This is a genomic window from Burkholderia sp. Bp9099, assembly GCF_003857805.1.
Classification (GTDB): domain Bacteria; phylum Pseudomonadota; class Gammaproteobacteria; order Burkholderiales; family Burkholderiaceae; genus Burkholderia.
The window spans coordinates 226871-281209 of record NZ_QTPU01000007.1; the positions used below are offsets into that span (position 1 = coordinate 226871).

Here is a 54339-nt window from a genome sequence, read left to right on the forward strand (position 1 = left end):
AGACCAGGAGCTGACACGATGTCGATTCACATGATCACGATGCCCAAGTGGGGGCTGTCGATGGAGCAGGGGCAGGTCAACGGCTGGCTGAAGGCGATCGGCGAGCGCGTGACGAAGGGCGACGAAGTGCTCGACGTCGAGACCGACAAGATCTCGTCGGGCGTCGAGTGCGCGTTCGACGGCACGCTGCGCCGGCAGGTCGCGCAGGAGGGCGAGACGCTGCCCGTCGGCGCGCTGCTCGGCGTGGTGGCCGCGGCCGAGGCGAGCGATGCCGACATCGACGCGGCGATCGCCGAATTCCAGCGCGATTTCGTGCCGGCCGCGGCCGCCGACGATGCGGCCGGCCCGCAGCCCGAGAAGGCGCAGATCGGCGGACGCACGGTCCGGTTCCTGAAGCTCGGCGACGGCTCGGGCACGCCCGCCGTGCTGATCCACGGCTTCGGCGGCGACCTCAACAACTGGCTGTTCAACCACGCGGAGCTCGCCGCGCACCGGCCCGTCTGGGCGCTCGATCTGCCGGGGCATGGCGAGTCGGGCAAGGCAGTCGACACCGGCAGCCTCGACGAACTGGCCGATGCGGTGCTCGCGCTGCTCGATGCGCAGCACATCGAGCGCGCGCACCTGATCGGCCATTCGATGGGCGGCGCGGTGGCGATGACGTTGGCCGACAGCGCGCCGGAGCGCGTCGCATCGCTGACGCTGATCGCGAGTGCTGGGCTCGGCGCCGACATCAACCGCGATTACATCGACGGCTTCGTCGCCGGCAACAGCCGCAACACGCTGAAGCCGCACCTCGGCGCGCTGTTCGCGGACCACGCGCTCGTCACGCGGCAACTGGTCGAGGATCTCGTCAAGTACAAGCGGCTCGAAGGCGTGCAGGCCGCGCTGGAGAAGATCGCGAGCGCCGCGTTCGACGGTGCGGCCCAGCGGCGCGTGTTCCGCGACCGCGTCGGGTCGCTCGCGCCGCGCACGCTCGTGATCTGGGGCGAGCGCGACCAGGTGATTCCGGCGCGGCACGCGCAGGGCTTGCCGGACGGCGTGCGTGCCGAGGTGATCGCCGGCAGCGGCCACATGGTGCAGATGGAGGCGGCTGCCGACGTGAACCGCCTGATCGTCGCGTTCCTCGGAGACTGACGATGACCGCCGCGCTCGAACGACCCAGCCTCACCGCGCTCGGCCAGCCGGGCGCGCGCAGCCGCGACAAGCTCGCGCGCATTCCGGTGCGCGTCGAGCCCGCGGGCGGCGCGGCGCTGCCGAAGCCGCCGTGGCTGCGGGCGCGGCCGATGATGAGCGGGGCGGTCGCCGACATGGCGGCCGTGCTGCGCGAGCATCGGCTGCATTCCGTCTGCGAGGAGGCGATGTGCCCGAACATCGGCGAATGCTTCGCGCAGCGCACCGCGACCTTCATGATCATGGGCGGGCTGTGCACGCGGCGCTGCCCGTTCTGTGACGTCGCGCACGGCCGTCCCGAGCCGCTCGATGCCGACGAGCCCGCGCGGCTCGCGGCCGCGGTCGCGGCGCTCGGGCTGCGCTACGTCGTGATCACGTCGGTCGATCGCGACGACCTGCGCGACGGCGGCGCCGCGCATTTCGCTGCCTGCATCGCGGCGGTGCGCGCGAGCGTGCCGGGCATCGGCGTCGAGGTGCTGACGCCCGATTTCCGCGGCCGCGTCGCGCGTGCGCTCGATGCGTTGTCGTCGGCGTGGCCGGACGTGTTCAATCACAACATCGAGACGGTGCCGTCGCTGTATCGGGCGGCGCGGCCGGGCGCCGACTATCGCGGCTCGCTCGAACTGCTCGCGCACGCGAAGGCCGCGCGGCCGACGCTCGTGACGAAATCGGGCTTGATGCTCGGACTCGGCGAGTGCGACGACGAGGTGCGGGACACGCTGCGCGACCTGCGCGCGCACGAGGTCGACGTGCTGACGCTCGGCCAGTATCTCGCGCCGTCCGCGCACCATCTGCCGGTGCGACGCTACGTGAGCCCCGAGGCGTTCGCCGCGTGGCGCGACGAGGGGCTGGCGCTCGGTTTCAGGGAAGTCGTTGCCGGACCGCTCGTGCGGTCCTCGTACCACGCGGCCGACGTGCTGGAGGACGCGTAGGCCGCACGCCGTGCGTCATGCGCCGTATGCGCCGACGGCCGGTTGCGCGCGGCTGACGTGGCGCAGGTAGAGCGCGAGGCCCGCGCCCGCCAGCATCAGGCTGATCGTGTTCGCGAACCAGAAGCCGCGCGCGCCGGTCAGCCAGGCGGGGGCGAGGCCGCCGACGTCGAAGCCGAGCACGTAGCCGCCGCCAAGTCCGACGCCCCACAGCGCGACCGCATAGATCACGGTCGGCACGACCGCGACCTTGTACGCGCGCAGCACGAAGGCGGACGTGATCTGCAGCGCGTCGAAGAAGTGGTAGCAGGTGACGATCGCGACCAGCGGCAGCGCGGCGGCGGCCACGGCCGGATTCGGCGTGTAGCCGCTGACGATCAGCGGACGCAGCGTGAACACGAGCACGCCGTACGCGGCCGCGATCCCGCACGCGAGCATCACGCTGTGCCGGCCGAGCAGCCGCGCCTCGTCCGGGCGGCCGGCACCGAGCGCGCGGGCCACCAGCGTCGACGCCGCGACCCCGATCGACAGTGGCGTCATGTACAGCACCGCGCCGATGTTGCCGGCGATCTGGTGGCCGGCGAGCGTCGTCGTACCGAACTGCGCGATGAAGAGCGCCATGCACGTGTACGACGTGACCTCGATCAGGTACGACAGACCCATCGGCACACCGAGCTTCAGGATCGCCTTCTGGCGCGCCCAGACGGGCCAGCAAAAGCGCGAGAAGATCGAAAGCGGCGAGAACACGTCGAGCTTCGCGAGCAGCGTGAAGCCGATCAGCGCGAGCGCCCAGTTGATCAGCGTGCTGGCGAGCCCGCAACCGGGGCCGCCGAGGGCCGGCACGCCGAGCCCGCCGAAGATGAACCACACGTTGAGCGGAAACTTGAGCAGCAGCGCGCCGACCTGCAGGATCATCGCGAGGCGCGGCTTGCCGGCCGCGTTGGTCAGCGCGTTGTAGATCCGGAACATGAGGCTCGCCGGCAGGCCGTACGACAGGATTCGCAGGTAATCGACCGTGCGGTCGTGCAACGCGGGCGGCGCGTGGGCGATGTGCAGCAGCGGTTCGGGAAAATGCAGCAGCAGGAAGCCGGGCACCGCGAGCATCAGCGCGAGCCACAGCGCCTGGCGGACTTCCTCGCCGATCTCGGCGTAGCGCCGCGCGCCGTACAGCTGCCCGGTGATCGGCTGCAGCGCGGACAGGATGCCCGTCAACCCGATGTAGACCGACACGTAGATCGACGAACCGAGCCCGAGCGCGGCGAGGTCGATGGCCGAGTAGCGTCCGACCATCGCCGTGTCGATCACGCCGAACGCGATGATCGCGAGCTGGCCGACGAGCACCGGCCACGCGAGGCCGACGATCCGGCGGATGTCGGCGAACATCGTCAATCGACCGCCCGGTGGCGCGGCCCACGGCGCTTGACGGGCGCCGCCGGCCGCTCGATGCGCTCGTACAGGCGGAAGCGCTCGTCGCGGTCGGCCACGCGGCGGCCTTCCCATACGAGACGCCACACGTATTGCGACATCGCGCTCGGCTCGCCGAAGTCGGCGCGGTCCTGGCGCAGGATCACGTCGCAGTCGCCCGAGAATTCGAAGTGCATGTCGCCGAAATACGCGAAGGTCGCGATCTGCGCATCGCCGAGCCGCACGGGCGAGATGCACTCATAGTCTTTCGGCAGGTGCGACGCGATCTGTTGCGCGACGTCGCTGTAGGTCCGGCCGTAGTTGACGATCGGCAGCCACAGCGTCATCAGCAGCACCCACATCAGCGTGGTGCCCGCACCCGACAGCACGACGCTGCGCCACAGCACCTTCGGCTGGCGCGAGACGCGCCAGCGCGCGAGCAGGCACCAGCACACGGTGACGATCACCGCGCAGACGAACGACAGGATCTTGAAGTGCGGTTCGTAGCCCGGCACGAGGCGCGCGAGGTTGCGCGCGAGCGGATGCGGGAAGCCGGTGAGCGACGCGAGCCACACGAGCCACACGAAGGTGCCGAGGATCGTGAAGCTCAGCACCGCGAACCAGTCGAACGCGTTGATCGCGCCGCGCTTGAGGGTCGGCAGCGCGAAGGTGGCGAGCACCGCGAGCGGCGGCAGCAACAGCATGTACATGCGGTTCGACTGCTGGCTCTGCAGGATCACGAGCGCGACGAGCGGCACCACGACCGACAGTGGAATCGCGATGTGCGCGCGGCGGCGCATGCCGGCCCAGCTCCACCAGGCCCAGATCGCGAGCGGCCACGCGGGCCACGTGAACAGCGGCAGGTTCTTCGCCGCATAGGCGAGCACCGCGGTCGGCGGGCCCGAGAAGCGCATCAGGCTGCCGTGGATCCACTGGTTGAAGAACCACGCGGCGTCGTCCGGCGCTGCCTGGAAGGCGGCGAGCGGCCACAGCGCGAAGATCGCGGCCGCGAGCGGCAGGCCGATCAGCGGCAGGCGCAGGTTGCGCATCTCCGGCGTGACGAGCCACAGCGCGGCCGTGCCGGCGAGCAGCGCGACGACCAGCACCGGGTTGCCGGACAGCGCGACGAGGCCGATCGCGGCGCCCCACCACAGAGCACCCTGCAGCGGCTTGTCGATGCCGCGCACGATGCCGTACACGAACATCGCGATCCACGCGAACTGAGCGAGTTGCGGCGTCGTTTCGTGGCCGCGCTCCGCGAGCCCGAAGCATGCGACGAGGACCAGCAGCGCGCCGTCGGCGAGCGTGCGGCCGTAGTCGCGCGGCTCCGGCTCGCCGCCGAATGCGTACTTGAACGGCTGGACCTCGGCGCGCCGGCCGAGCAGATAGGCCGCGTACCAGACGAACGCGCACGCGACGCAGAACAGCACGCCCGTGTCGACGCGCGACGCGTTGCTCGCGTCGACCCACGGCGCCAGCGCGCGGATCGACAGCGCGCCGAGCCAGTAGGCGAGCGGCCCGTCGGTAGTGATGAACTTGCCGACGAGATTCGGCAGCAGCCAGTCGTGCCAGCCGCCGGTGGCCATCGTCCACATCACGCCGAAGCCCGCCGCGTCCTCGTTCTTCCACGGGTCGCGGCCGAACAGGCCGAACGCCGCGTAGACGAGGCAGAGCGTGAGCAGCAGCCAGCGCGGCAGCGCGCGCGTGGCGGAGGCGGTGAGGCGAACGACAGGCTTCATGCAGATGAGCGATTTGTTATGGGCGGGCGGCCGGTGCGGTCATGCGCCGACGGCGCGGATTCGAGCATCCGGCATTGTAGACGCGCCGGCCGTTGCGCGTCAGACGATTGCCCGGCCCCGGCCGCCGTGCGGCGTTGTCCCGGCGAGCGGCGACAAAAAAGGGCAGCCTGGGCTGCCCTTTCGTGCGGTACCGGTGCATTGCAACCACCGGAACGATGCGAAGCTTACTTCGCCTTGCCGTTGGCGCGAACGCCGAACTTGTTCTTGAACTTCTCGACACGGCCTGCCGTGTCCATGATCTTTTGTTGACCCGTGTAGAACGAGTGCGATTCCGACGACACTTCGATCTTGGCGAGCGGGTAGGTCTTGCCTTCGTGTTCGATGGTTTCACGCGTCTGGATCGTCGAGCGCGTGATGAACTTGAAGCCGTTCGACATGTCTTGGAAGACGACTTCGCGGTAGTCCGGGTGAATGCCAGGTTTCATGATGTTCCTTGGTGAGAGCGGTAGCCAACCCGCCGCTTGCCGTGCCGGACCGCACACATTTGCGCGATTTCAGCCGACGTCAAGCCCGGCGCGAGCCACTTGCCTAAGGTCGAAAAACGGCGATTATGCCAGAAAATCAGACGGTTGACGAATAATTTTCATCACGCGTCGAGGGCGCCCGTGTGGGCCGGATCCTGCCGGTAATAGCGGGCGAGCAGCCGGTAGAGCTCCGGAAATTCGGACTCGAACGCGCGCGGTCGCACGAACAGCGCCTCGCTGCACACCGCGAAGAACTCCGACGGGTGATCGGCCGCATAGGGATCGATCAGCGAGTCGCGCTCGAAGCGCGCCCACGCGCGATCCGGCACCGCATCGACGCGCGCGCAGAACTGGTCGTACGCGTGCTCGAACACGTCGGCCCACGCCTGCGCGTCGAGGTGCGGCGCGTGCCAGCGGCGAAAGAGGGGCGGATAGCCGTCGGCCTCGCCGTTGACCATGTCGATCTTGTGCGCGAACTCGTGGATCACGACGTTGTACGCGTCGCGGCCGTCCGTCATCTGCGCGTCTTCCCACGACAGGATCACCGGCCCGCCTTCCCACGCTTCGCCGCTCGCGTCCTGCTCGACTTCATGGACGACTCCGTCCTCGTCCTGCACGGTCTTGCGGATCACGAATTCGCCCGGATACACGACGACGCCGACCCAGCCGTCGTACAACGACAGATCGAGATTCAGCACGGGCAGGCACGCCTGCGCGGCGATCGCGACGATCATCTCGTCGGTCAGCTCGAGCCCGTGCGCGGTCGAAAACGATTTCTTCGCGATGAACAGGCTCGTCAGCTCGCGCAGGCGGCCCAGGTCGCCGGGCGTCAGCGCATCGAGGAACGGCAGGCGTGCGACGGTGTCCTGCCACAGTGCATCGGGAATCGGGTGGCTGCGCAGCGCGCGGTCGCGGCGGCGGTCGTCGAACCAGCGGGTCAGTTTCGAGAGCATGGAAGCAGCGCGGGGAAATCCAAAGCCTGTCTTTTAACTCAATCGATCTCTTTTTGCCATGCCGCGAACAGGCCGCCGACCAGCGCGACACCCGCGAGGAAATAGAAACCGTCGAGCGACGCGAGGAACGACGCCTGTTGCGCGACCATCCGCGCGATCGATGCGATCGCGAGGGCGTGCGCCTCGTTCAGCGCATGGCCGGCGGCCGCATAACCGCGCGTGAGGGCGTCGACGGTCTGCTGGAACAGCGGATCGAACACGTTCGCGCGCTCGACGAGCCGCGTCTGGTGCAGGGCCAGCCGGTGTTGCTCGACGATGATCACCGACGACGTCGCGAACGAGATCGTCAATTGCCGCACGATGTTCTTCAGCCGATAGCCGTGCGTGTATTCGTCGATCGCGAAGATGCGGAACGTCAGGTTCGCGACGGGCAGCACGATGAACAGCAGCAACAGCCCGCGCAGCAGCAGCGGGACGATCAGCGCGGCCTCGCCGACCTGGGGCGTCATCCGCGTCATCCACAGCGCGGCCGTGACCGCGATCGCGAACCCCGGCACGACGAACCACTTCTTGTGCGTGACGCGCTTCGCATGGCGCAGGTAGGCGAACAGAGCGGTGGCCGAGATCAGCGACATCGTGCCGACCAGGCGCCCGGCGTTCTCGACCGGATAGCCGAGCCCGCCTTCGAGCAGGCGGGACGTCAGGTAGCTGAAGCCCGTCGACTCGTAGTAATAGAACATGTACAGCAGCAGCCCGACCTGGAACGTGCGCTCGCGAAACGCGTGCAGCCGCACGAGCGGCGTCGGATGGTTCCACTGGTGATGGGCGAACCACGCGAGCGCGCCGAGGCCGGCGATCGTCAGCAGGATCAGCATCGGCGAGCCGCTGTAGAGCTGGTAGTGCACCTGCTGCAGCACGATCTGCAGCGCGCCTTGCGCGAGCGCGAACACGACGTATGGCCAGAAATGCCCGGAGCCGCGTTCGTCGTCGGGCGTCCTGCCGGAATCGGGGAGCGTGAGCAGCGCGAGGATCGCGAACGCGATGCCCGCGGGCGCGGTGCAGGCGAACAGCGCGCGCCACGTCGAATGCGCGACGAGCAGCCCGCCGGCGATCGGCGCGAGCGCGCTGCCGAGCAGGATCATGATCAGGAACGCGCGCGTGGCGGGCGGCCGCTCCTGCGGCTTGAAGCTGACCTGGATCAGGATCCGGCAGGCACCCATCATCGGGCCGATGAAATAGCCCTGGAAGCCGCGCGCGAACGCGAGTTCGAGCGACGTGTCGGCGAGCGCGGCCGCGATCGCGCCGAACGAGAACATCAGCATGCAGCTGGCGACGTAGCGGCGATGCCCGAGCCGGTCGACCCACCATTGCTGCTGAAGGATGCCGAGCACGGCCGTGACCGCATACGCGCTCGACGACCACACGAGTTCGTCGGGCGATGCGTTGACGCCGCCCGCGATGTAGCTCGCGAAGAACGAGAAGGCCGCGTTGTCGAAATAGTCGATGCCGGTGACGAGCGCGAGCGCCCACGGGAACAGGTCCGCGCGCAGGTTCGCGCGGCTCCATAGCGGCGAGCGACCCGGCGCGACGTTCATTCCCGGTCCTTGCGCGTACGCCGCGCGCCGGCCTCGGCCTGCCGTTGCGCGATCAGCGCGTCGGGGTTTTCGCCGGCGAGGCGCCGTTCGACGTAGTCGATGTCGTGCTGCAGTTCCTTGCGCAGCGCGACCGCTTCCTTCAACTCGCGCTGGACGGCCGCGATCCGCTGGTCGAGCGTGTCGATCTGTTCGGCGAGCCCCGAGCGGATCTCGCGCAACGATGCGTCCGAATAGCGGCGCCGACCATCGCCCGTTTCTTCCAGCGGGCGCTTGAGCATCTCGGTTATGCCGTGCAGCGAAAAGCCGAGCGCGCGCAGCCGCAGGATGCGGGCGAAGCGTTCGAGATCGGCTTCGTCGTACAGGCGATAGCGGCCGCCGCTGCGCGACGGCGTGACGAGTCCGCGCTCTTCGTAGTACTTCAGCGTGCGCGGCGTGACGCCGAGCCGCGACGCGGCGTCGCTCACGGTCAGCAACGAGGGGGAGGCGTCGTTCGGCATCGGGATGGCAGGGGCTTCGGTCGGGACGATGGCGCGATTATAGATCAACCTGTACGTTCACGTACAGGTTGGCGCGAAAAAACGGCCGCCGGGCGAAACGCGCGGGCGGCCGTTCGGTGCGGGGCGAGGGCGATCAGCCGCCGCGGCGCATCAGGTCGAAGAACTCGGAATTGCTCTTCGTCTGGCGGATCTTGTCGAGCAGGAACTCCATCGCCTCGACTTCGTCCATGTCGTGGATGAACTTGCGCAGCACCCAGATCTTTTGCAGGATCTCGGGCTTGATCAGCATTTCTTCGCGGCGCGTGCCCGACTTGTTCAGGTTGATCGACGGATAGACGCGCTTTTCCGCGAGACGGCGCTCGAGGTGCACTTCCATGTTGCCGGTGCCCTTGAACTCTTCGTAGATCACGTCGTCCATGCGGCTGCCGGTCTCGATCAGCGCGGTGCCGATGATCGTCAGCGAGCCGCCTTCCTCGATGTTGCGCGCGGCACCGAAGAAGCGCTTCGGGCGCTGCAGCGCGTTCGCGTCGACACCGCCCGTCAGCACCTTGCCCGACGCCGGGATCACGGTGTTGTAGGCGCGGGCGAGACGCGTGATCGAGTCGAGCAGGATCACGACGTCGTGCTTCATTTCGACGAGGCGCTTGGCCTTCTCGATCACCATTTCGGCGACCTGCACGTGACGCGTGGCCGGTTCGTCGAAGGTCGATGCGATCACTTCGCCGGCGACCGAGCGCTGCATTTCGGTCACTTCTTCGGGGCGCTCGTCGATCAGCAGCACGAACAGGATGACGTCCGGATGGTTCTGCTTGATCGCGTGTGCGATGTGCTGGAGCATCACGGTCTTGCCCGACTTCGGCGACGCGACGAGCAGGCCGCGCTGGCCCTTGCCGATCGGCGCGATCATGTCGATGATGCGGCCCGTGACGTTTTCTTCGCCGCGCATTTCGCGTTCGAGCGACAGCGGCTTGTTCGGGTGCAGCGGCGTGAGGTTCTCGAACATGATCTTGTGTTTCGAGGCCTCGGGCGGCTGCCCGTTGACTTTGTCGACCTTCACCAGCGCGAAGTAGCGCTCGCCGTCCTTCGGCGTGCGGACTTCACCTTCGATGGTGTCGCCGGTGTGCAGGTTGAAGCGGCGGATCTGCGACGGGCTGATGTAGATGTCGTCGGTGCTCGCGAGGTACGACATTTCCGGCGAGCGCAGGAAGCCGAAGCCGTCCGGCAGCACTTCGAGCGTACCGTCGCCGAAGATCGTCTCTCCCGTCTTGGCGCGCTTTTTGAGAATGGCGAACATCAGCTCCTGCTTGCGCAGGCGGTTCGCGTTTTCGATCTCCAGGCCATTGGCCATTTCGATCAGTTCGGACACGTGCAGAGACTTGAGCTCGGATAAATGCATACGGAGAACCCGCCAGGGAGGAGAAGCGACGAAAAGAAATAAGGGAGGAGGGGCGAGCGGAGGCGCTCTGAGACTTAATGCGTCTTGTAGACGTTTTTTGATTCTAGCATACGCCGATTCGCGCCTGAGCGGCCGATCGGCGGCTTGACGGGGGACGTGTTGTCGGTTGACAACACGTCCGCGGAACGGCCGGTATTACAGGTGGCTGTCCAGGAATGCGGTGAGTTGCGACTTCGACAGCGCACCGACCTTCTGTGCGGCCGCCGCGCCGTTCTTGAACAGGATCAGCGTCGGGATGCCGCGCACGCCGAACTTCGCAGGCGTTGCCTGGTTGTCGTCGACGTTGATCTTCGCGATCTGCAGCTTGTCGCCGTAGTCCTTCGCGACTTCGTCGAGGATCGGGGCGATCATCTTGCACGGGCCGCACCATTCGGCCCAGAAGTCGACGAGCACGGGCTTGTCGGATTTGACGACGTCCTGTTCGAACGATGCGTCGCTGATGTGTTTGATCTGTTCGCTCATTGGGTCAATACCTCTTACGGTTCGGGGACTGCCTGCTTGGCGCGTTGCGGCGCTCCGGCGGCCTGTCGGCTGCCGGCCGCTGCGGCAGGTCACTCCGCTCCCCGGAAGGAGGGGCGTAAGCGCTGCTTGGCGCGGCTCGCGGGTCGTTCGGGCGTCATATTAGCCTAAATTGCTATCTGCTGCGGGCGGCGATAGTAGCCGCTACGCGAGTAGGGGTACGACGCGCCGTTCGACCGTTGTGATCCGAACGTGGAGGCCGCCTCGCAAAATACAAGAGTCACGGTCTCCATCGCGGAATCTGTCCACCTGTTCGCGCCGGATCGACAAGCCCGTACGCGCGCCGCTTTGCTCGATCGTGCGCATTGTTGCGAACAAACGGTCGCATTTGGCCGGAAGCGGTGATAGAATATGCCGTGACGGGCCTCCTCGCATGGTGGGGCGGTGAACCTGGTCAGGTCGGGAACGAAGCAGCCACAATCGTTTTCTGCCAGTGCCGAGGGTCGGGCTCGTCACCTTTCCTCTCGCCCCGTTCGCCGGGCGTTTTTTATTTCTGCGTCATTCTCCGCTTTACCTGCGTCTTGCCCGTTTTCCGCACCGTTTCGCGTGTCGGCGCGACGCAGCGTTACTGATACAATTTCCCGATGACCTATCAAGTTCTCGCACGCAAGTGGCGTCCGAAGGATTTCGCTTCGCTCGTCGGCCAGGAGCACGTCGTCAGGGCGCTCACGCACGCGCTCGACGGCGGGCGTCTCCATCACGCCTATCTGTTTACCGGAACCCGCGGCGTCGGCAAGACGACGCTGTCGCGGATCTTCGCGAAGGCGCTCAACTGTGAAACCGGCGTCACGTCGCAGCCGTGCGGCGTGTGCCGCGCGTGCCGCGAGATCGACGAAGGCCGCTTCGTCGACTACGTCGAAATGGATGCCGCGAGCAACCGCGGCGTCGACGAAATGGCCGCGCTGCTCGAGCGCGCGGTGTACGCGCCCGTCGATGCGCGCTTCAAGGTCTACATGATCGACGAAGTGCACATGCTGACGAACCACGCGTTCAACGCGATGCTGAAGACGCTCGAGGAGCCGCCGCCGCACGTCAAGTTCATCCTCGCGACCACCGATCCGCAAAAGATTCCCGTCACCGTGCTGTCGCGCTGCCTGCAGTTCAACCTGAAGCAGATGCCGGCCGGGCACATCGTGTCGCACCTCGAACGGATCCTCGGCGAAGAGCAGATCTCGTTCGAGCAGCAGGCGCTGCGTCTGCTCGCGCGCGCCGCGCAGGGCAGCATGCGCGATGCGCTGTCGCTGACCGATCAGGCGATCGCGTACTCGGCGAACGAAGTGACCGAATCGGCGGTGTCGGGCATGCTCGGCGCGCTCGACCAGACTTACATGGTGCGCCTGCTCGATGCGCTCGCGGCCGGCGCCGGCCCCGAGATCCTCGCGATCGCCGACGAGATGTCGCTGCGCAGCCTGTCCTTTTCCACCGCGCTGCAGGATCTCGCCAGCCTGCTGCACCGGATCGCCTGGGCGCAGTTCGCGCCGGGGTCGGTGCTCGACGAATGGCCGGAAGCGGCCGATCTGCGCCGCTTCGCGGAGACGCTGAGCCCCGAGCAGGTTCAGCTGTTCTACCAGATCGCGACGGTCGGGCGCGCGGAGCTCGGCCTTGCGCCGGACGAATACGCCGGCTTCACCATGACGTTGCTGCGGATGCTCGCGTTCGAGCCGGTCGTCGGCGCCGGCAGTGCGCCGGGAGGTCAGCCTGCCGTGCCGCGTGCCGTGCCTGCACCAGCATCCGCGCCGCGTGCGGCCGCTGCCGTTGCGTCGGCTGCGGCACCCAAGTCGTCGGCGCCGCAGCCGGCAGCCGTGGCGGCCGCACGTCCGCAAGCGGCTGCGCCCGCTGCGCGTCCGGCAGCGGTCCAGTCCGACGATGCGGCGATTGCGCCGGCAGTGAAGGCTGTTTCGACACCGGCATCTGAATCTGCATCCGCGGCAACATCGGCTGCGACCGCAGCGCCGGCCGCACCGCAGCCGCAAGCGATCCCGGCACCTCAGGCGGTACCGCCGAGCGATGCACCGCCGGCTGTCCGCAACGAACCTGAACCGCCGGTTGCCGCCGCCAAGCGCAACGACGAACCTGCGCTGCCTGCCGAACCGGCGCCGCGTGCTGCGCCGGCCGAACCCGCCGCGCGCCCGTCTGCCCGCGGCGGTGCAGCTGCCGCACTCGACGTGCTGCGCAACGCCGGCATGCGCGTGTCGTCCGACCGCGCGCGTGCGGGCGCCGCGCCCAAGCCGGCGGCGGCCCAGCCGGCCGTCGAAAAGCCGGCGGCATCGCGTCCTGCCGTGCAGGTACCGACGCCGCGCGCGGCGGCCCGCGCGCCGCAGGTTGCCGACACGCGCCAGGCCCCGCCGCCGTGGGAAGACATTCCGCCGGACGAATATGTGCCGCTCAGCGCCGACGAGATGTTCGGCGGTGCGGCGGACGACGGCTTCGTGCCCGTGTTCGACAGCGGCCCCGACGACGTGCGCATTGCGCCGAAGGCAGTGGAGTCCCGTCCGTCCGCGCCGGTCGACACGCGCCCGCTGCCGCCCGCGATCGCGCTCGACCCGGTCGGCTTCGACGGCGAATGGCCGGCGCTGGCCGCGCGGTTGCCGCTGAAGGGCGTCGCGTATCAGCTTGCATTCAACAGCGAGCTGACGGCCGTCGACGCGACGACGTTGAAACTGTCCGTGCCGGTGCCGCAGTATGCGGACGCCGCCCAGGTCGCGAAACTGAAGGCGGCCCTGGCCGATGCGCTCGGCAAGGCCGTCGAGGTCGCGGTCGAGGTCGGGCCCGCGCGGCGCACCGCGGCGGCACTCGATGCGGCTGCACGTGCGGCACGCCAGCGCGAGGCAGAGCAGGACATCCATGGCGATCCGTTCGTCCAGCAGCTCGTGCGTGACTTCGGCGCGCGTATCGTCGAAGGCTCGGTGCGGCCGCTCGCCGATCCGGCGCCGGACGGCACGCCGCCGACGCTGCATTGAACGAATCGCACTGCGACAGGCACAATCACGCCCGCACACATTGACCGGCACGCGCCGCGTGCCGGTTTTCACACGATCAAGAAGGAGTATTCCCATGTTGAAAGGCAACCTCGCCGGACTGATGAAGCAAGCGCAGCAAATGCAGGAAAACATGAAGAAGATGCAGGAGCAGCTTGCGCAGATCGAAGTCGAAGGGCAGTCGGGTGCCGGCCTCGTCAAGGTGACGATGACCTGCCGCAACGAAGTGCGTCGCGTGGCGATCGACCCGAGCCTGCTGGCGGACGACAAGGACATGCTCGAGGATCTGGTCGCGGCCGCGTTCAACGATGCGGTGCGCAAGGCCGAAGCGACGTCGCAGGAAAAGATGAGCGGCATGACGTCGGGCCTGCCGCTGCCCCCGGGTTTCAAGCTGCCGTTCTGAGCGCAGCCTCCGTTCAGCTTTCAGCCGCCGTATGAAACAGCCGTCCGCCCTGTCCGCGCTCGTCGAAGCGTTGCGCGTATTGCCCGGCGTCGGGCCGAAATCCGCGCAACGCATGGCGTACCACCTGATGCAGCACGATCGGGAGGGCGCGGAACGGCTCGGCCGGTCGTTGCTGTTCGCGACCGAGCACCTGCAGCACTGCGAGAAGTGCAATACCTTCACGGAGGCGCAGATCTGCGAGGTGTGCAGCGACGAGGAGCGTGATCCGACGCTGCTGTGCGTCGTCGAGACGCCGGCCGACCAGATCATGCTCGAGCAGACGATGACGTACCGCGGGCTGTATTTCGTGCTGATGGGGCGGCTGAGCCCGCTCGACGGGATCGGCCCGAAGGAAATCCATTTCGACCGCCTCGTGCGGCGTGCGTCCGACGGTGTCGTCAAGGAGGTCGTGCTCGCGACCAACTTCACGAACGAGGGCGAAGCCACCGCGCACTACCTCGGCCAGACGCTGAAGGCGCGCGGGCTCGCGGTCACGCGCCTCGCGCGCGGCGTGCCGGTGGGCGGCGAACTCGAGTACGTCGACGCGGGCACCATCGCCCGCGCGATGCTCGACCGCCGCACGATGTAAGCCGGGCGCCGCCGGCCGGCGGCGCCGTTCCTCATGCCAGGGAGACACATGAGCACCAGCCAGGGCCCGCTCGCGGGCGTCAAAGTGCTCGAATTCGGGACGCTGATCGCGGGGCCGTTCGCGTCGCGCCTCTTTGCCGAATTCGGCGCGGAAGTGATCAAGATCGAGGATCCGAACGGCGGCGACCCGTTGCGCAAGTGGCGCAAGCTGCATCCGGAGCAGGGTGGCACGTCGCTGTGGTGGTCGGTCCAGGCACGCAACAAGAAATCGGTCACCCTCAACCTGAAATCCGATGCCGGCAAGACGATCGCGCGGCAACTCGCGCGCGAGGCCGACATCGTGATCGAAAACTTCCGCCCGGGCCTGCTCGAGAAGCTCGGGCTCGGCTACGACGTGCTGTCGGCTGACAACCCCGGGCTCGTGATGGTGCGCCTGTCCGGTTACGGGCAGACCGGCCCGTACCGCGACAGGCCCGGCTTCGGCGCGATCGCCGAATCGATGGGCGGCTTGCGCCACATCACCGGCTATCCCGATTTGCCGCCGCCGCGCATCGGCATCTCGATCGGCGACTCGATCGCCGCGCTGCACGGCGTGATCGGTGCGATGATGGCGCTCCACCACCGCAACGTGAATGGCGGTGCGGGGCAAGTGGTCGACGTTGCGCTGTACGAAGCGGTGTTCAACATGATGGAAAGCGTGGTGCCCGAGTACGGCGTGTACGGGATGGTGCGCGAGCGCACCGGCGCGTCGCTGCCGGGCATCGTGCCGTCGAACACCTACGCGTGCCGCGACGGCAGCATCGTGATCGGCGGCAACAGCGACCCGATCTTCAAGCGGCTGATGAAGGCGATCGAACGCGACGACCTCGCCGACGATCCCGCGCTCGCTCGCAACGACGGCCGCGTGCCGCGCACGCAGGAGATCGACGACGCGATCGCCGCTTGGCTCGCGCCGCGCACGATCGACGACGCGCTGGCGGTGCTCAACGCGGCCGACGTGCCGGCCGGGCGCATCTACAGCGCCGCCGACATGTTCACCGATCCGCAGTTCATCGCGCGGCAGATGATCCAGCGTTTCAAGCTGGCCGACGGCACCGACATTCCGCTGCCGAACATCACGCCGAAGCTGTCCGGCACGCCGGGCGAAACACGCTGGCTCGGGCCGGAACTCGGCGAGCATACGGACGAGGTGCTGCACAGTCTCGGCTACGACGCGCAGGCGATCGCCGCGCTGCGCGAGGCCGGCGCGATCTGAGCGCCGCGCACTCGGCGCTGCGCGTCAGGTTTGCCGAACGGGCATCTCGTCACGGCGGCCCTTCGAGGGGAAAAACCGGGCGGCACCGCGTTTTCCCGAACCTGCAAACGCCGCCGCGCGATGCGACGGCGCACCGCGCGCGCGTCGTGCGTGCGGGCCTGTCCGCACCCGCCGGACTGTCGCTCTCGCGCCATCTTTCCTCGGTTACAATCGCCGGATGCGAATCCTACTCAGCAACGACGACGGCTATCTCGCCCCCGGTCTCGCCGCGCTCAGCGACGCGCTGCAGCCGCTTGCCGACCTCACGGTGATCGCGCCCGAGCAGAATTGCAGCGGCGCGTCGAATTCCCTGACGCTGTCGCGGCCGCTGTCGGTGCAGCGCGCGACGAATACGGGTTTCTTCTACGTGAACGGCACACCGACCGATTCGGTGCACGTCGCGCTGACCGGGATGGCCGACGCGCGGCCCGACCTCGTCGTGTCCGGGATCAACAACGGCCAGAACATGGGCGAAGACACGCTCTATTCAGGGACAGTTGCGGCCGCCACCGAAGGCATCATGTTCGGCGTGCCGGCCATCGCGTTTTCGCTGGCCGACAAGGGCTGGGCGCATCTGGCGGATGCGGCGCGCGTCGCCGCGGAAATCGTCGAGCACTTTCTCGCGCATCCGCTGCCCGGTCAGCCGCTGCTGAACGTCAATATTCCGAATCTGCCGTACGACGAACTGAAAGGCTGGCAGGTCACGCGCCTCGGCAAGCGTCACCCGTCCCAGCCGGTGATTCGCCAGACCGACCCGCGCGGCGAGCCGGTCTACTGGATCGGCGCCGCGGGTGCGGCGCTGGACGCGAGCGAAGGCACCGATTTCCACGCCGTCGCAAACGGTTTCGTCTCGATCACGCCGCTGCAGCTCGATCTCACGCATACGCAAATGCTGCCTGCAACGCGCGAATGGGCGCGCGCAGGAGGGCGGGCTTCATGAGCGGCGAGCGCGCGAAGCGGTTCCCGCTCGCGCTCGAAGATCTCAAGCGAGCGCCACGCAAATCGGAGGGCCGGGCCGGTGAACGCCATGCGGCGAGCGCGGTGCCGAAGGCCGTCGACAAGCCCGCTGCCGTGCTGAAGCCGGTGGCGGTGAAGGCGGGCGTCGCCCGCACGGTGCCTGGTGCGGCCGCCGCGAAGCCGGCGAGCGCACCGAAGCCGACCGCGCTGAAGCCCGCGATGCCGAAGCCGGCGGCGCCGAGCGTCGCGCCGGCCGGTGCATTCGCGTTGACGTCGGAACGTGTGCGCGAGCGCATGGTCGAACGCCTGCGCGCGAACGGCGTGACCGACGCGCGCGTGCTGGATGCGATGGCCGCGGTGCCGCGCCACCTGTTCGTGGATCCCGGGCTCGCGACGCAGGCGTATGAGGATGCCGCGTTGCCGATCGGCCACCAGCAAACGATTTCAAAGCCGTCGGTCGTCGCGCGCATGATCGAGCTCGCGATGGCCGGCCGCACGCTCGAGCGCGTCCTCGAGATCGGCACCGGTTGCGGCTACCAGGCCGCGGTGCTGAGTCACGTGGCACGCGACGTGTATTCGATTGAGCGCATCAAGCCGCTCTACGAGCGCGCGAAGCTGAACCTGCGGCCGCTGCGTGTGCCGAACATCCGTCTGCATTACGGCGACGGGCGTGTCGGCCTGCCGTCCGCGGGCCCGTTCGACGCGATCGTGATCGCGGCGGCGGGGCTCGACGTGCCGCAGGCGCTGCTCGAGCAGCTCGCGATCGGCGGGCGGCTCGTCGCGCCGGTCGGCGCGCAGAGCGGGCAGCCCCAGGTGCTCACGCTCGTCGAGCGCGTCGCGCACGCGCAATGGCGGGAGTCCCGGCTTGATCGCGTTTTCTTTGTCCCTTTAAAATCCGGAGTGATTTGAAACCGATGAGTATGTTGCGCGCGATGCAAAACAACCGAACCAGGGAACCGCTCACGTTCGCCCAGCGCGCGATCTGTGTGGCTGCGTTCTCCACGCTGCTGGCCGCCTGTGCGACGCGGCTCGACAACGCGCCCGTCGTCGACCGCTCCGGATCGCTCGGCACGACCGCCGCCGCGCAGCCGGCAGTGCCGCTCGGCCCGCCGCCGCCCGGCTTCTACCGTGTGAAACCGGGCGATACGCTGTACCGGATCGCGCTCGAGAACGGGCAGAACTATCGCGACATCGCCACCTGGAACAACCTGGCGAACCCGAATCAGATCGAAGTCGACCAGCTGCTGCGTGTCGCGCCGCCGGGCGGTGCCGCGCTTGCCGGCTCGCCGGCTGCCGCACCGATCACCGGCGCCGCCGTCGCGACCGCGCCGCTCAGCAGCGGTCCCGCGACGCCGGCCGCGGGCTCGTCGTCCGCGAGCACGCCGCCGGCTGCCGCCGCATCGAGCGACACGGCAGCCGCGCCGAGCGGCCCCGTGACGTTCGCATGGCCCGTGCGCGGTCCGGTGCTGAACGGTTTCGACGACGCGAAGAACAAGGGCGTCAATATCGGCGGCACGTCCGGCGAGGCCGTGAAGGCGGCGGCCGACGGCCGCGTCGTCTACTCGGGCAACGGCCTGCGTGGCTATGGCAACCTCATTATCATCAAACACGATGCAACTTACCTCACGGCGTATGCACACAATCGCGCTTTGATGGTAAAAGAGGGGGACGCGGTAACGAAGGGGCAGAAGATCGCCGAGATGGGTAACAGCGATGCCGACCGCGTGATGCTGCATTTCGAGGTTCGCCGGCAGGGTAAACCTGTCGATCCGCTGAAGTATTTGCCGCCTCAATAACCGAGACGACCATGCCGAAATCGAAGCGCCACGAGCCGCAAGCCGAATCTGAGAAGATCAGTCGTGCCACGCAAGCATCGGTGGAGCGAGCTGGCGCTTCGACGGACGACGAAGACGACGTCGCGGAAAACGAACGTGATCTCGAGGCACGCGACGCCGAAGCGGACGGCGACGACGAGCACGAAGGCCGGGCGGAAGCCGCGCCCGACGTCGACGATTTCCGCGCATTGCTGCAGGCCGAACTCACGGCCGACACGATCCAGCATTACCTGAACCGTATCAGCGTGAAGCCGCTCCTGACCGTCGAGGAGGAGCAGCGCTATTCGCGTCTTGCGAAGGCCGGCGAATTCGAGGCGCGGCAGGTGATGATCGAGCGCAACCTGCGTCTCGTCGTCAGTATCGCGAAGGGTTACCTGAACCGCGGCGTGCCGCTGCTCGACCTGATCGAGGAGGGCAACCTCGGCCTGATGCACGCGATCGAGAAATTCGATCCGACGCGTGGCTTTCGGTTCTCGACCTACGCGACGTGGTGGATCCGGCAGAGCATCGAACGGGCGATCATGAACCAGGCTCGCACCGTGCGTCTGCCCGTGCACGTGATCCGCGAACTGAACCAGGTGCTGCGCGCGAAGCGCCACCTCGAAAAGAATTCGATGTCGACGGGCGAGGCGGCCGAGCGCCGTGAAGCCAGCATCGACGACATCGCCTATCTCACCGGCAAGACCGCCGAGGAAGTCACCGACATCCTCGCGCTCAACGAGCACACCGCGTCGCTCGACGCGCCGCTCGATCTCGATCCCGCGAGCAGCCTGCTCGATCTGCTGCCCGACGACCAGAGCCAGTCGCCCGACGCGGAGGTGCAGCACCGCGAACTCGAGACGCTCACGCGCGCATGGCTGTCGCGGCTGTCGGACAAGCATCGGCACGTGATCGAGCGCCGCTTCGGCCTGAACCACATCGAACCGGCCACGCTCGAGGAGCTGGCCGACGAGATGGGGCTCACGCGCGAGCGCGTGCGGCAGATCCAGCAGGAAGCGCTGGTGCGCCTCAAGCGGTTCTTTGCCTCCAATGGCGTGCGCAAGGACGCCGTTCTGTAACTGATGACACCGATTCTCGTTTTTGACATCGAGACCATTCCCGATGTCGACGGCATTCGCCGTCTTGAAGACCTGCCCGCGACGCTGGACGATGCCGCGGTGGCCGAACATGCGTTCGCCGCGCGCCGCGAGAAGACCGGCAGCGATTTCCTGCCGCATCACCTGCAGCGCATCGCGGCGATTTCCTGCGTGTTCCGCGACAACAACGGTTTCCGCGTTCGGTCGTTGGGCACGCCGCAGGACAATGAGGCGACGCTGGTCCAGTCGTTCTATCGCGTGATCGAGAAATACACGCCGCAGCTCGTGTCGTGGAACGGCGGCGGCTTCGATCTGCCGGTGCTCCATTACCGAGCGCTCGTACACGGGATCCCCGCGACGCGCTACTGGGATCTGGGCGAGGACGACCGCGAGTTCAAGTGGAACAACTACATCTCGCGTTATCACTCGCGGCACACCGACCTGATGGACGTGCTCGCGATGTATCAGGCGCGCGCGAATGCGCCGCTCGACGCGCTCGCGAAGCTGTGCGGCTTCCCGGGCAAGCTCGGAATGGACGGCAGCCAGGTGTGGCCGGCGTTCCAGGATGGCCGGATCGAGGAAATCCGCAACTATTGCGAAACCGACGTCGTCAATACCTACCTGCTGTATTGCCGGTTCCAGCTGATGCGCGGCGGCCTGACGCCGAGCGAATATGCGGACGAGATCCTGCTCGTGAAGAATTCGCTCGCGCAGGAGCCCGCGTCGCACTGGGCCGAATACCTGGCCGGTTTCGACGCGTGACGCGGGCGGCCCGCATGGCGGCCGCGATCAATTTCGATCGAGTTCGAGCACGACCGGCTGGTGATCCGATTCGCGCGCGTCGCCGTCGATTTCGCAGCGCGTGACGTGCGGCAGCAGCGTATCGGTCACGAACACGAAGTCGCATGCGAGCGGCCCGTCGGACCATTGCGCAGTGTCGTAGACGCCGGCGGTCGGCGGCGGCGTGCGGCCCGGGTGCCGGGCGATCCACGCATCGACGAACGACGGTGCGTCGGCGATCGGCTCGAGCATGCGCCGGTACGCGTCGCTGCCGAACGCGCTGTTGAAGTCGCCGCAGAGGATGGCATCACGCGGTTGGCCGGTCTCGCTGAACGGCCCCGTGGCATTTTCGGCCGGCGCAGGCTGGTCGGCATGCGCACACGCTTCGCGGTGCCGGGCGCGCAATGCGTCGACCTGCGCGAGTCGCTGGCGCGCCGAATAGAATTCCAGATGCGTCGTGACGACCCGCAGCCGACCCGACGGTAACACCAGTTCGACGTCGAGCGCGACGCGCGGCATGGAAGGCGCGTCGGCGTCTGCCGGCCACGGCAGCAATTGGCGCAGCACGCGCCCGATCGGCAGCCGGGTCGCGACCGCATTGCCGAACTGGCGGCGCGGTGCGCCGGGTTCGAGCGGCGGCAGGTCGGCGCCGACCGCTTCGACGATCGCATAACCGGGCAGCAACGCCGCCAGTTCGGCGAACTGGTCGGGGCCGGGCTGGCCGGGCAGTGCGCCGAAACCGCGCGTGACTTCCTGCAGGCACAGCACGTCGAAGTCGCCAAGCCGGCGAGCGGCGGCGATCGTGCGCGGCAGGTCGACGACGCCGTCCGCGTCCCGACCCCATTGGATGTTCCAGTCGATCAGTCGCATGGTCGATTCTCCCGAGTCTCCTGAGTCTGTTGTGAGCAGAACGTGTGCCGCCGGCTGAGCTCGCGAGAGGCCGCGCATGCGGGCCGGCGGCGGGCTGCCTGCAGGTCGTTCCCGCATGACGCGGCGCGGCAGAGGCGTCAGTATTGACGCTTGCGCCACGAAAGCGGGCGACGCGGGCTTTCGTCGTCTACAATCTCGCCTTCTTCAACGTTTTGTCAGGAAAAGCTGGTGTCCGAAGCCGTCCCCACTTCTGCGCGCAAATCGAAAAATGCGCCCGTCGCGCCCGGGCCTGCCCCGGTTCTCGAGATCGAATCGCTCGACATGGAAGCGCGCGGTGTCGGCCGCACGGCGACCGAGGACGGCACGCCGGGCAAGGTCATCTTCGTCGAGGGTGCGCTGCCCGGCGAGCGCGTGACCTATTCGAGCTACCGTCGCAAGCCGAGCTACGAGCAGGCGACCGTTGTCGACGTTCTGCGCCCGAGCGTGCTGCGCACGGAGCCGAAATGCAAATTCTTCGGCACCTGCGGCGGCTGCTCGATGCAGCACCTCGACATGCGCGCGCAGGTCGCGATCAAGCAGCGCGTGCTCGAGGACAACCTGTGGCACCTGTCGAAGCTGCGCGCCGAGACGATGTTCGCGCCGATCCACGGCCCGTCGTGGGGCTACCGGTACCGTGCGCGCCTGACCGTGCGCAACGTCGCGAAGAAGGGCGGCGTGCTGGTCGGGTTCCATGAAAAGAAGAGCAGCTATGTCGCCGACATGACGAGCTGCGAAGTGCTGCCGCCGCACGTGTCGGCGATGCTCGTGCCGCTGCGCCGGCTGGTCGAGGGGCTGTCGATCCGTGACCGGATGCCGCAGATCGAGCTCGCGGTCGGTTCGCAAGTCACGGCACTGGTGCTGCGCGTGCTGGAGCCGATCAATGCGGACGACGAAGCGCTGCTGCGCGCGTTCGCCGACGAGCACAAGGTGCAGTTCTGGCTGCAGCCGAAGGGCCCGGACACGGTGACGCCGTTCTATCCGCTCGACGTGCCGCTCGACTATACGCTGCCTGAGTTCGGCATCCGCATGCCGTTCAAGCCGACCGACTTCACGCAGGTCAACCATCAGATCAACCGCGTGCTGGTGGGTCGCGCGCTGCGCCTGCTCGCGCCGTCGCGCGACGATCGCGTGCTCGACCTGTTCTGCGGGATCGGCAACTTCACGCTGCCGCTCGCGCGGCTGTCGCGCGAGGTGATGGGCATCGAAGGCAGCGAGACGTTGACGACTCGCGCGCTCGCGAATGCGCGCGAGAACGGCGTCGACGGCCATACGACGTTCGCGTGCCGGAACCTGTTCGAGGTGACGGGCGACGACCTGCGTGCGCTCGGCGCCTTCGACAAGTTCCTGATCGACCCGCCGCGCGAAGGCGCGCTCGCGGTGTCGAAGGCGCTGGCCGAAATCGCGCAGAGCGGCGAAGGCCCGCTGCCGAAGCGCATCGTCTACGTGTCGTGCAACCCGTCGACGCTCGCGCGCGACGCAGGCCTACTCGTGCACGAGGCCGGCTACCGGCTGAAGGGCGCCGGCGTCGTGAACATGTTCCCGAATACGTCGCACGTCGAATCGATCGCGCTGTTCGAGCGCGACTGAGCGGGCGGCGGACGTAAAAAAACCGGCCCGAGGGCCGGTTTTTTCATCGGGTACGGCGAACGTCAGTTGCGGTTGCCGCCGAAGATGCCGAGCAGCGCGAGCAGGTTCGTGAACACGTTGTACAGGTCGAGGTAGATCGCGAGCGTGGCCGAGATGTAGTTCGTCTCGCCGCCGTTCACGACACGCTGGACGTCGAACAGCATGTAGGCCGAGAAGATCGCGATCGCGAGCACCGACACGGTGAGCATCAGCGCCGGCAGTTGCAGGAAGATGTTCGCGACCGACGCCAGCAGGATCACGATCACGCCCATGAACAGCCATTTGCCGAGCCCGGAGAAGTCGCGCTTGCTGACCGTGGCGATCGTCGCCATCGCGGCGAAGATGATGCCGGTGCCGCCGAACGCGAGCATGATCAGCGACGGGCCGTTCGAGAAGCCGAGGATGAAGCTCAGCAGGCGCGACAGCATCAGGCCCATGAAGAACGTGAAGCCGAGCAGCACGAACACGCCGGCCGCGCTGTTTTTCGTCCGCTCGATCGCGAACATGAAGCCGAACGCGATTGCGAAGAACGCGAGCAGGCTCATCATCGGGCTCGTGGCCGCGAACAGCGAGAATCCCGTCGCGACGCCGACCCATGCCCCCAGCACCGTCGGCACCATCGACAGCGCGAGCAGCCAGTACGTGTTCCGCAGCACGCGATTGCGAACCTCCGCGGTGCTGACGGAGCCGCCGCGGCCGAAATTGTACGGATAGTCGTTCATGGTTTCTCCTAACATTGAACGCATGGGCGTCCGGGGCCGGTTCGGCGCGCGCGGTGTGCGGCGCAGCAAACCGGAGCAGCTATGGCTAAGATACGTTCCGTGCCGCGAGGTTTCAATGCCGGGCGGCGCAAAAAACATATGGATTTGGAACCTTTCACTCGTGTAAGGGTTCAATCGCAATGATACACGGGATCGTGCTACAATAGCGGATTCATTTGAACCTGTAACTTCTTAATTTCTTGGAGTTTTTATGGCAATCGAGCGCACCCTGTCGATCATCAAGCCGGATGCGGTGGCAAAGAACGTGATCGGCCAGATCTACAGCCGTTTCGAAGGCGCCGGCCTGAAGATCGTCGCATCGCGCATGGCACACCTGTCGCGTGCGGACGCAGAGAAGTTCTACGCAGTTCACGCAGCACGTCCGTTCTTCAAGGACCTCGTCGATTTCATGATCTCGGGCCCGGTGATGATCCAGGTTCTGGAAGGTGAAGGCGCGATCCTGAAGAACCGCGACCTGATGGGCGCGACGGATCCGAAGAAGGCGGAAAAGGGCACGATCCGCGCCGACTTCGCCGACAGCATCGACGCGAACGCCGTGCACGGCTCGGACGCTGCCGAAACGGCCGCGGTCGAAATCGCGTTCTTCTTCCCGGAAATGAACGTCTACTCGCGCTAAGCCCTGGCTGGCAACAAGTAGGCAGGATTCAGCGCACGCGGCAAGGCAGCACATCATGACGAGCGAAACTTCCGTCAATCTTCTCGACTTCGATGCCGAGGGTCTTGTCGCGTACTGCGGCAGCCTCGGCGAGAAGCCGTTCCGCGCCAAGCAGTTGCAGCGCTGGATCCATCAGTACAACGCCGGCGATTTCGACGGCATGACCGATCTCGCGAAGTCCCTGAGAGAAAAGCTCAAGGGCCGCGCGTCGATCGTGATGCCCGATATCGTCAGCGATCACGTTTCCACCGACGGCACGCGCAAGTGGCTGATCGACGTCGGAAACGGCAATGCGGTCGAAACCGTTTTCATCCCGGAAGAGACGCGCGGCACGCTGTGCGTGTCGTCGCAGGCCGGGTGCGCGGTCAACTGCCGCTTCTGCTCGACGGGCAAGCAGGGCTTCTCCCGCAACCTGTCGACAGCCGAAATCATCGGTCAGCTCCGGATGGCCGAGTTTGCGCTGCGTGCGTCGCTGGGTCGCGCACCCGGTCCGAACGGCAAGGCCGAACGGGTCGTCACCAACGTGGTGATGATGGGCATGGGCGAGCCGCTGCTGAATTACAGCGCGGTCGTGCCCGCGATGCGGCTGATGCTCGACGACAACGCGTACGGCCTGTCGCGCCGCCGCGTCACGTTGTCGACGTCCGGCGTGGTGCCGATGATGGACCGCCTCGGCGCCGAATTGCCGGTCGCGCTCGCCGTTTCGCTGCACGCGCCGAACGATGCGCTGCGCGACGAACTGGTGCCGCTCAACAAGAAGCATCCGCTTCGCGAGCTGATGGCCGCGTGCCAGCGCTATCTGAAAGTCGCACCGCGCGACTTCATTACTTTCGAATACTGCATGCTCGACGGCGTCAACGACACCGAAGCGCATGCGCGCGAACTGCTGGCCGTCACGCGTGACGTGCCCTGCAAGTTCAACCTGATCCCGTTCAATCCGTTTCCGGAATCGGGCCTCATCCGCTCGAAGCCGGAGCAGATCAAGCGCTTTGCACAGGTCCTCATCGACGCGGGTGTCGTCACGACCGTGCGCAAGACGCGCGGCGACGACATCGACGCCGCGTGCGGCCAGCTGGCCGGCGCCGTGAAGGACCGCACGCGCCTGGCGGAGCGAACGGGCGCAGCAGCAAAAATCATCGAAGTTCGGGCGATCTGACGGGGACGCCTGGTCGGGGCCGCATGGGTGCGGATGCCTGGACTTCTTGCGGTACAACACGCGAATAGCGATCGGTCGCGGCGCCTCGGCGCCGCGCATGATATGGACAGTTGCGGGAGCCGGCGGCGCCCGCCAGTGAAGAAGAATCGACGCGAGGACAAGGATGAGTGAGCCGCAGCCGACCAACGGCGCAGAGACGAATGCCGCGAAGCCGGCACCGGCGGGGCTTGAAACGCTGGCGGCCGTCGGCAGCCGGCTGGCGCAGCTCCGGGAGGCGAAGGGCTGGACGGTCGACGACGTGTCGGCGCGGCTCAAGGTCGCTCCGCAGAAGCTGCGTGCGCTCGAGGCTGGCGACATCAGCCATTTGCCCGGCGTGACGTTCGCGCTCGGCGTCGTGCGCAGCTACGCGAAGATGCTCGGCGTCGATCCGGAGCCGTTCGCCCATGCATTGCGCCGCGAGCGTGGCGTGCAGGAAGTCGATCTGTCGATGCCCGCGTCGTCGGGGACGGATCTGCCGCGCGGCCGCGTGTCGATTCCGCTTGGCGGGTCGTCGCACCATCATCCGTGGCTGTGGGGGACGGCGATCGTCGTCGTCGCGGTGATCGCGGTACTCATGTGGCACACTGGCGGCGATTCGTCGAGCTGGCTCGCGCGCTTCAAGGGCGGCGGTACCGAACACGCGTCGGCGGCCAGCGCGCCGGCGGCGTCTTCCGTCGAAGCGGCAGCCGCGGGCGGCGCGTCGGCGGCAGCCGTCAACGAAGCCCCGGCGCAGGTTGCGGCATCCGCCGTGGCGCCGCAGGCCGTTGCGTCGGCTGCTCCGGCTCCGGCCTCGGCCCCGACGGCCGCCGTGCCCGCGTCGCAACCGGTCGTCGCGCCGGCCGCGGCGAGCAGCGCGGCCGTGCCGGCCCAGCCCGCGAGCGTCGTGGTCGCGGCAGGCCAGTCGATGGTCGAACTGAAGGTCAAGCAGGATTGCTGGTTCAGCGTGCGCGACAAGAGCGGCAAGGAACTGTTCTCGGCGCTGGTGCGGGCCGGCGAGACGAAGCAGGTCGCCGGCGACGGTCCGTTCAAGGTCACGATCGGCAACAAGGCAGGCCTTGATACGGTCGCGTTCGACGGAAAGCCGGTCGATCCGGCAAAATATTCGGCAGCGCGGGGTAACGTGGCGCGGTTCACGCTGCCCTGACGTCAAGCGCCGTGGCGCAGGCCTGTCCCGGACAGGCCGCGAGGGCACGGCGCTTTTTCAATTCATGCGCCGCCTCGCGGCGCATTCCGCGTAAATGGATCTATCGATGCAATCCGAAGCTCAATCCCCACGCAGCAGTCAGATTTGTTCAACCGAGCCGGTGTTCGGCGGGCATCAGCCGCGTCGCGTGTCGCATGCGGTGGATGTTCGTTGGGGCGGGCAGCTCGTGACAATCGGCGGTGATGCGCCGGTGCGCGTGCAGTCGATGACGAATACCGACACGGCCGACGCGATCGGCACGGCGATCCAGATCAAGGAACTCGCGAACGCGGGCTCCGAACTGGTGCGCATCACGGTCAATACGCCGGAGGCCGCGGCCGCCGTGCCGGCGATCCGCGAGCAGCTCGACCGGATGGGCGTGACCGTCCCGCTCGTCGGCGATTTCCACTACAACGGCCACCTGCTGCTGCGCGACTACCCGGGCTGCGCGGAGTCGCTGTCGAAGTACCGGATCAACCCGGGCAACGTCGGCCAGGGCGCGAAGCGCGACACGCAGTTCGCGCAGATGATCGAAGCCGCGGCGAAGTACGACAAGCCGGTGCGGATCGGCGTGAACTGGGGCAGCCTCGACCAGGACCTGCTCGCGCGCATGATGGACGAGAACGGCGCGCGCTCGCAGCCGTGGGATGCGCAGAGCGTGATGTACGAAGCGCTGATCCAGTCGGCGATCGGCTCGGCCGAGCGCGCGGTCGAGCTGGGCCTCGGCCGCGATCGCATCGTGCTGTCGTGCAAGGTCAGCGGCGTGCAGGACCTGATCGCGGTGTACCGCGAACTCGGCCGCCGCTGCGGCTTCGCGCTGCATCTCGGGCTGACCGAGGCCGGCATGGGCTCGAAGGGCATCGTCGCGTCGACGGCCGCGCTCGGCGTGCTGCTGCAGGAAGGGATCGGTGACACGATCCGCATTTCGCTGACGCCGGAACCGGGCGCGTCGCGCACCGGCGAAGTGATCGTCGGCCAGGAAATCCTGCAGACGATGGGCCTGCGCTCGTTCGCGCCGATGGTGATCGCATGCCCGGGCTGCGGCCGCACGACGAGTACGCTGTTCCAGGAACTCGCGATGCAGATCCAGACCTACCTGCGCGAGCAGATGCCGGTCTGGCGCAAGGAATATCCGGGTGTCGAGAAGATGAACGTCGCGGTGATGGGCTGCATCGTCAACGGCCCGGGCGAATCGAAGCACGCGAACATCGGCATCAGCCTGCCGGGTTCGGGCGAGAACCCGGCCGCGCCCGTCTTCATCGACGGCGAGAAGGTCAAGACGCTGCGCGGCGAGCGGATCGCCGAGGAATTCCAGCAGATCGTCAGCGACTACGTCGCACGCAATTACGGCCGTACCGAGGCCCTGAACTAAATTCGTCCACACACACGAACGATGACTGAACAGAAACGCAAGATCGAGAAGCTCACCGGCGTCAAGGGCATGAACGACATCCTCCCGCAGGATGCCGGCCTCTGGGAGTTCTTCGAAGCTACCGTGAAATCGCTGCTGCGCGCGTACGGCTACCAGAACATCCGCACGCCGATCGTCGAACACACGCAGCTCTTCACGCGCGGCATCGGCGAAGTCACGGACATCGTCGAGAAGGAGATGTACAGCTTCACCGATGCGCTGAACGGCGAGAACCTGACGATGCGCCCGGAGAACACCGCGGCGGTCGTGCGCGCGTCGATCGAGCACAACATGCTGTACGACGGCCCGAAGCGCCTGTGGTACATCGGCCCGATGTTTCGTCACGAGCGTCCGCAGCGCGGTCGCTACCGCCAGTTCCACCAGGTCGGCGTCGAGGCGCTCGGCTTCGCGGGCCCGGATGCGGATGCCGAGATCATCATGATGTGCCAGCGCCTGTGGGACGACCTCGGCCTGACCGGCATCAAGCTCGAGATCAACTCGCTCGGCCTCGCCGAAGAGCGTGCCGCGCACCGCGTCGAACTGATCAAGTATCTCGAGCAGTTCGCCGACGTGCTGGATGAGGACGCGAAGCGTCGCCTGTATACTAACCCGCTGCGCGTGCTCGACACGAAGAACCCGGCGCTGCAGGAAATCGCGCAGAACGCGCCGAAGCTGATCGACTTCCTCGGCGACGAGTCGCGTGCCCACTTCGAAGGGCTGCAGCGCCTGCTGCTCGCGAACAACATCCCGTTCAAGATCAACCCGCGTCTCGTGCGCGGCCTCGACTACTACAACCTGACCGTGTTCGAGTGGGTGACCGACAAGCTCGGCGCGCAGGGCACGGTCGCGGCGGGCGGCCGCTACGATCCGCTGATCGAGCAGCTCGGCGGCAAGCCGACCGCCGCGTGCGGCTGGGCGATGGGCATCGAGCGCATTCTCGAACTGCTGAAGGAAGAGGATCTCGCGCCCGAGCAGGAAGGTGTCGACGTGTACGTGGTGCACCAGGGCGAGACGGCGCGCGAACAGGCGTTCATCGCGGCCGAGCGCCTGCGCGATACGGGCCTCGACGTGATTTTCCACTGCAGCGCCGACGGCGGCCCGGCAAGCTTCAAGTCGCAGATGAAGCGGGCCGATGCGAGCGGTGCCGCGTTCGCGGTGATCTTCGGCGAAGAAGAGGTCGCGAACGGCACGGTGGGCGTGAAAGCGCTGCGCGGCGCGGGCGAGGACGGGGAAAAGAACGTTCAGCAGACCGTACCGGTCGAAAGCTTGACCGAATTCCTAATCAATGCGATGGTTGCATCCGCCGAAGACGGCGACGACTGATCGCGCTGGCATTCGCTCGACAAGAAAAGCCTGAAATGGAAGGAATCGCTCGCCGATGAGTTATCACGACGAACAAGAATCGATTGAAAGTCTGAAGGCGTGGTGGGCCCGCTGGGGTAACCTCACGACGTGGATCGTGCTCGCGGCGCTGGTCGTCGCGGCCGGTTTCAACGGCTGGAATTACTGGCAGCGCCGTCAGGCCGCCGAGGCTTCCGGGTTGTACGAGCAGGTGCAGAAGGCCGCTGCCGCGAACGACAAGGCGACGATGGCCCGTGCGGCCGCCGACATGGAAGACAAGTTCGGCAGCACGCCGTATGCGCAGATGACCGCGCTCACGGCGGCGAAGACGTTGTACGCGGCCGGCGATGCCGCCGGCGCGAAGGCGCAGCTGCAATGGGCCGCCGATCACGCCAAGGACGACGAGTACAAGCAGATCGCGAAGCTGCGTCTCGCGTCGCTGCTGCTCGACGAGAAGGCGTACGACGCGGGCCTCGCGCTGCTGTCCGGCACGCCGGTGGATGCATTCAAGGGCCTCGTGGCCGATCGCCGCGGCGATCTGCTCGCGGCGCAAGGCAAGACCGACGATGCGCGCGCCGCGTACAAGCTCGCGCTCGCCGGCCTGTCGCAGGACGACCAGTCCGCGCGCCAGCTCGTGCAGTTCAAGCTCGATGCGCTCGGCGGCTGATCGCAGCCCCCTCAACCTCTTAACTCTGCTTCGCTAACCGATGAATTTGCTGAAACGTTACGCTGTGCCCGTAGCCTGCGCGGCGGCTGTCCTGGCATTGGCGGCCTGCTCGTCGTCGAAGGACGTGCGCCGCGTGCCGACGCCGCTCACCGAGTTCAAGCCCGTCTTGGACGTGCAACAGGTCTGGAAGGCGAGCGTCGGCAAGGGCGGGCGCTACCTGTTCTCGCCGGTGGCCGTGGGCGACGCCGTCTACGCGGCGGGCGAGAACGGTTCGGTCGAGAAGATCGACGCGAAGACGGGCCAGACGCTGTGGCGCTCGAAGGTCGGTTCGGACCTGTCGGCCGGGGTCGGCAGCGACGGCAACCTGACTGCCGTCGGCGCGCTCAAGGGCGGTGTGTTCGTCCTCGGCCCGGACGGCAAGCAGCTGTGGAAGACGAGCGTGCAGGGCGAGATCTTCTCGCCGCCGCTGGTCGGCAACGGCCTCGTGATCGTGCGCACGATCGACGGTCAGGTGATCGCGTTCAACGGGCAGACGGGCGAGCAGAAGTGGAACTACCGCAACCGCGCGGTGCCGCTGAACCTGCGCGTGTCGGCCGGCATGACGTTCGCGGGCGATGCGGCCGTGCTGGCGGGCTTCCCCGGCGGCGGTCTGGTCGCGATCAACCTGCAGACGGGCGAGCCGTTCTGGCAGACGCCCGTGTCGTTCCCGAAGGGCGTGACCGAAGTCGAGCGCATCAACGACGTCAGCGGTCCGCCGACGCTCGTGGGTGCCCAGGCGTGCGCGGTCACGTTCCAGGGCCAGCTCGGCTGCTTCGACGCGAACTCGGGCCGTCCGCTGTGGGAAAAGGCGTTCTCGAGCCGCAGCGGTCTCGCGCAGGACGATTCGGTCGTCGCCGGCGGCGACGACTGGTCGGTCGTCACGGCCTACGACGCGGCGAGCGGCAACCCGCTCTGGCGCAACGACAAGCTGAAGAGCCGCGACGTCGGCGTGCCGTACCTGCTCGGCCATGCGGTCGTGATGGGCGACTACAAGGGCTTCGTGCACTTCCTGTCGCGCGAGGACGGCAGCTTCATCGCCCGGATGAAGACGGACGGCAGCGCGATTACCGCGGCGCCGGTCCTGGCGGGCAATACGCTCGTCGTGCAGACCAAGGACGGTGGCCTGTACGGATTCCGTCCGCGCTGACGCGCACGCAACAAGCGCAATCGTGGCGCGGCGGGCTTGTCCCGCGCGCTGCGGTCGCGCGACATGAAGGCGGCCGGTGTCCCCGGCCGCTCGGTATTTGAAAGGCAGTTCGCAACGAAAGACGACGGCGCGCACCGCGCGCCCGGCGCGCGCATCCGGCGCGGCGCGAATTCGTGATATTTTCATTCAGCGCAGCCGCCCGCAGCAGCGGGCCTCCCGCTGCTGCGCATCACCGTAGAAAACACAGATGAAACCGGTCATTGCCCTCGTTGGGCGCCCCAATGTGGGGAAATCCACGCTGTTCAACCGGCTCACGCGCTCGCGCGATGCGCTGGTCGCCGACTTGCCGGGCCTGACGCGCGATCGCCATTACGGCGAAGGGCGCGTCGGCGCACGGCCGTACCTGGTCGTCGATACCGGCGGCTTCGAGCCCGTCGCGAAGGACGGCATCCTGCACGAGATGGCGCGCCAGACGCGGCAGGCCGTCGAGGAAGCCGACGTCGTCGTGTTCATCGTCGACGGTCGTAACGGGCTCGCGCCGCAGGACAAGTCGATCGCCGACTACCTGCGCAAGACCGGCCGGCCGATCTTCCTGGTCGTCAACAAGGCCGAGGGGATGAAGTACACGGCGGTCGCGACCGACTTCTACGAGCTCGGCCTCGGCGATCCGCGCGCGATCTCGGCCGCGCACGGCGACGGCGTGACCGACATGATCAACGAGGCGCTGGAAGTCGCGTACGCGGGCCAGCCCGAGGAAGCGGACGAGGACGACCCGTCGCGCGGCATCAAGATCGCGATCGTCGGCCGCCCGAACGTCGGCAAGTCGACGCTCGTGAACGCGCTGATCGGCGAGGACCGTGTGATCGCGTTCGACATGCCGGGCACGACGCGCGATTCGATCTACGTCGACTTCGAGCGTAACGGCAAGAAATACACGCTGATCGATACCGCGGGCCTGCGACGCCGCGGCAAGGTGTTCGAGGCGATCGAGAAGTTCTCGGTCGTGAAGACGCTGCAGTCGATCTCCGACGCGAACGTCGTCATTCTTCTGCTGGATGCGCAGCAGGACATTTCCGACCAGGACGCGCACATCGCCGGCTTCGTCGTCGAGCAGGGCCGCGCGCTCGTGATCGGCGTCAACAAGTGGGACGGTCTCGACGACCACGCGCGCGACCGCGCGAAAGCGGATTTGACCCGCAAGCTGAAATTCCTCGACTTCGCGAAGTCGCACTACATTTCGGCCGCGAAGAAGACCGGCATCGGCGCGCTGATGCGTTCGGTCGACGACGCGTACGCGGCGGCGATGGCGAAGCTGCCGACGCCGAAGCTCACGCGCGCGCTGATCGAGGCCGTCGAGTTCCAGCAGCCGCGTCGTCGCGGCCCGGTGCGTCCGAAGCTGCGCTACGCGCACCAGGGCGGCCAGAATCCGCCGCTGATCGTCATCCACGGCAACGCGCTCGACGCGGTGACGGAAACCTACAAGCGTTACCTCGAAAACCGATTCCGCGAAACTTTCTCACTGACCGGGACTCCATTGCGCATAGAGTTCCGTTCGTCGAACAACCCGTACGCGGACAAGGGCTGAAGCAGGTCCTGCAAGGGATAGGCCGCATGGCCTACGCCCGGGCGGGGCAGGCAAAATCAGCTATAGTGTAGCGATTGGCGCCGGATCTCTTTTTCTTCGTCGCCAATCCAGATCAACCTGCAAAAAAAGATGGAGTACGCCATGAGCAACAAAGGGCAATTGTTACAAGACCCGTTTTTGAACGCACTGCGCAAAGAGCACGTTCCCGTTTCGATCTATCTCGTCAACGGCATCAAGCTGCAAGGGAACATTGAATCGTTCGACCAGTACGTCGTGTTGCTCCGTAATACGGTGACCCAGATGGTCTACAAGCACGCCATCTCGACGGTCGTGCCGGCGCGCCCGGTGAATTTCCACCCGGACGCGGAAGCCTCGTCCTAACCCATCGCAGCGGCCGGCATCCGGTCGCCGCGAGCGACCGATGCCAGCCGCCTTATCTTGACACCCGATAATTTGATCAACGCAGCGCTCGTCGGCATCGACTTCGGCAAGACCGATTTCGAAGCCAGTCTCGAAGAACTCAGTCTTCTCGCCTCCAGTGCGGGGGCCCGTCCCGCCGTCACCCTCACAGGTCGTCGCGCCAGCCCCGATGCCAAGATGTTCATCGGCAGCGGCAAAGCCGAAGAATTGCGGCTTGCCTGCGACGCGCACAACGTCGAAATCGTCATCTTCAACCACGCACTGGCACCGGCCCAGCAACGCAATCTGGAGCAGGCGCTTAACAGGCGGGTGGTCGATCGCACGAGCCTCATCCTCGACATCTTCGCGCAGCGCGCCCGCAGTCACGAAGGCAAGCTGCAGGTCGAGCTCGCGCAGCTGCAATACCTGTCGACCCGGCTGATTCGCGCGTGGACCCACCTGGAGCGGCAAAAGGGCGGTATCGGCCTGCGCGGCCCCGGCGAAACCCAGCTCGAAACCGACCGCCGGCTGATCGGCGAGCGCATCAAGATGCTGAAGTCGCGGCTCGACCGGCTGCGCCGGCAGCACAGCACGCAGCGTCGCCAGCGCGCACGCAGCGGCACGATGTCGGTGTCGCTCGTCGGCTATACGAACGCGGGCAAGTCGACGCTGTTCAATGCGCTGACGAAAGCGCAGGCTTATGCGGCCGACCAGCTGTTCGCCACGCTCGATACGACGTCGCGACGCGTGTACCTCGGCGACGAGGCTGGTCAGATCGTCGTGTCCGATACGGTCGGATTCATTCGCGAACTGCCTCACCAGCTGGTTGCAGCGTTCCGCGCGACCCTCGAGGAAACGATTCATGCGGATCTGCTGCTGCACGTGGTCGACGCATCGAGCGCGGTGCGGCTCGAACAGATCGAGCAGGTGAACGGCGTGCTGCACGAGATCGGCGCGGACACGATCCGGCAGGTGCTGGTGTTCAACAAGATCGATGCGGTGCCTGAGCTGGCGGCCCGCGGCGACGCGGTCGAGCGGGACGAGTATGGTAATATTTCGCGCGTCTTTTTGAGCGCACGCACCGGTCAGGGTCTTGACGCGTTGCGTGCCGCCATCGCCGAGATCGCCTCCGCGGAACACCTTACCGGCGCGACGTTACCCAACGTCGCGCTCGACGGCGCACCCGCTGAACCACACGAAGACCACACGATTTCCGAACACGGGCGCTAACCGGTCCCGGCCGGTTCGCCGGCGTCTAATCTGGTGAACAAACTCTGGTGAACGAATACAACGAGCGGAGTACCTGGCGGCGGATGCGCGCCTTGCTGTCGATCAACGATCCCCGCTGGGGACGCGGCGAAGGCAAGGGCAACGACGGATCCCGTCCGCGTGTGAACGAATCGAAGCGTCCGCCCGGTGGCGACGGTGACGGTCCGCCCGATCTCGACGAGATGTGGCGCAACTTCAACCGGCGTCTGAGCGGCCTGTTCGGCGGCAAGGGCGGCAACGGCTTCCGGCCCGACAACGGCCGGGCCGCGCGTGTCGGCGTCGGCATCGTGATCGGCGTGCTGGTCGCGGTCTACGCGGGCAGCGGGCTGTTCGTCGTGCAGGAAGGCCAGACGGGCGTCGTGCTGCAGTTCGGCAAGCTGTCCGGCACGGTCGGACAGGGCGTGCACTGGCGCGCGCCGTATCCGTTCGCGTTGCATGAGATCGTCGACACGTCGCAGGTCCGTTCGATCGAGATCGGCCGCAACAACGTCGTGCGTCTCGCGAACGTGAAGGAAGCGGCGATGCTGACGCGCGATGCCGACATCGTCGACGTGCGTTTCGTCGTCCAGTACCGGATCCGTTCGGCAACCGATTACCTGTTCCGCAGCGTCGATCCCGAGCGCAGCGTGTCGCAGGCCGCCCAGGCCGCAGTGCGCGCGATCGTCGGCACGCGCAGCGCGGCCGACATGCTGAACCAGGACCGCGACGCGCTGCGCGCGCAGCTGTCCGCCGCGATCCAGCGCGATCTCGATCGCTATCAGTCGGGGCTCGAGGTGACGGCCGTCACGATGCAGAGCGTCGCGGCGCCCGAGCAGACGCAGGCCGCGTACGCCGAAGTCGCGAAGGCGCGCGATGATCGCGAAGCCGCGAAGCGTGCCGCGCAGGCCTACGCGAACGATCTGCTGCCGAAGGCGCAGGGCGACGCCGCGAAACTTGCCGATGAAGCGAAGGCGTATGCCGATCGCGTGGTCACGCAGGCCGAAGGCGACGCCGACCGGTTCAAGCAGGTCTATGCACAGTATTCGAAGGCGCCCGCGGTGATCCGCGAGCGGATGTATCTCGAGACGATGCAGGAAATCTATTCGAACGCGACGAAGGTGTTCGTCGGCAACAAGGGCGGCAACAGCGTCGTGTACCTGCCGCTCGACAAGCTCGTCGAGCAGGGGCGACAAAACGCCGCGAATGCGACGAATGCCGCGACGCCCGCCGGCGCATCCGCGCCCGACGCGACGTCGGCGCCGGCCGCCGCCGCGGCGAGCGCACCCGCGAGCGCGGCTTCGGCCGCGGCGGCGCCCGCACCGGGCAGCGACGTGCTGCGGTCGCGCGAAGCGTTCCGCAGCCGCTCGCGTGAAGACGATACGAAGTAACGGGGAGCGCAGAACATGAACCGAATCATTGCGCTCGTCGTCGCAATCGTGATCGCCGCTTTCGCGGCGTCGTCGACCGTCCTCACCGTCGATCCGCGCCATGCGGCCGTGCTGTCGGGCCGCGACGGCGCGCAACCCGAACTCGCGGGCCCCGGCATCCATTTCAAGCTGCCGCCGCCGCTGCAGACGGCGACGCTGATCGACACGCGCCTGCAATCGCTCGAGTCGTCGGATCCGCTGCAACTGGCGACCGAAGACAAGCACGACCTGCTCGTCGCGTATGCGGTCAAGTATCGGATCAGCGATCCGATGAAGTATTTCGCGGCGACGGGCGGTGACCCGGCGGCGGCCGCCGACCGCCTGGCCGGCGCGCTGAAGAGCGCACTCGGCGACGCGTTCGGCAAGCGCGCGCTCGACGACGCGCTCGGCGGGCAGCGCGAGATCGCCAATGCGGCGCGCGACGCGGTGCGGGCGACGGCATCGGGCTTCGGCGTCGACGTGGTCGACGTGCAGTTGACGCGTGTCGACTTGCCGGCTGCGCAGACGGATGCCGTCTATCAGCGGATGATTGCCGCGCTGCGCGACCAGGCCGCACAGGTGCGCGCGGATGGCGCCGCCGATGTCGAGCAGATCAAGGCCGACGCGGAACGCGAACAGCAGGCGGTGCTCGCGAATGCGTACAAGTCCGCGCAGACGATCAAGGGCGAGGGCGACGCGAAGGCTGCGTCGATCGCCGCCGATGCGTTCGGCCGCGATCCGCAGTTCTACCAGTTCTACGCGAGCCTGCAGGCTTACCGGAATACCTTCAAGCGCAACGACATCATCGTCGTCGACCCCGACAGCGAGTTTTTCCGTTTCATGCGCAGCCCGACGGGCGGTGCCGCACCGGCGGCACCCGCTCCCCGCAAACACTGACCTTGGGGCGCCGCGTCGAGCGGCGCCGTCGCTCGCATGGACCTGGCTGGCTCGTTGTTGCTCGCGGTAGCACTGATGCTGATCATCGAGGGGGCGTTCCCCTTCGTGTTTCCCGTCGCCTGGCGCGACACGTTTCGTAGAATAGCGGAGCGGCCGCCGCATCATATCCGGATCGGCGGGCTCATCGTGATGGCGCTCGGGCTCGTCCTGCTGCTGCTCGCCACCTGATCCGGACGGCGCACCCGCCGTTCGTTCCGCCCGATTGCCGATTTCCGATTCATTTCGCGGCGCGCATGTCGCGCCCTGTTTCCCGTCGTAGGACCGTACCGATGTCGACCTGGTTACTTCCCGAGAATATCGCCGACGTGCTGCCGTCGGAAGCGCGCAAGATCGAGGAGCTGCGCCGCAGGCTGCTCGACCGCTTCCGTTCGTACGGCTACGAAATGGTGATGCCGCCGTTGCTCGAATACCTCGAATCGCTGCTGACGAGCGGCGGCAACGACCTGCGCCTGCGCACCTTCAAGCTGGTCGACCAGCTGTCGGGCCGCACGCTCGGCCTGCGCGCGGACATCACGCCGCAAGTCGCGCGCATCGACGCGCACCTGCTGAACCGCCAGGGCGTGACGCGCCTCTGCTATGCCGGCCACGTGATGCATACGCGTCCTCGCGGGCTGCACGCGACGCGCGAACAGATCCAGATCGGCGCCGAAATCTACGGGCACGCCGGGCTGGAAGCCGATCTCGAGATCCAGCAGCTGATGCTCGACGCGCTACACCTCGCGGGGTTGTCGCGCATCCGCCTGGACCTGTGCCACGCGGGCGTGCTCGCGGCGTTGCTCGCGCGTGATGCGCAGGCTGCCGAGCGCGGCGAGGCGCTGTACGACGCGCTGTCGGGCAAGGACGTGCCGCTGCTGAACGAACTCACCGACGATCTCGGCGCCGACACGCGCGCGGCGCTGCGTGCGCTGCCGCATCTGTACGGCGACGCGAGCGTGCTCGACGAGGCGCGTGTGCGTCTGCCGGTGCTGCCCGAGATCACGCGTGCGCTCGACGATCTTGCGCAGCTTGCGGCGCAAGCGAAGGGCGTCGAGGTGGCGATCGATCTCGCCGACCTGCGCGGCTACGCGTACCACAGCGGCGCGATGTTTACGGCGTACATCGACGGCGTGCCGAACGCGATCGCGCGCGGCGGCCGGTACGACCACGTGGGCCAGGCCTACGGCCGCGCCCGCCCGGCGACGGGCTTCTCGCTCGACCTGCGCGAGCTTGCGCGGATTTCGCCGGTCGAGGCGCGCGGCACCGCGATTTTGGCGCCTTGGGCGCAGGACGACGCGCTGAGCGCGGCAGTGGCGGCGCTGCGCGACGCGGGCGAGGTCGTGATCCAGGCCTTGCCGGGACACGACCACGTGCTCGACGAGTTCGCCTGCGACCGTTCGCTCGTCGAGCGTGACGGCGCGTGGGTGGTCGAACCCCGTTAAACAGGCGTTCGCGGGCCGTCGTTCGGCGTGCATATCGTTGAAGCGAAACGGAAAAATTCGGAATCGCCCGCGAACATAGGTAGAATACGTTTTTAACCAGCTAACGAATCAACATGTCTGCCAGCGCAGTGAACGTGACTCCCGGGCGCAATGTCGTCGTCGTGGGAACGCAATGGGGTGATGAAGGCAAGGGCAAGATCGTCGACTGGCTGACGGACCACGCTCAGGGCGTCGTGCGTTTCCAGGGCGGTCACAACGCCGGCCACACCCTCATCATCGGCGGCAAGAAAACCATCTTGCGCCTGATTCCGTCGGGCATCATGCGTGAAGGCGTCGCCTGCTACATCGGCAACGGCGTCGTCCTGTCCCCCGAGGCACTGTTCAAGGAAATCGGCGAGCTGGAAGAGGCCGGCGTGAACGTGCGCGATCGCCTGTTCATCTCTGAAGCCACGACGCTGATCCTGCCGTACCACATCGCGATCGACCAGGCGCGCGAAGCGCGCAAGGGCGCGGGCAAGATCGGTACGACCGGCCGCGGCATCGGCCCGGCGTACGAAGACAAGGTCGGCCGCCGCGCGCTGCGCGTGCAGGACCTGTTCGACGCGAAGACCTTCGCCGACCGCCTGCGCGAAAACCTCGATTTCCACAACTTCGTGCTGACCCAGTACCTGGGTGGCGCGGCCGTCGATTTCCAGGCCACGCTCGACACGATGCTCGGCTATGCCGATCGCCTGAAGCCGATGGTGGCCGACGTGTCGCGCCGCCTGTACGACGCGAACAACGCCGGTCAGAACCTGCTGTTCGAAGGCGCGCAAGGCACGCTGCTCGACATCGACCACGGCACCTATCCGTTCGTCACGTCGAGCAACTGCGTCGCGGGTGCCGCATCGGCCGGCGCCGGCGTCGGTCCGCAGAAGCTGAACTACATCCTCGGCATCACGAAGGCGTACTGCACGCGCGTCGGCTCGGGCCCGTTCCCGAGCGAACTGTACGACGCGGACAACCCGCAGCGCCAGGACCAGGTCGGCGTCACGCTCGCGAACGTCGGCAAGGAATTCGGCTCGGTCACCGGCCGTCCGCGCCGCACCGGCTGGCTCGACGCAGCGGCACTGCGCCGCTCGATCCAGATCAACGGCGTGTCGGGCCTGTGCATGACGAAGCTCGACGTGCTCGACGGCCTCGATGAAGTCAAGCTGTGCGTCGGCTACAAGATCGACGGCAAGGACGTGGACATCCTGCCGCGCGGTGCGGCCGACGTCGCGCGTTGCGAGCCCGTGTACGAAACGTTCGCCGGCTGGAAGGAAAGCACCGTCGGCATCAAGACGTGGGACGCGCTGCCGGCGAATGCGCAGGCCTACCTGACCCGTGTCCAGGAAGTGGCCGGCGTGCCGGTCGACATGGTTTCGACGGGGCCGGATCGCGACGAGACGATCCTGCTTCGCCATCCGTTCAAGGTGTAATTCTCAGCATGACGCAGCAAATCACGATGACGGCGGCAGACTTGATGACCGATCCGCGCAATGACGACAAGAACCTGTGGGTAGGCTGGGACGAATACCATCGTCTGATCGAGCTGCTCGCGCTGCAGGTGCATGAATCGGGCTGGAAGTTCGACCAGATCCTGTGCCTTGCGCGCGGCGGCCTGCGCGTCGGCGACCAGCTGTCGCGCATCTACGACGTCCCGCTCGCGATCCTCGCGACGAGTTCGTACCGCGAAGCGGCCGGCACCGAGCAGGGCGAGCTCGACATCGCGCAGTACATCACGATGACGCGCGGCAGTCTCGCGGGCAACGTGCTGCTGGTCGACGATCTCGTCGATTCGGGCGTCACGCTCGCGCGCGTGCAGGAGCACCTGAAGGAGCGCTATCCGTCGGTCACGGCCGTGCGTTCGGCCGTGCTCTGGTACAAGGGCTGCTCGAAGGTCAAGCCGGACTATCACGCACAGTATCTGCCGACGAATCCGTGGATTCATCAGCCGTTCGAAGAGTGGGACACGGTTCGTCCGCACAACCTCGAGGCATGGATCAAGCGCGGTCGCGCGCAGCGCGACGGCTCGGGCGCGTAAGCGGCGGCCGATCGAAGGAAAGCCTTGTACGGCGCCGCTTGCGGCGCCGTTTTTTATTGGCGCGCCGTGCCGGCGGGCACGGCGATCCGCGCGCGTGGTAGGCAGACGGCGCGGCCCCGGCTATGATGGCAGCCCTGCCACAGCTTGCGCAGGATTGCATGCGCAGCGTGGATCACGTGGTTTAAGGGCAACAAGGCAGGACGGTTTTTCAGGGGGGCGCGAGTAGAATAGCGCTCGTTTTGTCCGACCGGACCCGATTATTACGCTTCATATGAACGACACGATCCAGGCGACCGACGCAGCCCATGCGCATTCGACGCACCAACACTCGATGCGGGCGCTTGCGATAGCGGCCATCGGCGTCGTGTTCGGCGACATCGGCACGAGCCCGCTGTATTCGCTGAAGGAGGCGTTCAGCCCCGCACACGGCATTCCGCTCACGGAAGGCTCGATTCTCGGTGTGATCTCGCTGCTGTTCTGGGCGATCATCCTGGTGGTCGGCATCAAGTATCTGCTGTTCGTGATGCGGGCCGACAACAACGGCGAGGGTGGCGTGCTCGCGCTGATGGCGCTGTCGCTGCGGCCGCTCGACTCGAAAACCCGCGTCGCGGGCGCGCTGATGGCGCTCGGGATCTTCGGCGCCTGCATGTTCTACGGCGACGCCGTGATCACGCCGGCGATCTCCGTGATGTCGGCGGTCGAAGGCCTCGAGATCGCGACGCCGCACCTGTCCCACCTGGTCCTGCCGATCACGATCGTGATCCTGATCGCGCTGTTCTGGATCCAGCGTCACGGCACCGCGCTGGTCGGCAAGCTGTTCGGGCCGATCATGGTGCTGTGGTTCGTCGTGATCGCGGCACTCGGCGTATATCACATCGTGCGCGTGCCGGGCATCATCGCGGCGATCAACCCGTATTACGCGGCGTCGTTCATGGCGGACCACCTGCTGCAGGCCTACGTCGTGCTGGGTTCGGTCGTGCTGGTGCTGACCGGTGCGGAAGCGCTCTACGCGGACATGGGCCATTTCGGCGCGAAGCCGATCCGCCTCGCCGCGTACGGGCTCGTGATGCCGTCGCTCGTGCTGAACTACTTCGGCCAGGGCGCGCTGCTGATCGAGAATCCGAAGGCGATCGAGAACCCGTTCTTCCTGCTGGCACCGGAGTGGGCGCTGCTGCCGCTCGTCGTGCTGTCGACGGTCGCGACCGTGATCGCTTCGCAGGCCGTGATTTCCGGCGCGTATTCGCTGACGTCGCAGGCGATCCAGCTCGGCTACGTGCCGCGCATGAAGGTGCTGCATACGTCCGAGCTGGCGATCGGCCAGATCTACGTGCCGGTCGTGAACTGGCTGCTGCTGTTCGTGATCCTCTGCATCGTGATCGGCTTCAAGAGTTCCGACAACCTCGCCGCCGCGTACGGCATCGCGGTGACGGCGACGATGGTGATCACGACCGTGCTCGCTGCCGTCGTGATGGTGAAGGTGTGGAACTGGAACCGGCTGCTCGTCGGCGCGATCATCGCCGTGTTCCTCGCGGTCGACCTGGGCTTTTTCGGCGCGAACCTGCTGAAGGTCGCGCAGGGCGGCTGGCTGCCGCTCGGCATCGGCGCGCTGCTGTTCTTCCTGCTGATGACCTGGTACAAGGGCCGCCATATCGTCAAGGAGCGCACGGCCGCCGACGGGATCCCGCTCGAGCCGTTCCTGCAGGGGCTGCTCGCGCATCCGCCGCACCGCGTGTCGGGTACCGCGATCTACCTGACCGGCAACGACAAGCTCGTGCCCGTCAGCCTGCTGCACAACCTGAAGCACAACAAGGTGCTGCACGAGCGGACCATTTTCCTGACGTTCGTCACACGCGACATTCCGTACGTGCGCGACGACAAGCGCCTGAGTTCGCGCGACGCGGGTGGCGGCCTGTACATCGTCAAGGCCCAGTACGGCTTCAACGAGACGCCGGACGTGAAGGCCGTGCTCGAGGAGTTCGGCCGCACGCACGACATGACGTTCGAACTGATGGACACGTCGTTCTTCCTCGCGCGCGAAACGGTCGTGCCGACGCATCTGCCCGGCATGTCGATCTGGCGCGAACGCGTGTTCGCGTGGATGCACCAGAACGCGGCGAAGCCGACCGACTTCTTCTCGATCCCGGCGAACCGCGTCGTCGAGCTCGGGACCAAGATCGAGATCTGACCGGTGCGCGCAGTGGCCGCGCATGCGGCCCATGCCGATCTGGCTGCGCGCTCGCTGAAGCAATAAAAAACCCGCCTTTCGGCGGGTTTTTTTTATACGTCAACAGCCTTCGCGTGCTCAGCGCTTCAGCTTCGCGAACGCCGCGGCCATCGCGCCGGCCGGTTCCGGTTCGCGCGAACGCTGCGGACGGGCGCTGCCGCCGCGGCCGGCACTGCCGCGATCCTGGCCGCCGCGCGGCGCCATGCCGGGCGCGGCCGCTTCGTCGTCGAGGCGCATCGTCAGCGCAATGCGCTGACGCTTCACGTCGACGTCGAGCACCTTGACCTTGACGACCTGGCCGGCCTTCACGACTTCGTGCGGATCCTTGATGAACTTCGTCGACATCGCGGATACATGGACGAGGCCGTCCTGATGCACGCCGACATCCACGAACGCGCCGAATGCCGCGACGTTCGTCACGACCCCTTCGAGCAGCATGCCGGGCATCAGGTCGGAGACCTTCTCGACGCCGTCGCGGAACGTTGCCGTCTTGAATTCGGGGCGCGGGTCACGACCCGGTTTTTCGAGTTCGGACAGGATGTCGCGCACGGTCGGCAGGCCGAAACGTTCGTCAACAAATTCGGCCGGCGACAGGCCGGCCAGCGCGTCACGGCTGCCGAGCACGTCGTCGATCCGCTTGCTGATCTTCGCGAGGATGCGTTCGACGACCGGGTAGGCCTCCGGGTGGACCGACGAGCGATCGAGCGGATTCTCGCCGCCGTTGATGCGCAGGAAGCCGGCTGCCTGTTCGAAGGTCTTGTCGCCGAGGCGCGGCACCTTGCGCAGGTGGTCGCGCGACGGGAACGGCCCGTTCGCGTCGCGATAGTCGACGATGTTGCGCGCGAGCGTGGCGTTCAGGCCCGAGACGCGCGCGAGCAGCGCGACCGACGCGGTGTTCGCGTCGACGCCGACCGCGTTCACGCAATCCTCGACCACCGCGTCGAGCGAGCGGGCGAGTTCGCGCTGGTTCACGTCGTGCTGGTACTGGCCGACGCCGATCGCTTTCGGCTCGATCTTCACGAGCTCGGCGAGCGGGTCCTGCAGGCGGCGGGCGATCGACACGGCGCCGCGCAGCGACACGTCGAGTTCCGGGAATTCCTTCGCGGCCAGCTCGGACGCCGAGTAGACCGACGCGCCGGCCTCCGACACGACGATCTTCTGCAGCCGCAGATCGGGATGCTTCGAGATCAGCTCGCTCGCGAGCTTGTCGGTTTCGCGCGATGCGGTGCCGTTGCCGATGCTGATCAGCTCGGCCTGCGTCTGCGCGGCGATGCGCGCGAGCTTCGCGAGCGAGCCGTCCCAGTCGCGGCGCGGCTCGTGCGGGTAGATCGTATCGGTCGCGAGCAGCTTGCCGGTGCGATCGACCACGGCGACCTTCACGCCCGTGCGCAGGCCGGGGTCGAGACCGATCACGGCCTTCGGGCCGGCCGGCGCGGCCAGCAGCAGGTCCTTCAGGTTGCGGGCGAACACGCGGATCGCTTCGGCTTCCGCCGTTTCGCGCAGTTGCGTGAGCAGTTCGTTCTCGATGTGCGGCTGCACCTTCACGCGCCAGCACCAGCGGCACACGTCGGACAGCCACTTGTCGGCCGGGCGGCCCTGGTTCGCGATCCCGAAATGGCGCGCGATCATCGCTTCGCCGGGATGCGGGACCTGCGCGTCGAGTTCCTCGCCGAGGCCGAGCTTGACGGTCAGCACGCCGGCGTTGCGGCCGCGGAACAGCGCGAGCGCGCGGTGCGACGGCACGGTCCGGATCGTTTCCGCGTAGTCGTAGTAGTCGCGGAACTTCTCGCCTTCCTCGTTTTCCTTGCCTTCGACGACCGTCGACGACACGACGCCCTGGCTGTGCAGGTAGTCGCGCAGCTTGCCGAGCAGTTCGGCCGTTTCGCCGAATTGTTCCGACAGGATGTCGCGCGCGCCGTCGAGCGCGGCCTTCACGTCGGCGACGCCCTTGTCGGCATCGACGTAGGCGGCGGCTTCCGTCTGCGGGTCGAGCAGCGGATTCGCGAGCAGTGCCTGCGCGAGCGGCTCGAGGCCGGCTTCGCGGGCGATCTGCGCGCGCGTGCGGCGCTTCGGCTTATACGGCAGATAAAGGTCTTCGAGCACCTGCTTGCTGTCGGCCGCGTCGATCGCGGCGCGCAGTTCGTCGGTCAGCTTGCCCTGTTCGTCGATGCTCGACAGGATCGCCGCGCGGCGATCCTCGAGCTCGCGCAGATACAGGAGGCGTTCCTCGAGCTGGCGCAGCTGCGTGTCGTCCAGGTTGCCGGTCACTTCCTTGCGGTACCGGGCAATGAACGGAACGGTCGAGCCTTCGTCGAGGAGTTGCACTGCCGCCGCGACCTGGCGCGGCTGGACGGACAGTTCGGTGGCGATGCGCTGTACGATCTTGAGTGCTACGGTTTCCGTCATGTCGTGGATGATCTGCCTGCTGAAATCGCGGCGCGGGCCGGCAGACCGCGCGGCGGGCTGCGAGACGGGCCCGCCGGACCAGATGCCGCGGGTGAGTGAAGCGGGGCATTTTGCCATAAATGGCGGAGCGTCCAGCCGGGGGTGATAGAATTTGACACATGTCCCGCAGCTTTCCTACGACGTTGCCAACTTCCCGCATTTCTCTCGTCGCGCTCGGCGCAGCGCTTGCCGCGGCTTTGTCCGCCGGGTCCACCGTCGCGTACGCACAGGCATCGGGCGCAACCGCGCCGGACGCCGCTGTCGCCGCGCCCGTTGCAGCCTCCGCCACGCAGGATTTCGACGCCCGTCAAAAAGTGCTCAATCAACGTTCCGCGGAAAACGATTATCGTTATGCCGTGGCGGAGCACGATTGCTACAGCAAGTTCTTCGTCAATCACTGTCTCGGCGTGGCGCGCGACCGGATGCGCGAGGAGCGGGCGAGCATCCGTCAGGAGCAGCTCGCGCTCGACGACGAGCAGCGCGCGGTGCGGGCGCAGCAGCGCGACCAGCAGCAGGCGTTGAAGCAGGCGCAGAATGCGGCGGAAGCGCCGCAGCGCGCGGCGAACGATGCGGCGAACGCGGCTGCGTTCCGCGACAAGCAGGAGCAGAATGCACTGAAGCGGGCGCAGCGTGGCGCGGAAGGGCCGCAGCGCGCCGCGAACAAGCAGGCATACGACCAGAAGCAGGCGGATTTCCAGCACAAGCTCGACCAGGCGCGCCAGCAGGGCGCGCAGAAGGCGCAGGAGCGGGCGGACAACGCCGCGCGCTACGAGCAGAAGCAGAAGGAAGCCGCCCAGCACAAGGCCGATGTCGAACGGCGTCAGCAGGAAGCGGCCGACAAGGCCAAGCAGCAGCAACAGCAGGGGCAGTAACGTGTTGGATTGATCCGGAGTCAGTCTCGTGCGTGCCGGCACGCCAGTCGGCGCGCTGCTTCGATGAGGAGGCGCATATGCAAAACCGTCCCACGGAACAGCAGCAGGAATTGCACAACCGTTTGGCAGCATTGCAGGAGCAGCACCAGCAGCTCGCTCGGGAGATCGAGCTGAAGGAAGGACACTCCGACATCGACGACATCACGCTGCACCGGCTGAAGAAGGAAAAGCTGGCGGCCAAGGACAAAATCATTTTGCTGCAATCGCAGCTGGAACCGGATAAGCGCGCCTGAGCGCGGCCTGGCAAGCGCCGGCGCCGCCCGGGCGCTGGACACAGGAACGCTTGCCTTGAATTCACCGCTTGAAGCCAACCCCGATGCCCGGCGTGACGCGTCGTCCGCCGGGCGCGTTCGTGCGCCCGAAGGCACCTTCGAGCTGAGCCGCAAGCGCGTCGACGAACTCGACACGATTTTCGGCGAAGGCGGACTGCTCGCGCGCGCGCTGGACGGCTATCACCCGCGCCAGTCGCAGATCGAAATGGCGCGCGCGGTCGCGTCCGCGATGGAGGCCTCCGCGCGCCGGATGCCCGAGCCGGAAATCTTCGAGACCCGCAAGCGGCCGGCGCGCCGCCTCGGCGAAGGCGACCAGGCGGCCGAGTCCGCCGCGGACGGCGCAGCCGCCGACACCGACGCCGGCGACAACACGCTGATCGTCGAGGCCGGCACCGGTACCGGCAAGACCTATGCATACCTGGTGCCCGCGATGCTGTGGGGCGGCAAGGTGATCGTGTCGACCGGCACGAAGCACCTGCAGGACCAGCTGTTCCAGCGCGACATCCCGACGGTGCGCAACGCGCTCGCGGTGCCGGTGACGGTCGCGATGCTCAAGGGCCGCTCGAACTATCTGTGCCATTACTACCTGCAGCGCACGGCCGACAACGGCCGCCTGCCGTCGCGGCAGGACACCGCGTACCTGCAGGAAATCGTCCGCTTCGCGAAGATCACGAAGAGCGGCGACAAGGCCGAGCTCGCGAGCGTGCCGGAGACGGCGCCCGTGTGGTCGATGGTCACGTCGACGCGCGACAACTGCCTCGGCCAGGAGTGCCCGCACTACAAGGAATGCTTCGTGATGCAGGCGCGGCGCGAGGCGCAGCAGGCCGACGTCGTCGTCGTCAACCATCACCTGTTCTTCGCGGACATCATGCTGCGCGACACCGGGATGGCCGAACTGCTGCCGAACGCGAACACGGTGATCTTCGACGAAGCGCACCAGCTGCCGGAAACGGCCACGCTGTTCTTCGGCGAGACGCTGTCGACCACGCAAATCCTCGAACTCGCGCGCGACACGGTCGCCGAAGGCCTGAGCCATGCGCGCGATGCGGTCGAGTGGGTGAAGCTCGGCGGCGATCTCGAACGTGCGGCGCGCGACCTGCGCCTCGCGTTCGCGAACGACCAGATCGTGCGCATGTCGCTCGCGCAACTGGGCGACGATCATCCGATGTTCGGCGCGCTCGATGCGCTCGAAGTGGCGCTCGATGCGCTTGCCTCGGCGCTCGCGAGCCAGGCCGAACGGGCGGAATCGCTCGGCGCGTGCCTGCGGCGCGCCCGCGAGCTGCAGGACCTGCTCGCGGGTTGGGTCGCGCCCGGTGCGGCGGAAGCGGCCGCGAAGGCCGACGCCGCCGCAGCAGGCGACAAGGCTGCCGCCGACGACCCGAACGAGAAGGTGCGCTGGGTCGAGGTGTTCGCACATACCGTCCAGCTGCACGAAACGCCGCTGTCGGTCGCGCCGATTTTCGCGAAGCAGCGCGCCGGCGTGCCGCGCGCGTGGGTCTTTACGTCGGCGACGTTGTCGGTGCGCGGCGACTTCACGCACTACGCGGCCCAGATGGGGCTCAGCTCGCGGCGCTCGATGACGCTCGCGAGCCCGTTCGATTATCAGACGCAGGGCCTGCTGTACGTGCCGCGCAACCTGCCGCAGCCGTCGTCGCCGGCGTTTACCGACGCCGTATTCGACGCCGCGCTGCCGGCGATCGAGGCGTCGGGCGGTGGCGTCTTCATGCTGTGCACGACGCTGCGTGCGGTCGACCGGATCGCGTCGAAGCTGCGCGACGTGATCGAGTCGCGTGGCTGGAACATGCCGCTGCTGGTGCAGGGCGACGCCAGCCGCACCGAGCTGCTCGATCGCTTCCGTTCGTACGGCAATGCGATCCTCGTCGGCAGCCAGAGCTTCTGGGAAGGCGTGGACGTGCGCGGCGACGCGCTGTCGCTCGTCGTGATCGACAAGCTGCCGTTCGCGCCGCCCGACGATCCGGTGCTGGCCGCGCGGCTCGACGCGCTGACCAAGAAGGGCTTGAGCCCGTTCGCGGTTCACCAGCTGCCGCAGGCCGTGATCACGCTGAAGCAGGGTGCGGGCCGCCTGATTCGCGCGGAGACCGATCGCGGCGTGCTGATGATCTGCGACACGCGGCTCGTCGACAAGCCTTACGGCCGCCGGATCTGGCAGAGCCTGCCGCCGTTCAAGCGCACCCGCGAGATCGCGGTCGTGCAGGACTTTTTCGACGAGCACCGCGCGGAAAAACGCGCATGACCGCCCCGCCGCCTGCTACGGGCGGCATCAACAAAAAACCCGGCTCGATGGCCGGGTTTTTTGTTGATGCACGGGCGTCGCTCAGAACTGCCACCACGACTTCTTCGTGCCGGGGCGCGAGTGGCCGGTGATGTACGGGCTGTCCGGGAAAGTCCCCGCGAGCACGCGCTTCGTGTCTTCCGCGAGCTCCGGCTGGTTCAGCTTGCCGTACGACAGGATCATGATGTGCAGCGCGTCCTCGATCGCCGGCGCGCCCTTGTAGTCCTTGATCGCGAGCTGCGCGCGGTTGATCGCCGCGACATAGGCGCCGCGCCGATAGTAGTAGTCGGCCGCGTGCACTTCGTGCGACGCGAGCGCGTTGACGATGTAGCGCATCCGGGCGGCGGCGTCCGGCGCGTACTTGCTCTTCGGGTAGCGGTCGACGACGACCTTGAACGCGTCGTACGATTCGCGCAGTGCCTGCGGATCGCGCTCGCTCATGTCCTGGCCGGAGAAGCGGCCGAACAGGCCGAGATCGTCGTTGAAGTGGATCATCCCCTTCAGGTAGTACGCGTACGGGATATCCGGGTGATCCGGGTGCAGCTGGATGAAGCGGTCGACGGCCTGGTCGGCGGCTGCCGCTTCGTTGTCCTTCCAGTTGCAGTACGCGACGTTGATCTGCGCTTGTTGCGCGAAATGGCCGAACGGATCGCGGCCTTGCAGCGATTCGAAATATTTCGCGCACTTGCCCCAGTCGCCGCCGGACAGTGCGTCCTGGGCCTCTGAGTATAATTTGTTGTTCGACCAGGTAGCCGTCTCGTCCTGCTTCTGCGGCAAGCCGTGGCAGCCGGCGATGAGGGCCGCGGCCGCTACCACCGCAGCTCGGGCGGTGACGGTTTTGGCCGTACGTTTGGTCGAATTCATCATGCTCGCATGTCCTAGCTTCAAGTCTCGGTGACCCAGTCTAAATGACCCGTTCAAGTTCGCAGAATGCCCCGCGGGGCAAGTCAAATCGCGAAGATTATAGCCCAAGCGATCGGCCCGCCGACGCTGCCTCGGGGGATTCCCCCGATGACGATCTGGCTGCAGGCGCGATGCAGCCGCCTGTGGTGCCGTCCGCGGCGGCCGACGAGGCGCCGCGCGTCGTCGAAGTGCCGCTGTCGCTGGCGGGTGAACGCCTCGACAAGGCGCTCGCCCAACTGTTCCCCGAATTCTCCCGCAGCCGCCTGCAGAGCTGGATCGAGGCGCAACGCGTGCTGGTCGACGGCGCGCCGGCGAAGATCCGCCAGCCGGTGCCGCTCGGCGCCAGGATCGAGCTCGTGCCCGACCTGCTGCCGGAGCAGCTGGCGTTCACGCCGGAGCCGGTGCCGCTCGACGTGATCTACGAGGACGACGCGCTCGTCGTCATCAACAAGCCGGCGGGCCTCGTCGTCCACCCGGCCGCCGGCAACTGGAGCGGCACGATCCTCAACGGCCTGCTGCACCGCTACGGCGACGCGGCGGCCGGCCTGCCGCGCGCGGGCATCGTGCACCGGCTCGACAAGGAGACGTCCGGCCTGATGGTGGTTGCGCGCACACTCGCCGCGCAGACCGACCTCGTGCGCCAGCTGCAGGCGCGCACGGTGAAGCGCCGCTATTTCGCGCTCGTGTGGGGCACGATGCCCGAGGACGGCACGATCGACGCGCCGATCGGCCGCGATCCGCGCGAGCGCACGCGCATGGCCGTCGTCACCGGCGCGTCGGGCAAGCCCGCGCGCACGCATTTCCGCACGGTTGACACATGCATGTGGCAACGTCAGCCGGTGTCCGCGATCCAGTGCGACCTCGAAACCGGCCGGACGCACCAGATCCGCGTGCACTGCTCGCATGTCGGGCATCCGCTGCTCGGCGATCCGGTGTACGGGCGCGCGCGCGGCAAGCGCTCGGTCGCGCCGCTGCCGGACGGGTTCGCGCGGCAGGCGCTGCACGCATGGCGGCTCGGCCTCGTGCATCCGGTCACGGGCAAGACGATGCAGTGGCGCTGTCCGTTGCCGGACGACATGAACGCGCTCGTCGCGGCGCTGGGCTTCGGGCAGGGCGACGAGGAATTCGACGACGAAGACGGTGTCTACGACGATGACGATTTCGCCGGCGGTTATCGGGATCACGACGAGGATCACGACGACGATTACGACGATGAGGAGGATTGAGTGCCGATGACGAACCTGGCGCCGTTGACGTGGCAGGACTGCGTGCAGCCCGACTGGCAGGTGGCGCCGCGCGTGCGTGCGCTGATCACGACGCGCGACGGCGGCGTGAGCGAAGGCCCGTACGGGCGCCGGCAGGACGGCGCCGCGTTGCCGGGCGGGATGAATCTCGGCCTGCATACCGGTGACGATCCGGCCCATGTCGCGGCGAATCGCGCGCGCCTGCTCGCGCTGGCGGGGCAGGCGCGCGCGGCATGGCTCGAGCAGGTTCACGGCGCGCAGGTCGTGCGTGCGGACGAGGTGATCGAGGCCGCGCCGGCTGGCTCGGCGCCCGTGCAGGCCGACGCGAGCGTGACCGACCGCACGGGGGCGGTCTGCGTCGTGATGGTCGCGGATTGCCTGCCGGTGCTGCTGTGCGATGCGCAGGGCCGGGCGGTGGGCGCCGCGCACGCAGGCTGGCGCGGGCTCGCGGCCGGCATCGTCGAGCAGACCGCGGCGCGCGTCGCGGCGCTCGCCGGCGGCGCGACGGATGCGCTGCATGCGTACCTCGGGCCCGCGATCGGCCCGCAGGCGTTCGAAGTCGGCGCCGACGTGCGCGAGGCGTTTCTCGACACCGCTCCGCAGTCGGAGCATGATGAGACGCGGCAAGCGTTCGTCGCGATCGACGGTGCGCCCGGCAAGTACCTCGCCGATCTCCATGCGCTCGCGCGCCTGCGCCTCGCGCGCGCAGGCGTGGCGCACGTGAGCGGCCGGCGCGCGTGCACGGTCAACGAACCCGCACGCTTCTATTCGTACCGGCGCGACCGCGTGACCGGCCGCATGGCGGCGGCGATCTGGCTGGCCGATTGAAAGCCGACTGAGGGCTGACCGCGTGCGTCTGCGCGCGCGGTTTGTTGCGTTGCGAAATCGGCTTATCTCGATATTGGCGAGGCAATGCGGCGTTGCATGGACAACCGAATGAATAATCGCGAAGTCAAGTCAATCAAAATGTTTTATGTTTCGCCGGAAGCCTTGTCCCGCCTGTTGCGCGCGGATTATCTTCGAGCAGAAATGTTCAGCGGTTTGATGCAACGCTTCACATGGGGAAAACGATAATGATAAAAATACCGCACTGCGGCAGAATCTGGAGACGCCTCTCCAGAGCATGACGGCCCGGCTCGCAACCGGCACGCCGCGCGCGAGCAGGATTTCACGATTGACGCTCACGAATCACCGGTAAGGCAGGTAATGACAGCATCGAAAAATTCGTCGACGTCCGCTCAGGCGGGCACTTCCACGGGCAGCATCGGATTCGGTCAGGCTACCCAGCCGATGCAGCAGATGTTCGAGGCATGGCTGAACGCGTGGCGCGGTTTCGCCGATCCTGCGCGCGCCGCAACGGCGTCGACCACCGCGAATCCATTCGCCGCATTCCAGTTCCCGACATCGGTTCCGTTCCAGATGCCGTCGATGCCCGATCTGGGCGCCTTCGGCGGCCTGGCATCGCCGTTCGCGGGGCTGAAGCTGCCGGTAGCCGCGATCCCGCCCGAACGGCTCCAGAAGTTGCAGGCCGACTATGCGCGCGACTGCATGACGCTGATGCAGCAGGCCGCCGCCGCGAAGCTCGAGTCGCCTGAACTGAAGGACCGCCGCTTCAGCGGGGATGCCTGGAAGGCGTCGCCCGCGCATGCATTCGCGGCCGCGTGGTACCTGCTCAACGCGCGCTACCTGCAGGAACTGGCCGACGCGCTCGAGACCGACCCGAAGACGCGCGAACGCATCCGTTTCTCCGTTCAGCAATGGACGGCCGCCGCGGCGCCGAGCAACTTCCTCGCGCTCAATCCCGACGCACAGAAATCGATCCTCGAGACGCAGGGCGAAAGCCTGCGGCAGGGGATGATGAACCTGCTCGGCGACCTGCAGCGCGGCAAAATTTCGCAGACCGACGAATCGCAGTTCGTGGTCGGCAAGAACCTCGGGTGTACCGAAGGCGCGGTCGTCTACGAGAACGACCTGATCCAGCTGATCCAGTACGCGCCGAAGACGGACAAGGTGTTCGAACGGCCGCTCCTGATCGTGCCGCCGTGCATCAACAAGTTCTACATCCTCGACCTGCAGCCCGAGAATTCGCTCGTCGCGCATGCGCTGTCGAGCGGCCATCAGGTGTTCCTCGTGTCGTGGCGCAACGCCGATGCGTCGGTCGCGCACAAGACGTGGGACGACTACATGAACGAAGGGCTGCTCGCGGCGATCGACGCCGTGCAGCAGGTCAGCGGCCGCGAGCAGATCAACACGCTCGGCTTCTGCGTCGGCGGCACGATGCTCGCGACCGCGCTGTCGGTGCTCGCCGCGCGCGGCGAACATCCGGCCGCGTCGATGACGCTGCTGACCGCGATGCTCGACTTCACCGACACCGGCATCCTCGACGTGTTCGTCGACGAGGCGCACGTGCAGATGCGCGAGCAGACCATCGGCGGCAAGAACGGCGCCGCGCCGGGGCTGATGCGCGGCGTCGAGTTCGCAAACACGTTCTCGTTCCTGCGGCCGAACGACCTCGTGTGGAACTACGTCGTCGACAACTACCTGAAGGGCCGCACGCCCGCCGCGTTCGACCTGCTGTACTGGAACAGCGACTCGACGAGCCTGCCGGGGCCGATGTACGCGTGGTACCTGCGCAATACCTATCTCGAGAACAAGCTCCGCGTGCCGGGTGCGCTGACGGTGTGCGGCGAATCCGTCGACCTGTCGCGCATCGACGTGCCGACCTTCATCTACGGGTCGCGCGAGGATCACATCGTGCCGTGGCAGACGGCCTACGCATCGACGTCGATCCTGACGGGCCCGCTGAAGTTCGTGCTCGGCGCGTCGGGTCACATCGCGGGCGTGATCAATCCGCCGGCGAAGAAGAAGCGCAGCTACTGGGTCAACGACAGCGACCTGCCCGCATCGGCGGACGACTGGTTTGCCGGTGCGACCGAGCAGCCCGGCAGCTGGTGGACGACCTGGGTCGAGTGGCTCGACCAGTACGGCGGCCGCAAGGTCGCGCCGCCCGCCAAGCCCGGGAGCGAGCAGTTCCCGGTGATCGAGCCGGCGCCGGGTCGCTACGTATTGCAGCGCGATTGACGAAAACCGGACAGCGGCGCACGCTGTCCGATGCACCGCAGTTTTTTTAACAGGGCCGGTAGCGATGCGCCGTGTCGTGCGGGCCCGGAGGAAACGGAAATGACGGACGTAGTGATCGTATCGGCCGCGCGGACCGCGGTCGGCAAATTCGGCGGCTCGCTCGCGAAGATCGCGGC

50 protein-coding genes and 1 other RNA gene (1 of these 51 running past the window's edge) are annotated in these 54339 nt (G+C 67.1%); 38 read left to right on the forward strand and 13 right to left on the reverse strand.

The genetic code is table 11. The features are described 5' to 3' along the window. The 3 genes in view from DIE17_RS10215 to lipA are tightly spaced (at most 4 nt apart) and all read left to right on the forward strand, a layout consistent with a single transcriptional unit that may run on beyond the window. A protein-coding gene (locus DIE17_RS10215) for an alpha-ketoacid dehydrogenase subunit beta (RefSeq protein WP_044847261.1) crosses the window boundary here: on the forward strand, nt 1–14 show its final stretch. 991 nt of this gene lie to the left of the window's left edge; the window shows 14 of its 1005 coding nt (coding positions 992–1005); the start codon falls outside the window, past its left edge; it ends in the stop codon at nt 12–14. A 4-nt stretch (nt 15–18) separates the two neighbouring features. Beyond that, on the forward strand, nt 19–1134 hold the full coding sequence (locus tag DIE17_RS10220) for an acetoin dehydrogenase dihydrolipoyllysine-residue acetyltransferase subunit (RefSeq protein ID WP_124486288.1): 1116 nt from the start codon (nt 19–21) through the stop codon (nt 1132–1134). A 2-nt stretch (nt 1135–1136) separates the two neighbouring features. Then, on the forward strand, nt 1137–2102 hold the full coding sequence (lipA, locus tag DIE17_RS10225) for a lipoyl synthase (protein ID WP_124486289.1): 966 nt from the start codon (nt 1137–1139) through the stop codon (nt 2100–2102). Nucleotides 2103–2117: 15 nt separating this feature from the next. On the opposite strand, the gene DIE17_RS10230 is transcribed toward lipA, so the two are convergent. From DIE17_RS10230 to trxA, 8 genes are all read right to left on the reverse strand, one after another. Then, a complete protein-coding gene (locus DIE17_RS10230; RefSeq protein ID WP_124520215.1) occupies nt 2118–3482 on the reverse strand; it encodes an MATE family efflux transporter in 1365 nt (454 codons plus the stop codon). Nucleotides 3483–3484: 2 nt separating this feature from the next. Continuing rightward, nucleotides 3485–5242: a glycosyltransferase family 39 protein gene (locus DIE17_RS10235; RefSeq protein ID WP_124486291.1), complete on the reverse strand. Its 1758-nt coding sequence runs from the start codon at nt 5240–5242 to the stop codon at nt 3485–3487. A gap of 224 nt (nt 5243–5466) precedes the next feature. Then, nucleotides 5467–5727 (reverse strand): type B 50S ribosomal protein L31, encoded by a 261-nt coding sequence (locus tag DIE17_RS10245; RefSeq protein ID WP_044847266.1) that lies wholly within the window; start codon nt 5725–5727, stop codon nt 5467–5469. A gap of 161 nt (nt 5728–5888) precedes the next feature. Beyond that, entirely contained in the window at nt 5889–6719 is an 831-nt protein-coding gene (locus DIE17_RS10250; RefSeq protein WP_124486293.1) for a zinc-dependent peptidase, read from the reverse strand. 38 nt (nt 6720–6757) lie between these two features. Further along, the gene (locus DIE17_RS10255; protein ID WP_124573281.1) at nt 6758–8314 is read right to left on the reverse strand and encodes an MFS transporter; all 1557 of its coding nucleotides are present in this window, start codon (nt 8312–8314) and stop codon (nt 6758–6760) included. Continuing rightward, on the reverse strand, nt 8311–8811 hold the full coding sequence (locus DIE17_RS10260) for a MerR family transcriptional regulator (RefSeq protein ID WP_124486295.1): 501 nt from the start codon (nt 8809–8811) through the stop codon (nt 8311–8313). The genes DIE17_RS10255 and DIE17_RS10260 overlap by 4 nt, the downstream gene beginning before the upstream one ends. A gap of 133 nt (nt 8812–8944) precedes the next feature. After that, nucleotides 8945–10207, reverse strand: coding sequence for a transcription termination factor Rho (gene rho, locus DIE17_RS10265; protein ID WP_006478662.1), 1263 nt, complete (start codon nt 10205–10207; stop codon nt 8945–8947). 195 nt (nt 10208–10402) lie between these two features. Next, nucleotides 10403–10729 carry a thioredoxin TrxA gene (trxA, locus tag DIE17_RS10270; RefSeq protein ID WP_006402348.1) on the reverse strand — a complete coding sequence of 109 codons (327 nt, stop codon included), beginning with the start codon at nt 10727–10729 and terminating at the stop codon, nt 10403–10405. A gap of 415 nt (nt 10730–11144) precedes the next feature. Here trxA and ffs point away from each other — a divergent pair. From ffs to DIE17_RS10320, 10 genes are all read left to right on the forward strand, one after another. Beyond that, nucleotides 11145–11243, forward strand: an RNA gene (ffs, locus tag DIE17_RS10275) — signal recognition particle sRNA small type. Nucleotides 11244–11370: 127 nt separating this feature from the next. Next, entirely contained in the window at nt 11371–13746 is a 2376-nt protein-coding gene (locus DIE17_RS10280; RefSeq protein ID WP_124520217.1) for a DNA polymerase III subunit gamma/tau, read from the forward strand. Between the two features lie 94 nt (nt 13747–13840). Continuing rightward, complete coding sequence (locus tag DIE17_RS10285; protein WP_006755698.1) at nt 13841–14167, forward strand: YbaB/EbfC family nucleoid-associated protein; 327 nt, start codon at nt 13841–13843, stop codon at nt 14165–14167. A gap of 31 nt (nt 14168–14198) precedes the next feature. Further along, nucleotides 14199–14795, forward strand: a complete 597-nt coding sequence (recR, locus tag DIE17_RS10290; protein ID WP_044847271.1) for a recombination mediator RecR — start codon at nt 14199–14201, stop codon at nt 14793–14795. Nucleotides 14796–14843: 48 nt separating this feature from the next. After that, nucleotides 14844–16049: a CaiB/BaiF CoA-transferase family protein gene (locus tag DIE17_RS10295; RefSeq protein ID WP_124520219.1), complete on the forward strand. Its 1206-nt coding sequence runs from the start codon at nt 14844–14846 to the stop codon at nt 16047–16049. Nucleotides 16050–16266: 217 nt separating this feature from the next. After that, on the forward strand, nt 16267–17028 hold the full coding sequence (gene surE, locus DIE17_RS10300; protein WP_124486298.1) for a 5'/3'-nucleotidase SurE: 762 nt from the start codon (nt 16267–16269) through the stop codon (nt 17026–17028). Further along, nucleotides 17025–17954, forward strand: a complete 930-nt coding sequence (locus DIE17_RS10305) for a protein-L-isoaspartate(D-aspartate) O-methyltransferase (RefSeq protein WP_044848975.1) — start codon at nt 17025–17027, stop codon at nt 17952–17954. Before surE ends, DIE17_RS10305 begins: the two co-directional genes overlap by 4 nt. Before the next feature lie 5 nt (nt 17955–17959). Then, nucleotides 17960–18841 carry a peptidoglycan DD-metalloendopeptidase family protein gene (locus DIE17_RS10310; RefSeq protein WP_044848976.1) on the forward strand — a complete coding sequence of 294 codons (882 nt, stop codon included), beginning with the start codon at nt 17960–17962 and terminating at the stop codon, nt 18839–18841. 11 nt (nt 18842–18852) lie between these two features. Then, entirely contained in the window at nt 18853–19938 is a 1086-nt protein-coding gene (gene rpoS, locus DIE17_RS10315; protein WP_040144287.1) for an RNA polymerase sigma factor RpoS, read from the forward strand. Nucleotides 19939–19941: 3 nt separating this feature from the next. Then, nucleotides 19942–20718, forward strand: a complete 777-nt coding sequence (locus DIE17_RS10320; protein ID WP_044848977.1) for a 3'-5' exonuclease — start codon at nt 19942–19944, stop codon at nt 20716–20718. A 27-nt stretch (nt 20719–20745) separates the two neighbouring features. On the opposite strand, the gene DIE17_RS10325 is transcribed toward DIE17_RS10320, so the two are convergent. Next, nucleotides 20746–21606, reverse strand: a complete 861-nt coding sequence (locus tag DIE17_RS10325; protein ID WP_124520220.1) for an endonuclease/exonuclease/phosphatase family protein — start codon at nt 21604–21606, stop codon at nt 20746–20748. Nucleotides 21607–21834: 228 nt separating this feature from the next. On the opposite strand from DIE17_RS10325, the gene rlmD reads away from it, so the two are divergent. Beyond that, nucleotides 21835–23232: a 23S rRNA (uracil(1939)-C(5))-methyltransferase RlmD gene (gene rlmD / locus DIE17_RS10330; RefSeq protein WP_124520222.1), complete on the forward strand. Its 1398-nt coding sequence runs from the start codon at nt 21835–21837 to the stop codon at nt 23230–23232. A gap of 62 nt (nt 23233–23294) precedes the next feature. Here the strand turns inward: rlmD and DIE17_RS10335 are convergent, their stop codons facing one another. Continuing rightward, nucleotides 23295–23993 (reverse strand): Bax inhibitor-1/YccA family protein, encoded by a 699-nt coding sequence (locus DIE17_RS10335; RefSeq protein ID WP_006761414.1) that lies wholly within the window; start codon nt 23991–23993, stop codon nt 23295–23297. A 250-nt stretch (nt 23994–24243) separates the two neighbouring features. Here DIE17_RS10335 and ndk point away from each other — a divergent pair, with 250 nt between their 5' ends. The 17 genes from ndk (at nt 24244) to DIE17_RS10430 (ending at nt 42954) form a co-directional block, all read left to right on the forward strand. Beyond that, a complete protein-coding gene (ndk, locus tag DIE17_RS10340) occupies nt 24244–24669 on the forward strand; it encodes a nucleoside-diphosphate kinase (protein WP_006478674.1) in 426 nt (141 codons plus the stop codon). A 55-nt stretch (nt 24670–24724) separates the two neighbouring features. Beyond that, entirely contained in the window at nt 24725–25864 is a 1140-nt protein-coding gene (gene rlmN / locus DIE17_RS10345) for a 23S rRNA (adenine(2503)-C(2))-methyltransferase RlmN (protein ID WP_044848980.1), read from the forward strand. 163 nt (nt 25865–26027) lie between these two features. Further along, nucleotides 26028–27047 carry a helix-turn-helix domain-containing protein gene (locus tag DIE17_RS10350; protein ID WP_124486301.1) on the forward strand — a complete coding sequence of 340 codons (1020 nt, stop codon included), beginning with the start codon at nt 26028–26030 and terminating at the stop codon, nt 27045–27047. A 106-nt stretch (nt 27048–27153) separates the two neighbouring features. Continuing rightward, nucleotides 27154–28458 (forward strand): flavodoxin-dependent (E)-4-hydroxy-3-methylbut-2-enyl-diphosphate synthase, encoded by a 1305-nt coding sequence (gene ispG, locus DIE17_RS10355; RefSeq protein ID WP_027787235.1) that lies wholly within the window; start codon nt 27154–27156, stop codon nt 28456–28458. Nucleotides 28459–28479: 21 nt separating this feature from the next. Beyond that, a complete protein-coding gene (gene hisS / locus DIE17_RS10360) occupies nt 28480–29820 on the forward strand; it encodes a histidine--tRNA ligase (RefSeq protein ID WP_044848982.1) in 1341 nt (446 codons plus the stop codon). Between the two features lie 55 nt (nt 29821–29875). Next, on the forward strand, nt 29876–30505 hold the full coding sequence (locus DIE17_RS10365) for a tetratricopeptide repeat protein (RefSeq protein WP_044848983.1): 630 nt from the start codon (nt 29876–29878) through the stop codon (nt 30503–30505). Between the two features lie 40 nt (nt 30506–30545). Beyond that, nucleotides 30546–31691, forward strand: a complete 1146-nt coding sequence (bamB, locus tag DIE17_RS10370; protein WP_124486302.1) for an outer membrane protein assembly factor BamB — start codon at nt 30546–30548, stop codon at nt 31689–31691. Between the two features lie 247 nt (nt 31692–31938). Next, nucleotides 31939–33276, forward strand: coding sequence for a ribosome biogenesis GTPase Der (gene der, locus DIE17_RS10380; protein ID WP_044848985.1), 1338 nt, complete (start codon nt 31939–31941; stop codon nt 33274–33276). Nucleotides 33277–33417: 141 nt separating this feature from the next. After that, nucleotides 33418–33657 carry an RNA chaperone Hfq gene (gene hfq, locus DIE17_RS10385; RefSeq protein WP_006399927.1) on the forward strand — a complete coding sequence of 80 codons (240 nt, stop codon included), beginning with the start codon at nt 33418–33420 and terminating at the stop codon, nt 33655–33657. Between the two features lie 72 nt (nt 33658–33729). Then, entirely contained in the window at nt 33730–34905 is a 1176-nt protein-coding gene (hflX, locus tag DIE17_RS10390; protein ID WP_185500398.1) for a GTPase HflX, read from the forward strand. Nucleotides 34906–34952: 47 nt separating this feature from the next. Beyond that, the gene (gene hflK, locus DIE17_RS10395; protein WP_124573284.1) at nt 34953–36311 is read left to right on the forward strand and encodes an FtsH protease activity modulator HflK; all 1359 of its coding nucleotides are present in this window, start codon (nt 34953–34955) and stop codon (nt 36309–36311) included. A gap of 15 nt (nt 36312–36326) precedes the next feature. Next, complete coding sequence (gene hflC / locus DIE17_RS10400) at nt 36327–37226, forward strand: protease modulator HflC (RefSeq protein ID WP_044848881.1); 900 nt, start codon at nt 36327–36329, stop codon at nt 37224–37226. Between the two features lie 36 nt (nt 37227–37262). Then, complete coding sequence (locus tag DIE17_RS10405; RefSeq protein WP_009687995.1) at nt 37263–37454, forward strand: DUF2065 domain-containing protein; 192 nt, start codon at nt 37263–37265, stop codon at nt 37452–37454. Nucleotides 37455–37555: 101 nt separating this feature from the next. Beyond that, the gene (locus tag DIE17_RS10410) at nt 37556–38704 is read left to right on the forward strand and encodes an ATP phosphoribosyltransferase regulatory subunit (RefSeq protein WP_124486305.1); all 1149 of its coding nucleotides are present in this window, start codon (nt 37556–37558) and stop codon (nt 38702–38704) included. 113 nt (nt 38705–38817) lie between these two features. Continuing rightward, nucleotides 38818–40164, forward strand: coding sequence for an adenylosuccinate synthase (locus DIE17_RS10415; protein WP_044848883.1), 1347 nt, complete (start codon nt 38818–38820; stop codon nt 40162–40164). A gap of 8 nt (nt 40165–40172) precedes the next feature. Continuing rightward, nucleotides 40173–40769 (forward strand): phosphoribosyltransferase, encoded by a 597-nt coding sequence (locus tag DIE17_RS10420; protein WP_044848884.1) that lies wholly within the window; start codon nt 40173–40175, stop codon nt 40767–40769. 271 nt (nt 40770–41040) lie between these two features. Further along, nucleotides 41041–42954: a potassium transporter Kup gene (locus DIE17_RS10430; protein WP_124486307.1), complete on the forward strand. Its 1914-nt coding sequence runs from the start codon at nt 41041–41043 to the stop codon at nt 42952–42954. 117 nt (nt 42955–43071) lie between these two features. Here the strand turns inward: DIE17_RS10430 and DIE17_RS10435 are convergent, their stop codons facing one another. Then, nucleotides 43072–45399 carry a Tex family protein gene (locus DIE17_RS10435; protein WP_124520225.1) on the reverse strand — a complete coding sequence of 776 codons (2328 nt, stop codon included), beginning with the start codon at nt 45397–45399 and terminating at the stop codon, nt 43072–43074. Nucleotides 45400–45557: 158 nt separating this feature from the next. On the opposite strand from DIE17_RS10435, the gene DIE17_RS10440 reads away from it, so the two are divergent. From DIE17_RS10440 to DIE17_RS10450, 3 genes are all read left to right on the forward strand, one after another. Further along, nucleotides 45558–46310 carry a hypothetical protein gene (locus DIE17_RS10440; RefSeq protein WP_044848887.1) on the forward strand — a complete coding sequence of 251 codons (753 nt, stop codon included), beginning with the start codon at nt 45558–45560 and terminating at the stop codon, nt 46308–46310. A gap of 77 nt (nt 46311–46387) precedes the next feature. Then, nucleotides 46388–46603: a YdcH family protein gene (locus tag DIE17_RS10445; protein WP_006755091.1), complete on the forward strand. Its 216-nt coding sequence runs from the start codon at nt 46388–46390 to the stop codon at nt 46601–46603. A gap of 55 nt (nt 46604–46658) precedes the next feature. Then, complete coding sequence (locus DIE17_RS10450) at nt 46659–48896, forward strand: ATP-dependent DNA helicase (protein ID WP_124486309.1); 2238 nt, start codon at nt 46659–46661, stop codon at nt 48894–48896. An 81-nt stretch (nt 48897–48977) separates the two neighbouring features. On the opposite strand, the gene DIE17_RS10455 is transcribed toward DIE17_RS10450, so the two are convergent. After that, complete coding sequence (locus tag DIE17_RS10455; RefSeq protein ID WP_124520226.1) at nt 48978–49802, reverse strand: outer membrane protein assembly factor BamD; 825 nt, start codon at nt 49800–49802, stop codon at nt 48978–48980. 41 nt (nt 49803–49843) lie between these two features. Here DIE17_RS10455 and DIE17_RS10460 point away from each other — a divergent pair, with 41 nt between their 5' ends. The 4 genes from DIE17_RS10460 to phaC all read left to right on the forward strand — a co-directional run bounded on the left by DIE17_RS10460 (nt 49844) and on the right by phaC (nt 54163). Beyond that, nucleotides 49844–51064, forward strand: coding sequence for an RluA family pseudouridine synthase (locus DIE17_RS10460; protein WP_124520228.1), 1221 nt, complete (start codon nt 49844–49846; stop codon nt 51062–51064). A 6-nt stretch (nt 51065–51070) separates the two neighbouring features. Next, nucleotides 51071–51910, forward strand: a complete 840-nt coding sequence (pgeF, locus tag DIE17_RS10465; RefSeq protein ID WP_124520229.1) for a peptidoglycan editing factor PgeF — start codon at nt 51071–51073, stop codon at nt 51908–51910. A 108-nt stretch (nt 51911–52018) separates the two neighbouring features. Further along, a complete protein-coding gene (locus tag DIE17_RS37340) occupies nt 52019–52156 on the forward strand; it encodes a hypothetical protein (RefSeq protein ID WP_185500397.1) in 138 nt (45 codons plus the stop codon). 132 nt (nt 52157–52288) lie between these two features. Then, entirely contained in the window at nt 52289–54163 is a 1875-nt protein-coding gene (gene phaC / locus DIE17_RS10470; RefSeq protein WP_124520230.1) for a class I poly(R)-hydroxyalkanoic acid synthase, read from the forward strand. Here the strand turns inward: phaC and DIE17_RS37725 are convergent. Continuing rightward, the coding region (locus tag DIE17_RS37725) for a hypothetical protein (RefSeq protein ID WP_221621952.1) at nt 54142–54339 on the reverse strand (198 nt) is incomplete at its 5' end. The two genes, phaC and DIE17_RS37725, sit on opposite strands and share 22 nt — an antisense overlap.

Coding starts and splice junctions, on each gene's coding strand:
- DIE17_RS10235 (WP_124486291.1), bottom strand. CDS start 5,242: ATGAAGCCTGTCGTTCGCCTCACCGCCTCCGCCACGCGCGCGCTGCCG.
- der (WP_044848985.1), top strand. CDS start 31,939: ATGAAACCGGTCATTGCCCTCGTTGGGCGCCCCAATGTGGGGAAATCC.
- DIE17_RS10365 (WP_044848983.1), top strand. CDS start 29,876: ATGAGTTATCACGACGAACAAGAATCGATTGAAAGTCTGAAGGCGTGG.
- recR (WP_044847271.1), top strand. CDS start 14,199: ATGAAACAGCCGTCCGCCCTGTCCGCGCTCGTCGAAGCGTTGCGCGTA.
- DIE17_RS10280 (WP_124520217.1), top strand. CDS start 11,371: ATGACCTATCAAGTTCTCGCACGCAAGTGGCGTCCGAAGGATTTCGCT.
- DIE17_RS10415 (WP_044848883.1), top strand. CDS start 38,818: ATGTCTGCCAGCGCAGTGAACGTGACTCCCGGGCGCAATGTCGTCGTC.
- DIE17_RS10255 (WP_124573281.1), bottom strand. CDS start 8,314: ATGAACGTCGCGCCGGGTCGCTCGCCGCTATGGAGCCGCGCGAACCTG.
- DIE17_RS10295 (WP_124520219.1), top strand. CDS start 14,844: ATGAGCACCAGCCAGGGCCCGCTCGCGGGCGTCAAAGTGCTCGAATTC.
- pgeF (WP_124520229.1), top strand. CDS start 51,071: ATGACGAACCTGGCGCCGTTGACGTGGCAGGACTGCGTGCAGCCCGAC.
- DIE17_RS10320 (WP_044848977.1), top strand. CDS start 19,942: ATGACACCGATTCTCGTTTTTGACATCGAGACCATTCCCGATGTCGAC.
- DIE17_RS10335 (WP_006761414.1), bottom strand. CDS start 23,993: ATGAACGACTATCCGTACAATTTCGGCCGCGGCGGCTCCGTCAGCACC.
- DIE17_RS10440 (WP_044848887.1), top strand. CDS start 45,558: ATGTCCCGCAGCTTTCCTACGACGTTGCCAACTTCCCGCATTTCTCTC.
- trxA (WP_006402348.1), bottom strand. CDS start 10,729: ATGAGCGAACAGATCAAACACATCAGCGACGCATCGTTCGAACAGGAC.
- DIE17_RS10405 (WP_009687995.1), top strand. CDS start 37,263: ATGGACCTGGCTGGCTCGTTGTTGCTCGCGGTAGCACTGATGCTGATC.
- DIE17_RS10230 (WP_124520215.1), bottom strand. CDS start 3,482: ATGTTCGCCGACATCCGCCGGATCGTCGGCCTCGCGTGGCCGGTGCTC.
- surE (WP_124486298.1), top strand. CDS start 16,267: ATGCGAATCCTACTCAGCAACGACGACGGCTATCTCGCCCCCGGTCTC.
- DIE17_RS10305 (WP_044848975.1), top strand. CDS start 17,025: ATGAGCGGCGAGCGCGCGAAGCGGTTCCCGCTCGCGCTCGAAGATCTC.
- ndk (WP_006478674.1), top strand. CDS start 24,244: ATGGCAATCGAGCGCACCCTGTCGATCATCAAGCCGGATGCGGTGGCA.
- DIE17_RS10245 (WP_044847266.1), bottom strand. CDS start 5,727: ATGAAACCTGGCATTCACCCGGACTACCGCGAAGTCGTCTTCCAAGAC.
- DIE17_RS10460 (WP_124520228.1), top strand. CDS start 49,844: ATGACCCGTTCAAGTTCGCAGAATGCCCCGCGGGGCAAGTCAAATCGC.
- hflC (WP_044848881.1), top strand. CDS start 36,327: ATGAACCGAATCATTGCGCTCGTCGTCGCAATCGTGATCGCCGCTTTC.
- DIE17_RS10310 (WP_044848976.1), top strand. CDS start 17,960: ATGAGTATGTTGCGCGCGATGCAAAACAACCGAACCAGGGAACCGCTC.
- DIE17_RS10455 (WP_124520226.1), bottom strand. CDS start 49,802: ATGATGAATTCGACCAAACGTACGGCCAAAACCGTCACCGCCCGAGCT.
- DIE17_RS10250 (WP_124486293.1), bottom strand. CDS start 6,719: ATGCTCTCGAAACTGACCCGCTGGTTCGACGACCGCCGCCGCGACCGC.
- DIE17_RS10260 (WP_124486295.1), bottom strand. CDS start 8,811: ATGCCGAACGACGCCTCCCCCTCGTTGCTGACCGTGAGCGACGCCGCG.
- DIE17_RS10430 (WP_124486307.1), top strand. CDS start 41,041: ATGAACGACACGATCCAGGCGACCGACGCAGCCCATGCGCATTCGACG.
- phaC (WP_124520230.1), top strand. CDS start 52,289: ATGACAGCATCGAAAAATTCGTCGACGTCCGCTCAGGCGGGCACTTCC.
- DIE17_RS10285 (WP_006755698.1), top strand. CDS start 13,841: ATGTTGAAAGGCAACCTCGCCGGACTGATGAAGCAAGCGCAGCAAATG.
- DIE17_RS10220 (WP_124486288.1), top strand. CDS start 19: ATGTCGATTCACATGATCACGATGCCCAAGTGGGGGCTGTCGATGGAG.
- lipA (WP_124486289.1), top strand. CDS start 1,137: ATGACCGCCGCGCTCGAACGACCCAGCCTCACCGCGCTCGGCCAGCCG.
- DIE17_RS10410 (WP_124486305.1), top strand. CDS start 37,556: ATGTCGACCTGGTTACTTCCCGAGAATATCGCCGACGTGCTGCCGTCG.
- DIE17_RS10325 (WP_124520220.1), bottom strand. CDS start 21,606: ATGCGACTGATCGACTGGAACATCCAATGGGGTCGGGACGCGGACGGC.
- bamB (WP_124486302.1), top strand. CDS start 30,546: ATGAATTTGCTGAAACGTTACGCTGTGCCCGTAGCCTGCGCGGCGGCT.
- DIE17_RS37340 (WP_185500397.1), top strand. CDS start 52,019: ATGAATAATCGCGAAGTCAAGTCAATCAAAATGTTTTATGTTTCGCCG.
- DIE17_RS10445 (WP_006755091.1), top strand. CDS start 46,388: ATGCAAAACCGTCCCACGGAACAGCAGCAGGAATTGCACAACCGTTTG.
- rpoS (WP_040144287.1), top strand. CDS start 18,853: ATGCCGAAATCGAAGCGCCACGAGCCGCAAGCCGAATCTGAGAAGATC.
- ispG (WP_027787235.1), top strand. CDS start 27,154: ATGCAATCCGAAGCTCAATCCCCACGCAGCAGTCAGATTTGTTCAACC.
- rlmN (WP_044848980.1), top strand. CDS start 24,725: ATGACGAGCGAAACTTCCGTCAATCTTCTCGACTTCGATGCCGAGGGT.
- DIE17_RS10420 (WP_044848884.1), top strand. CDS start 40,173: ATGACGCAGCAAATCACGATGACGGCGGCAGACTTGATGACCGATCCG.
- DIE17_RS10350 (WP_124486301.1), top strand. CDS start 26,028: ATGAGTGAGCCGCAGCCGACCAACGGCGCAGAGACGAATGCCGCGAAG.
- DIE17_RS10435 (WP_124520225.1), bottom strand. CDS start 45,399: ATGACGGAAACCGTAGCACTCAAGATCGTACAGCGCATCGCCACCGAA.
- hfq (WP_006399927.1), top strand. CDS start 33,418: ATGAGCAACAAAGGGCAATTGTTACAAGACCCGTTTTTGAACGCACTG.
- rho (WP_006478662.1), bottom strand. CDS start 10,207: ATGCATTTATCCGAGCTCAAGTCTCTGCACGTGTCCGAACTGATCGAA.
- hisS (WP_044848982.1), top strand. CDS start 28,480: ATGACTGAACAGAAACGCAAGATCGAGAAGCTCACCGGCGTCAAGGGC.